General features: G+C 68.7%; 40 protein-coding genes (2 of these 40 running past the window's edge). 23 read left to right on the forward strand and 17 right to left on the reverse strand.

What is annotated here, in order from left to right; genetic code table 11:
* Positions 1-744, reverse strand: partial view of an rRNA methyltransferase gene (locus IPG61_11520; GenBank protein ID MBK6734698.1) — the 5' portion only. 315 nt of this gene lie to the left of the window's left edge; the window shows 744 of its 1,059 coding nt (coding positions 1-744); it begins with the start codon at positions 742-744; the stop codon falls past the left edge of the window.
* Positions 731-2,377: a sodium:alanine symporter family protein gene (locus IPG61_11525; GenBank protein ID MBK6734699.1), complete on the reverse strand. Its 1,647-nt coding sequence runs from the start codon at positions 2,375-2,377 to the stop codon at positions 731-733. Before IPG61_11525 ends, IPG61_11520 begins: the two co-directional genes overlap by 14 nt.
* A 286-nt stretch (positions 2,378-2,663) precedes the next feature.
* Between IPG61_11525 and IPG61_11530 the strand changes: the two genes are divergently transcribed.
* Positions 2,664-3,572, forward strand: a complete 909-nt coding sequence (locus IPG61_11530; GenBank protein MBK6734700.1) for a serine/threonine-protein phosphatase — start codon at positions 2,664-2,666, stop codon at positions 3,570-3,572.
* 18 nt (positions 3,573-3,590) lie between these two features.
* On the opposite strand, the gene IPG61_11535 is transcribed toward IPG61_11530, so the two are convergent.
* Positions 3,591-4,526, reverse strand: a complete 936-nt coding sequence (locus IPG61_11535; GenBank protein MBK6734701.1) for a patatin-like phospholipase family protein — start codon at positions 4,524-4,526, stop codon at positions 3,591-3,593.
* A 106-nt stretch (positions 4,527-4,632) separates the two neighbouring features.
* Here IPG61_11535 and IPG61_11540 point away from each other — a divergent pair, with 106 nt between their 5' ends.
* Entirely contained in the window at positions 4,633-5,658 is a 1,026-nt protein-coding gene (locus IPG61_11540; GenBank protein ID MBK6734702.1) for a hypothetical protein, read from the forward strand.
* Between the two features lie 31 nt (positions 5,659-5,689).
* Here the strand turns inward: IPG61_11540 and IPG61_11545 are convergent, their stop codons facing one another.
* The 6 genes from IPG61_11545 to IPG61_11570 form a co-directional block, all read right to left on the reverse strand.
* Positions 5,690-8,947: an efflux RND transporter permease subunit gene (locus tag IPG61_11545; protein ID MBK6734703.1), complete on the reverse strand. Its 3,258-nt coding sequence runs from the start codon at positions 8,945-8,947 to the stop codon at positions 5,690-5,692.
* Positions 8,944-10,332 (reverse strand): efflux RND transporter periplasmic adaptor subunit, encoded by a 1,389-nt coding sequence (locus IPG61_11550; protein MBK6734704.1) that lies wholly within the window; start codon positions 10,330-10,332, stop codon positions 8,944-8,946. The genes IPG61_11545 and IPG61_11550 overlap by 4 nt, the downstream gene beginning before the upstream one ends.
* Positions 10,329-11,570 (reverse strand): TolC family protein, encoded by a 1,242-nt coding sequence (locus IPG61_11555; GenBank protein MBK6734705.1) that lies wholly within the window; start codon positions 11,568-11,570, stop codon positions 10,329-10,331. Before IPG61_11555 ends, IPG61_11550 begins: the two co-directional genes overlap by 4 nt.
* Before the next feature lie 62 nt (positions 11,571-11,632).
* On the reverse strand, positions 11,633-12,208 hold the full coding sequence (locus IPG61_11560) for a hypothetical protein (protein ID MBK6734706.1): 576 nt from the start codon (positions 12,206-12,208) through the stop codon (positions 11,633-11,635).
* 288 nt (positions 12,209-12,496) lie between these two features.
* The gene (locus tag IPG61_11565) at positions 12,497-17,047 is read right to left on the reverse strand and encodes a hypothetical protein (GenBank protein MBK6734707.1); all 4,551 of its coding nucleotides are present in this window, start codon (positions 17,045-17,047) and stop codon (positions 12,497-12,499) included.
* On the reverse strand, positions 17,044-17,547 hold the full coding sequence (locus tag IPG61_11570; protein ID MBK6734708.1) for a hypothetical protein: 504 nt from the start codon (positions 17,545-17,547) through the stop codon (positions 17,044-17,046). The genes IPG61_11565 and IPG61_11570 overlap by 4 nt, the downstream gene beginning before the upstream one ends.
* Before the next feature lie 167 nt (positions 17,548-17,714).
* Here IPG61_11570 and IPG61_11575 point away from each other — a divergent pair, with 167 nt between their 5' ends.
* From IPG61_11575 to IPG61_11600, 6 genes are all read left to right on the forward strand, one after another.
* Positions 17,715-18,077: a hypothetical protein gene (locus tag IPG61_11575; protein ID MBK6734709.1), complete on the forward strand. Its 363-nt coding sequence runs from the start codon at positions 17,715-17,717 to the stop codon at positions 18,075-18,077.
* Positions 18,068-18,328 carry a hypothetical protein gene (locus IPG61_11580; GenBank protein MBK6734710.1) on the forward strand — a complete coding sequence of 87 codons (261 nt, stop codon included), beginning with the start codon at positions 18,068-18,070 and terminating at the stop codon, positions 18,326-18,328. The genes IPG61_11575 and IPG61_11580 overlap by 10 nt, the downstream gene beginning before the upstream one ends.
* Positions 18,325-20,958, forward strand: a complete 2,634-nt coding sequence (locus IPG61_11585) for a serine/threonine protein kinase (protein ID MBK6734711.1) — start codon at positions 18,325-18,327, stop codon at positions 20,956-20,958. The genes IPG61_11580 and IPG61_11585 overlap by 4 nt, the downstream gene beginning before the upstream one ends.
* A gap of 103 nt (positions 20,959-21,061) precedes the next feature.
* Positions 21,062-23,167, forward strand: coding sequence for a S8 family serine peptidase (locus IPG61_11590; GenBank protein MBK6734712.1), 2,106 nt, complete (start codon positions 21,062-21,064; stop codon positions 23,165-23,167).
* 29 nt (positions 23,168-23,196) lie between these two features.
* On the forward strand, positions 23,197-24,711 hold the full coding sequence (radA, locus tag IPG61_11595; GenBank protein MBK6734713.1) for a DNA repair protein RadA: 1,515 nt from the start codon (positions 23,197-23,199) through the stop codon (positions 24,709-24,711).
* Positions 24,708-25,193: a 2-C-methyl-D-erythritol 4-phosphate cytidylyltransferase gene (locus IPG61_11600; protein MBK6734714.1), complete on the forward strand. Its 486-nt coding sequence runs from the start codon at positions 24,708-24,710 to the stop codon at positions 25,191-25,193. The genes radA and IPG61_11600 overlap by 4 nt, the downstream gene beginning before the upstream one ends.
* A 51-nt stretch (positions 25,194-25,244) precedes the next feature.
* On the opposite strand, the gene IPG61_11605 is transcribed toward IPG61_11600, so the two are convergent.
* Positions 25,245-25,901 (reverse strand): DUF4254 domain-containing protein, encoded by a 657-nt coding sequence (locus IPG61_11605; GenBank protein MBK6734715.1) that lies wholly within the window; start codon positions 25,899-25,901, stop codon positions 25,245-25,247.
* 172 nt (positions 25,902-26,073) lie between these two features.
* Here IPG61_11605 and IPG61_11610 point away from each other — a divergent pair, with 172 nt between their 5' ends.
* From IPG61_11610 to IPG61_11630, 5 genes are all read left to right on the forward strand, one after another.
* On the forward strand, positions 26,074-28,548 hold the full coding sequence (locus IPG61_11610) for a SpoIIE family protein phosphatase (protein MBK6734716.1): 2,475 nt from the start codon (positions 26,074-26,076) through the stop codon (positions 28,546-28,548).
* A 142-nt stretch (positions 28,549-28,690) separates the two neighbouring features.
* Entirely contained in the window at positions 28,691-30,160 is a 1,470-nt protein-coding gene (locus IPG61_11615) for an MFS transporter (protein ID MBK6734717.1), read from the forward strand.
* 26 nt (positions 30,161-30,186) lie between these two features.
* Complete coding sequence (locus IPG61_11620; protein ID MBK6734718.1) at positions 30,187-32,115, forward strand: TonB-dependent receptor; 1,929 nt, start codon at positions 30,187-30,189, stop codon at positions 32,113-32,115.
* A gap of 148 nt (positions 32,116-32,263) precedes the next feature.
* A complete protein-coding gene (locus IPG61_11625; GenBank protein MBK6734719.1) occupies positions 32,264-33,895 on the forward strand; it encodes a PAS domain S-box protein in 1,632 nt (543 codons plus the stop codon).
* Positions 33,896-33,897: 2 nt separating this feature from the next.
* A complete protein-coding gene (locus IPG61_11630; GenBank protein MBK6734720.1) occupies positions 33,898-34,557 on the forward strand; it encodes a response regulator in 660 nt (219 codons plus the stop codon).
* 30 nt (positions 34,558-34,587) lie between these two features.
* Here IPG61_11630 and IPG61_11635 read toward each other — a convergent pair whose 3' ends face one another.
* Positions 34,588-36,009: an MATE family efflux transporter gene (locus IPG61_11635; protein ID MBK6734721.1), complete on the reverse strand. Its 1,422-nt coding sequence runs from the start codon at positions 36,007-36,009 to the stop codon at positions 34,588-34,590.
* A 91-nt stretch (positions 36,010-36,100) separates the two neighbouring features.
* On the opposite strand from IPG61_11635, the gene aroA reads away from it, so the two are divergent.
* The 3 genes from aroA (at position 36,101) to IPG61_11650 (ending at position 40,296) form a co-directional block, all read left to right on the forward strand.
* Positions 36,101-37,444: a 3-phosphoshikimate 1-carboxyvinyltransferase gene (gene aroA / locus IPG61_11640; protein MBK6734722.1), complete on the forward strand. Its 1,344-nt coding sequence runs from the start codon at positions 36,101-36,103 to the stop codon at positions 37,442-37,444.
* A 184-nt stretch (positions 37,445-37,628) separates the two neighbouring features.
* On the forward strand, positions 37,629-38,897 hold the full coding sequence (locus IPG61_11645) for a tyrosine--tRNA ligase (protein ID MBK6734723.1): 1,269 nt from the start codon (positions 37,629-37,631) through the stop codon (positions 38,895-38,897).
* Between the two features lie 847 nt (positions 38,898-39,744).
* Positions 39,745-40,296, forward strand: coding sequence for a TlpA family protein disulfide reductase (locus IPG61_11650; protein ID MBK6734724.1), 552 nt, complete (start codon positions 39,745-39,747; stop codon positions 40,294-40,296).
* Between the two features lie 161 nt (positions 40,297-40,457).
* Here the strand turns inward: IPG61_11650 and IPG61_11655 are convergent, their stop codons facing one another.
* The 3 genes from IPG61_11655 to IPG61_11665 all read right to left on the reverse strand — a co-directional run bounded on the left by IPG61_11655 (position 40,458) and on the right by IPG61_11665 (position 44,183).
* Complete coding sequence (locus tag IPG61_11655) at positions 40,458-41,978, reverse strand: OmpA family protein (protein ID MBK6734725.1); 1,521 nt, start codon at positions 41,976-41,978, stop codon at positions 40,458-40,460.
* A gap of 152 nt (positions 41,979-42,130) precedes the next feature.
* On the reverse strand, positions 42,131-42,274 hold the full coding sequence (locus IPG61_11660; protein MBK6734726.1) for a hypothetical protein: 144 nt from the start codon (positions 42,272-42,274) through the stop codon (positions 42,131-42,133).
* Between the two features lie 154 nt (positions 42,275-42,428).
* Complete coding sequence (locus IPG61_11665; GenBank protein MBK6734727.1) at positions 42,429-44,183, reverse strand: ABC transporter ATP-binding protein; 1,755 nt, start codon at positions 44,181-44,183, stop codon at positions 42,429-42,431.
* A gap of 331 nt (positions 44,184-44,514) precedes the next feature.
* On the opposite strand from IPG61_11665, the gene asnB (IPG61_11670) reads away from it, so the two are divergent.
* From asnB (IPG61_11670) to IPG61_11680, 3 genes are read left to right on the forward strand one after another with little or no spacing between them, the layout of a single operon-like run.
* Complete coding sequence (gene asnB, locus IPG61_11670) at positions 44,515-46,353, forward strand: asparagine synthase (glutamine-hydrolyzing) (protein MBK6734728.1); 1,839 nt, start codon at positions 44,515-44,517, stop codon at positions 46,351-46,353.
* A gap of 31 nt (positions 46,354-46,384) precedes the next feature.
* On the forward strand, positions 46,385-46,945 hold the full coding sequence (locus IPG61_11675) for a serine acetyltransferase (GenBank protein MBK6734729.1): 561 nt from the start codon (positions 46,385-46,387) through the stop codon (positions 46,943-46,945).
* On the forward strand, positions 46,942-48,378 hold the full coding sequence (locus IPG61_11680; protein MBK6734730.1) for an O-antigen ligase family protein: 1,437 nt from the start codon (positions 46,942-46,944) through the stop codon (positions 48,376-48,378). The genes IPG61_11675 and IPG61_11680 overlap by 4 nt, the downstream gene beginning before the upstream one ends.
* Before the next feature lie 57 nt (positions 48,379-48,435).
* Here IPG61_11680 and IPG61_11685 read toward each other — a convergent pair whose 3' ends face one another.
* Entirely contained in the window at positions 48,436-49,779 is a 1,344-nt protein-coding gene (locus tag IPG61_11685; GenBank protein MBK6734731.1) for a phenylacetate--CoA ligase family protein, read from the reverse strand.
* 313 nt (positions 49,780-50,092) lie between these two features.
* Between IPG61_11685 and asnB (IPG61_11690) the strand changes: the two genes are divergently transcribed.
* The 4 genes from asnB (IPG61_11690) to IPG61_11705 all read left to right on the forward strand — a co-directional run bounded on the left by asnB (IPG61_11690) (position 50,093) and on the right by IPG61_11705 (position 55,385).
* Positions 50,093-51,943: an asparagine synthase (glutamine-hydrolyzing) gene (gene asnB / locus IPG61_11690; GenBank protein ID MBK6734732.1), complete on the forward strand. Its 1,851-nt coding sequence runs from the start codon at positions 50,093-50,095 to the stop codon at positions 51,941-51,943.
* Positions 51,940-52,881 carry a glycosyltransferase family 2 protein gene (locus IPG61_11695; GenBank protein MBK6734733.1) on the forward strand — a complete coding sequence of 314 codons (942 nt, stop codon included), beginning with the start codon at positions 51,940-51,942 and terminating at the stop codon, positions 52,879-52,881. The genes asnB (IPG61_11690) and IPG61_11695 overlap by 4 nt, the downstream gene beginning before the upstream one ends.
* Before the next feature lie 247 nt (positions 52,882-53,128).
* Positions 53,129-54,208, forward strand: a complete 1,080-nt coding sequence (locus IPG61_11700) for a hypothetical protein (protein MBK6734734.1) — start codon at positions 53,129-53,131, stop codon at positions 54,206-54,208.
* Positions 54,209-54,275: 67 nt separating this feature from the next.
* A complete protein-coding gene (locus tag IPG61_11705) occupies positions 54,276-55,385 on the forward strand; it encodes a glycosyltransferase (GenBank protein ID MBK6734735.1) in 1,110 nt (369 codons plus the stop codon).
* A gap of 169 nt (positions 55,386-55,554) precedes the next feature.
* Here IPG61_11705 and IPG61_11710 read toward each other — a convergent pair whose 3' ends face one another.
* Together IPG61_11710 and IPG61_11715 are read right to left on the reverse strand one after the other, a co-directional pair.
* Complete coding sequence (locus IPG61_11710) at positions 55,555-56,700, reverse strand: hypothetical protein (protein ID MBK6734736.1); 1,146 nt, start codon at positions 56,698-56,700, stop codon at positions 55,555-55,557.
* A 327-nt stretch (positions 56,701-57,027) separates the two neighbouring features.
* Positions 57,028-57,671, reverse strand: the 3' portion of a protein-coding gene (locus IPG61_11715) for an acyltransferase (GenBank protein ID MBK6734737.1). 436 nt of this gene lie beyond the right edge of the window; 644 of the gene's 1,080 nt are visible here — the last part of the coding sequence; the start codon falls outside the window, past its right edge — the gene reads right to left on this strand; the stop codon is at positions 57,028-57,030.

The raw sequence follows: 57,671 nt of genomic DNA on the forward strand, positions 1-57,671 counted from the left end.
GTCCAGCGCGCCGCCCTTGAGCGGCCCGTTGTCGACAGCGGTGACGCGGGCGCCGCGCTTGGCCGCGCTCCAGGTCCAGCCTCCGGGCGCGGCGCCCAGGTCGCAGACCGTCTGCCCCGGCTGCGGGGCGCTGCCGAGCAGCCCGTAGGCCTCTTCGACCTTGAGATAGGAGCGTGACGGCGCCTGGGCGTCGTCGGCCATGCGGCGCTGGCCGCCGAGCCAGGCTTCGCGCGCGACGAGGGCCCGGTCGAAGCCCGTGAAGACGACGAACAGCCCGCGCGCCGGGCCGCGTCCGACCGGGCGCTGCGGTGTGGCGAGCCGCGCCAGCCTGCCCAGCCGGCGCTTCAACTGTTCGGCGAACGCGCGCTCGACGGCCGCCGCGCGCCGCGCCAGCCCAGGCTCGTCGCCGGCGGCCGTGAACACGCACGGCCACGGGGCGGCAACGGCCTCGCCGCGCACGTTCTCGCCGAACCACTCGGCCAGGGTGGCGGCGTGGGCATTGACCGAGGCACCGCCCACTTCCACGGCGCCGCCCAGGTCGGCATCGGCGAAGGCCCAGCCGCCCGCGGGGCGGGCGTTGGCCGTCGAGCCTTCCCGTGTTGACACCAGCACCAGTCCCGAGCCGGCCACCGTCGCGATCACGCCGCTGTCCTGCGCCTCGCGCGCCAGGTGCTCTTCGCTGCCCGGGCGACAGCAGAGGACGCGGCCTCGCGGTCCGTCCGTCGCGTCGTTACTTGCCTCCATTGGCCTCTTTCAGCTTCTGCCGCGCCGCGGCGTTCTCCAGCCACGGCTTGCGCTGGAAATAGCTGTCGGTCATCTGCTTGACCTGGCCCGAGAGCAGCACCAGCGCGATGAGGTTGGGCACGATGACCACGCCCAGGGCGATGTCGCCCAGTTCCCAGATCACGCTGAGCGAGACGATCGAGCCGAAGAAGTGCATGAGCACGTAGACCAGGCGGTACGGCTGGATGGCGCGCGGGCCGAACAGGTAGTTGGCGCAGCGGTCGCCGTAGTAGCACCACGAGATCGCCGTCGAGATGGCGAAAAGCAGCACGCAGACGACGACGATGTACTTGCCCCATTGCCCGGGCAGCCCGTGCCCGAAGGCGTTCATCGTCAGCGGCGCGCCGCTCTCTGCCGCCGGTCCGTGCAGCGAGCTGTAGACCGTACCGTCGGTCGCCACCGCGCGACCTTCCGCGGGGCGGATCACGCCGCTGAAGCGTTGGGTCTGCGCCTCGTCGACATAGAACTCGTCGACCGCGACCTCGTGCCAGGCATAGCGAGGCTCGCCCGGCGCCACGACCTTCGCGCGTCCGTCGGCAATGTGGAACTCGGCGGGCGCCGTCGCGTCGTGGCGGTGTCCCTTGGCGTCCATCACGACCCAGGAACTGTCGCCGCCCCTGATCATCAGTTCCGTCGGCTGCCGGTCCTGCCAGACGCCGGTCATGATCACGACGAGGCCCGTCATCGTGCAGATGACGAGCGTGTCGATGAACGGCTCGAGCAGCGCCACCACGCCTTCGGAAACCGGTTCGTCGGTCTTGGCCGCGGCGTGGGCGATGGGCGCCGAACCCTGGCCGGCTTCATTGGAGAACAGGCCGCGCTTGACGCCCCACATCATCGTCATGAGGATCGCGCCGATACCGGTGCCGGCGACGCCCGCGGTCGGGTTCATCGCCTCGCGCAGGATGAGCGCCAGCGACGGGAAGAACTGACCGATGTTGGCGATGATGATCCACAGGGCGCCCACGCCGTAGATGCCGGCCATGGCCGGCGCCAGAACCGACGTGACGCGGCCGATGCGCGAGATGCCGCCGAGGATCACTGCGGCCACGAGGAGCGAAGTGACCAGGCCGGTCACCCAGGCTGGCAGCCCGAACGTCGTCAGCAGCGTGTCGGCCACGGTGTTGGCCTGCACGGCATTGCCGGTCAGGAAGGCCGTGAACCCCAGCATGCCGGCGAAAAAGATCGCCATCCAGCGCCAGCGGGGGCCCAGGCCGCGCTCGATGTAGTACATGGGGCCGCCGGAGACCTTGCCCTGCAGCTTCGAGCCGTCCGGGTCGACGACGCGATACCGCTGCGCCAGCGTGACCTCGGTGTACTTGACCGCCATGCCCAGCAGCGCCGTCACCCACATCCAGAACAGCGCGCCGGGTCCGCCCCAGTGGATGGCGATGGCCACGCCGGCGATGTTGCCGATGCCGACGGTGGCCGACAACGCCGTGGTCAACGCCTGGAAGTGGGGGACGTCGCCGGGTTCGTTGGGGTCATCGTACCTGCCTGTCGTGACAGCGAATCCGTGGCCCAGCCGGCGCACCTGCACGAAGCCCAGGCGCAGCGTCAGGAAGACGCCGGTGCCCAGCAGGAGGATGATCACCAGGGGAATGATCTGATCGCCGACCGGGATGCCGAAGCCCCAGATCAGCGAGTTCAGCCTGCCGACGATCGTTTCGAACAGGTGCACGGGCGGCTCCCTTCAGGCGGTCCGGAGGTCGTGAGGGGGCATCATGCCCGGGGGCGGGGTTCAGGGCAAGGGGGAGGTTGCGGCCCGGGGTCGCCCCGGTGCTTGCCCAGTCCGCTGCGCCGTCCTATCGTGGGGCCCACGGCCCGATCCCGCGCGATGGAGCGCGCCCGCGGGCCCGGCCCCAGCCGGAGCGGAACGCATGACCGACCACCACTTGCCGGCCCTCGGGCCGGACGGTGACCTCGCCAGGGAACTCGAGAACTTCCAGCAGATCGCCAGCAGCGTGCTGCCGCCGCCCGGCGAGATCCCGCGGTTGCCCGGGCTGGATATCCACGGCCGGATGCTGCCTCTCAACGGCATTGTCGGCGGGGACCACATTGTCTATGTGGATTTCAACCGGCGTTTCGACCTCGACCGCCGGCTGGAGAAGGCCACCGACCCGCAGGTGCGCGCGAATCTGGCGAAGGGGCGCACCCGCGCCGGGTTGCTGCTGGCCGACGTGGCCGGCCACCAGATCACCGATGCCACCGTGCACATCGGGCTGCACCATGCGTTCCTGACCGGCGTTTCCTACGAACTGGAGATGCACGGCGAAGTGACGACCGGCCTGTTCGAGAAACTGAACACGCGTTTCTATCAGACGGCCAACTTCTCCAAGTTCATCTCGGTGATCTACGGCGAGATCGCCCAGAACGGCGACTTCACGTTCCTGAACGCAGGCAGCCCGCCGCCGGTGGTGTTCTCGCGCGAGTTCGGCCGCCTGGCCGACATCAACGCCGACCGCCTGACGAGCTTCTACCCGATCGGGCTCTTCCCGTCGGAGCAGAACCTCGACCAAAGCCGGGTCGAAGCGCCGCTGACCAAGAAGCCGTTCACGACCAACCGCCTGACCCTGCTGAGCCCCGGCGACATCCTGCTGCTCTATTCGGACGGACTGCTGGACCACGCCCGCGGCGAGGAGGCCTATTTCCCCGGGCGGCTGGAAGAGGTCCTGCGCGAGACGCGCGACCTGACGGCGGCGGGCATCTGCGACGCGGTTGCGGCCGACCTGGGCCGGTTCGCCCCGGCGGCCGACGACATCAGCCTCATCGTGGTCAAGCGGAACTGAGCCTGCCGGCAACAGGGTTCACATGCGCAGCAGGTCCTTCACGGCGCGGCGCGCGCGATTGCCCAGGCCGGCATCGCCGCGCCGCTTCAATTCATCCACGAGGTCGGGAAGCACGGCCCGGGCGGCCAGGTAGCCGCGCGCGCGGCAGGCCTCGCCCGCCTGGAAGTCTGCCCAGTGGAACTGCGTGACATCGGGACGGATCACGCAATCGGCCATCGCGCAGACGAAGCGGTTCAGGCGCTGGCGGGCGATTGTGTTGCTGCGCAGCACCATGTCCAGGCCCGTGGCGAAACGCGTGTCCTCGAAGGCGGGAATATCGACGGCAATGACGAAGTCGGCGCCGAGGTCGCGGCAGGCCTCGACCGGCACGCGGAACGGGCCGCCACCGTCGCAGATCACCATGCCGTCACGTTCGAGCGGCGGGAACACGGCCGGAATGGCGCTGCTGGCGTAGATGCCGTCGACCAGCGGGCCTTCGCGGAAGACGACGCTGTTGCCGGAAACGAGGTCCAGCGCCACCGAAGCGAACGGCACCTGCAGGTCGCCGAAATCCACCTTGCCGAACAGCTGCTCCAGGGGGCCGCGCAGGCGGCTCTCGTCCTGGATCCAGGGCCGCGTCACCGTCTTGACCGCGATCATCTTGCGCTGCATGAAGTCGTGGATGCCGGCCAGGCGGTGTTGCGGGTCGCGCGCCTCGAGTTCGTTGCGCGGGACGAACGGCGCCCAGTACGAGGCGAACTCCTCGTTGCCGACGTAGCTTTCCAGGCGGCTCCAGACCGACGACGGTGTCGGGTCCTGCGCGAACAGGCCGCCCACGATGGCGCCCATGCTGGTGCCGACGACCAGGTCGGGCGTGATCCCGGCCTCGCCGAGGGCGTCGAGCACGCCTGCGTGCGCCAGGCCGCGGGCGCCGCCGCTGCCCAGGGCCAATCCGATGACCGGTCGCTCCGCCATGATCCTCCGCCGCAGGTTGGAATTGCGATGGCTCCACGATACCAGAACCGGCCGCGTGCACCAATGCGTCTTTGACGCACGACCTGCCTTCCGCTAGCATGCCGACATGAGCCCACGCACACCAGCCACTTCCGGATCCGGCGGCCGACGCCGGAAGGGCGGCGACAAGCCGCCTGTTTCCGCATTCAGGGTCGAGCGGCTGCTGCGTCAGGCCGTCCTGGACGACACCGTCCCCGTGTTCGCCGCCGACGTCGAGTTCGCCGACTGGCTGGACGACGGCGGCGAGGCGGCGCTCCTGGCCGCCCGCAAGGCCACCATTGCGGCCGATCCCCGTGAGCGAGCCCAGGATCTGGCCTACGACGCCTACGAACTGCCCGCGACCAAGGCACTGGCGACGGTTCGGCGTGCGCTCAAGCTCGACCCTCGCTGCACCGACGCCCGCGCCATCAAGGCCTATGTCACGCTCGGAGACAGCCCGGAACTGATCGGGGAACTGGAAGAGATCCTGGCCGACGCGGAGCGCGAGTTCGGCCCGGAGTTCTTCGCCGTGGCCGACGGCGACTACCGGGCCCTGGTGCCGGCGCGGCCGTACCTGCGCACGGCCCGCCAGCTCGCCGAGTTGCTGTGGGACGCGGGCTACCGGCTCGACGCCGTGACCTGGTACGAGTTCCTGATGGAACTGGACCCGCGCGACCACGCCGGCAATGCGCCGCTGCTGGTGGGCGACTACCTGGCGATGGGCGAGGTGCAGCGGGCCTGGGACCTGCTCGAGAAGTACGACCGCGGCAATTCGGCGGTGATGGCCTGGGCCTGGGTGCTGTTGCACCTGCTGGTGGACGACGAGGAGCGCGCCCGCGTGGCCCTGGACCGCGCCATGGCGCTGAACCCGTGGGCGGCGCCTGGCATCCTCGGGTTGGGCGAGGAGCCGGAGCCCGAGGTGACGCCGTTCGTGGCGGCCGGCAGCCAGGCCGAGGCCAACGTCTGCGAACAGGTGCTGGGTGAGGCCTGGGACCGTGCGCCGTACGCCCAGGACTGGCTGGAGGAAGTGCTTCACCAGCTGGGACTGCTCGACGGCGATCCCGACGACGACGACCCGGGCGGCCCCCCGCCCCCGCTGCGCATCGTCAACTGAACGATCTCGCGCGATCGCAGCCGATCGCCGTTCAATCCGCCTGGACCTGCGCGCGCAGTCGCCGGCCGTGCCACAGCTTGTAGATCGCCGGGTACACCAGCAGTTCGAGGATGAACGAGGTCGCAAGTCCGCCGATCATGGGCGCGGCGATGTGCTTCATCACATCTGACCCGGCCGAGGTCGACCACATGATCGGCACCAGGCCGAGGAAGCTGGCCGTGACGGTCATCAGCTTGGGTCGCGCCCGCTTGACCGCCCCGTGCACGATCGCCTCGTCCAGTTCGGCCGGTGTGCGCACCCGGCCCTCGCGCCGCGCCGCATCGCACGACAGGTCCAGGAACAGCAGCATGAACACCGCCGTCTCTGCGTCGAGCCCCAGCAGTGCGATCAGGCCGACCCAGACGGCGATCGACATATTGTAGTCGAGGATGTACAGCAGCCAGACTGCTCCGATGGCCGAGAACGGCACCGACATCAGGATGACCATGGCCTTGAACGACGAGCGCGTGTTGGCCAGCAGGAGCAGGAAGATGAGCACCAGCGTCGCGGGTACCACCAGTCGCAGGCGACGCTCGACGCGCAGCATGTTCTCGTACTGGCCGCTCCACTGCAGCGTGGTGCCGGCCGGCAGCGCCACGGCGTCGCGGACCACCTGGCGGGCTTCCTTCACGTAGCTGCCGATGTCGCGCCCGGCCACATCCACGTAGACGTAGCTGGCCAGGAAACCGTTTTCGTCGCGGAGCATGGCGGGGCCGGCCGTCACCGACAGGTCCGCCACCTGCGCCAGCGGCACCATGGCGCCCGACGGCGTATCGACCAGGATGCGGCCCAGGGTTCCCAGGTCCTCGCGCAGTTCGCGCGGATAGCGCACGTTCACGGCGTAGCGGGCGCGGCCATCGACGACCGCCGTCACGTTCTCGCCGCCGATGGCGGTCATGACCACTTCCTGCACGGCGGCAACGGTCAGGCCCAGTCGCGCCATCTCGCCGCGCCGCGGTTCGATGTCGACGAAGTAGCCGCCGGCCGCACGCTCGGCAAAGACGCTGCGCGTTCCCTCGACCTGGGGCAGCAACGACTCGATCCGGCCGCCGATACTCTCGAGGGTCTCGAGGTCGGGTCCGAAGATCTTGATGCCCACGGGCGTGCGCATGCCGGTGGTCAGCATGTCGATGCGCGCCTTGATCGGCATCGTCCAGGCGTTCGTCACGCCGGGAATGCGCAGGGCCCGGTCCATCTCGTCGACCAGTTCGTCCCACGACAGGCGGTCGGGCCAGATCGGGCGCACCAGCGGCAGCAGGAAGCCGGGCAGCCGGTCAGTGTACCAGCGCGGCTTGGCGCGCCACTGGTCCTGCGGCTTGAGGATGACGGTGGTCTCCATCATCGAGAGCGGAGCCGGGTCGGTGGAAGTATCGGCGCGGCCGGCCTTGCCGAACACGCGCTCGACCTCCGGGAACGAGGCGAGCACCTTGTCCTGCGTCTGCAGCAGTTCCAGCGCCTGGGCCACGGAGATGCCCGGCAGCGTGGTCGGCATGTAGAGAATCGAGCCCTCGTTCAGCGGCGGCATGAACTCCGAGCCCAGCTGCAGGTACGCCGGCACCGTGGCCACGACCAGTGCGAAGGCCACGAGAATGACCGTCTTCGGGCGCCTGAGCACGAACCGGCAGGCCGGGTCGTAGACGCGGAAGATGGCGCGGCTGATCGGGTGCTTCTCCTCGGCGTGGTAGGTGCCGATCAGCGTCGAGGTGGCCAGGCGGGCGAGAAACCGCGGCTGGAACGTATACGGCTGGATGCGCGCGAACATCATCCGCAGCGCCGGGTCCAGCGTGATGGCCAGCACCGCGGCCAGGCCCATCACCAGGTTCTTGGAGTAGGCCAGCGGCTTGAACAGGCGCCCTTCCTGGTCCACGAGCGTGAACACGGGAATGAAGGCCACGGCAATGACGAGCAGCGAGAAGAAGACCGACGGTCCCACTTCCTTCAGCGCCTCGAGCCGGACGTCGTGGAAGCTGCCCTTGGAGCCGCCTGCCTGCCACAGGTGGATGCGGTTGTAGGCGTTCTCCACCTCGACGATGGCACCGTCGACCAGCACGCCGATCGAGATCGCGATGCCGGCCAGCGACATGATGTTGATGGAGACGCCCGCCATGGCCAGCGGGATGAACGAGAGCAGGATGGAAACCGGAATGGTGACGATGGGCACGATGGCCGACGGCAGGTGCCAGAGGAAGACCAGGATGACCAGCGAGACGATGATCATCTGGATCACCAGCTCGTGGGTCAGGGTGTCGATGGCGCGCCGGATCAGGTCGGAGCGGTCGTAGGTCGTGACCACCTTGACGCCGGCGGGCAGGCCGGGCTCCAGTTCGTGCAGGCGCTGCTTGACGCGGTTGATGACGTTCAGTGCGTTCTCGCCCTGGCGCATGACCACGATGCCGCCCACGGCGTCGCCCTTGCCGTCCAGGTCGCTGACGCCGCGGCGCATCTCGGGGCCCAGCGACACGCGCGCCACATCGCGCAGCAGCACGGGTACGCCGCCGGCCTCGGCCCGAACGACGATCTGCTCGAAGTCGGCGATGGTGCGGGCATAGCCGCGGGCGCGGACCATGTACTCGGCGCCGCTCCACTCCAGCAGGCGTCCGCCTGCCTCGTTGTTCGAGGCCTTGACCGCGTTGGTCACGTCCATCAGCGGGACCTGAAGTGCCGCCAGCCGTACCGGGTCCACGGTGATCTGGAACTGCTTCTCGAAGCCGCCCACGGTGGCCACCTCGGCCACGCCCTCGACGGCCTGCAACGCGTAGCGCAGCGTCCAGTCCTGGTACGAGCGCAGTTCATCGATGTCGTGGCGGCCTTCGGGATCGGTCAGGGCGTACTGGAAGACCCAGCCGACGCCCGTGGCGTCCGGGCCCAGCGACGGTGCCACGCCCTCGGGCAGGCGCGTCTGGATGGCGTTCAGGTACTCGAGGACGCGCGAGCGCGCCCAGTACAGGTCGGTGCCGTCGTCGAACACGACATAGACGAAGGAGAAGCCGAAATCGGAGAAGCCCCGGATCGCCTTGACGCCAGGCGCCCCGAGCAGGCCGCTGACGATGGGGTAGGTGACCTGGTCCTCGACCAGGTCGGGGGAGCGGTCCCAGGTAGTGTAGACGATGACCTGCGTGTCGGAGAGGTCGGGCAGTGCATCGAGGCGCACCGTGCGCAGCGTCTGCACGGCGTAGACGCAGGCCAGTGCCGTCAGTACCAGCACCAGGAGGCGGTTGCGCGCGGAGAACTCGATGACGCGGCTGATCATCGCACGGCTCCCGCAGGTTTCTCGGCGGTGTGGGCCGCGCTGTGTCCGCCGGCTGCCGGTTCACCCGGCGGCGGCATCAATGCGGCCCGGATGCGCGACTCGCTATCGAGCAGGAAGGCAGCCTTGACCACCACCTGATCGCCGGCTTCGAGCCCGTCGATGATCTGCGCCAGGCCGTCGGAACGGTCACCGACCGTGACCTCGCGCGGCGTGAAGCGGCCGCCGCCGTTGGCCACGAACACGACCTGCCGGCGGCCGGTGTCCAGGATCGCGTCGTCGGGGATGACCAGTGCGTCGCCCTGCGCCACTTCCAGGACCACGTCCGCGTAGGTGCCGGGACGCAGGTTGCCGAAGTCGTTCTCCAGCACCACGCGGGCCCGCAGCGTGCGCGTGGCCACGTCGAGGGTCGGGTAGACATAGTCGATCACCCCGGGCAGGCTCAGGCCCGGCTCCTGCGGCAGGCTGACCGTGACGGCCCGGCCCACCGTGACGTGCGGGGCTTCGTACTCGTAGAAGCGCGCATCGAGCCACACCGCCGAGAGGTCGGCCACCTGCAGCAGTTCCATGCCCGGTTCGACGGCCATGCCGGCGTACGCCTCGCGCATCGTGACGACGCCGCCGGCGGGCGAGCGCAGCGGGACCACGCGCGACACCTCGCCGCCCTGCTCCAGTTGCGTGATGAAGTCGTCGGCCACGCCCAGCAGGCGCAGGCGCCGGCGCGAGGCCTCGGCCAGTGCGGCGGCCCCGGTGCGGGTCTCCGCGTCGGTCGCGACGCCGGCGAGGGCGCGGGCGCGCAACAACTCCTCCTGCGTGGCCACCAGCTCCGGCGCATAGATCGTGAGCAGGGGGCCGCCGCGCGACACGCGCTCGCCCACCGCGGCCACGGAAAGGGTTTCGATCCAGCCGCTCACGCGCGACTGGACGCTGTGCAGGCGCGTCTCGTCGACCACGACAGTGCCGAGGGCGCGGATGGATCGGCGCAGTGGCTGCACGACGGCCGCCTGTGTGCGCACGCCGGCCAGTTGCACCGAGCGGTCGTCGAGCTCCAGCGCCGCCAGACCGGGCAGGCCGCCCGCGGCGCCTTCCTGCGAAGCAGCGAACGCCGCGGCCTCGACGAGGTCCATGCCGCAGATCGGGCACGAACCCTGACGATCGGACGTGTAGGTCGGGTGCATGGGGCACAACCAGCGCGCCGGGGCTGTCGCAGCGACTTCGGCTTGACCGCCGTGATCATGGGCATCGGCGCCCGCGTCGGCGCGGGGCGAGCCTTCACGGCAACCGGCGATGAACCCGAGCAGTCCGGTCAGGGCCAGCAGGGCGGCCCCGGCGACCAACCGCGCGTGCGCGCTTCGGGCCCGGTTGCGATCTCGGTGCGTCTCGTTCATCGTGCATCCTCTCCATTCCCGGCCACGGGGTCGCGTCCGTCCAGGGCGAGCAGCCTTGTCTGGGCCGCGAATGCAGCGGCCTCTTCGCGCGCGAGCCGGCCGCGGGCTTCGGCCTGGTCCCTGAAGGCTTCGATGAGCAGGTCGGCAGGGCCGTCACCGGCCAGATAGCGGGCGCGAGCGCTCTCGGCGGTCAGGGCCAGCAGCGGCAGGATCTGCCCGCGCAGTCGCGCTGCCGCCGCCAAGGCGGCCTCGCGCCGGGCCGCCAGCGCGCCCGCTTCGGCGCGGGAGCGCAGGAGAGCGTCGCGCTCGGCGAGGCGCGCGGCGGCCTCGCGGTGGCCGGCGGCGCGTGCCATCGCGTCCTGCTTGCGACCCTTCCACAGCGGCAGTTCCAGCCCCACGCGCGCGGTGACCATGGGTGCCATCGAGTCGCGCCAGCCGTACTCGGCGCCCACGACCAGGTCGGGCCGGCCTTCGCGATCGGCCGCCAGGCGCAGCCGGCGTGCCGTCTCGGTTCCGGCCTCGGCCATGGCCACTTCGGCGAAGGAGGCGCCGTCGGCTGTGGAGGAGTTGGTGGGCGGCAGGGCGGCGGCGGTCGCTGCGCGTGCTACCGTGGTGTCGTCGAGCACGGAAGCCAGTCGCGCCACCACGGCCGAGCGTTCACCCAGTTCGCGGTCGATCTCGGACGCCAGCATGGCGCGTTCCCGACGCAGGGCCAGCCAGTCGGCCTGCGAGCCGAGTCCGGTCTCGTAGCGGGTGAGTGCCTGGGGCTCGAGCATGTCGAAGAGCGAAAGCGCCTGGCGAAGGGCGGAGACCGTCGCCCCGCTGGCATACAACATCGCCCAGGCTTCGCGAACCTCGGCCGCCAGCAGGCGCCGCTCGGCTTCGCGGGCGGCCGCCATCTCCGGAACGCGTGCGGCGGCGGCCGCCGTGCGCAGGCCGCGCTTGCCGGGCCAGGGAATCGTCTGGGTGAACTCCAGCGCCAGCATCGCCATCGGGTCGGTGCCCACTCCTGCGCCCGGGTAGTCCTCGCCGCGGGCGCTCAGGGCGATCATCGGGTCGGGCAGGGCGCCGGACGCAGGGATGTCCTCGCGCATGGCGGCGATTTCCGCCTCGCGCATGCGCAGGCCGGGAGCCCGCGCCAGGGCCAGGGCCACGAGTGAATCGAGTTCCACGGCGGCCGCCTGTGCCGCGGCGTCGCCCGTCGTGGTGTCACCCGTCGAAGTTTCGGACGCAGACAACGCCGCCAACCCGGTGACGAGCGGCTCGTCATTTCGTGCGACCGCCGGCGCGGGGGTTTGCGCTACTTGCCCTGCGCTGCCGCCTCGGCCTTCCCGTCGGGCCGGGGGAAGACCGGTGAAAAAGTCGCTTCCTTCTGGCGACCCTTTAGGCCGGTCAGGCGCACCTGGGCCGTTACCTTCGACAATTCCACCTTCGACAGGTCGAAGGCGCCGAACAGCTCGTCCTGGTGATAGAGGATCATGCCGCCACACGGCTCGCACTTGCCCGGCGTCGTCTGCACGACTTCCGCATGCATCGGGCAGAAGAAGATGCCGGGGTCGCCCGCGGCCGGCGTCCGCAGGCTCAGTGCGACCTCCTGCACCTTGCCGTCCGGCAGGCGGAGCGTGGCGCTGCCGCCCGCCCGCCCGATCATCGCCGGCGCCCGTTCGTCCGTGTGGAACCAGACGTGGATGCCGTCGCGGGCGATGGACGCCTCGAAGACGTGGGCCTCGGTCTCGGTGACGGTGCCGCCATGCAGGGGAGCCATCAGGGCATCGGCGGCTGCGACCGGCGCAGCGACCGCCGCGCACAGGGCCAGGGTGGTGATCACGGCGATGCCGGGGTGCGGGCGTCGGCAGCGGTTCAGTGCGCGGGACATGGCGGCTCCTTCAGGCGGGATGGCGACGACAGCGGGGTCGGCCTGTCTACGCAATTAGTGTTCCTGATCTTATAATGTGCCTATTGACAATAACTTGTGCGATTTTGGAGCGTTCCGCGGCAGCTGCCGTTGTGGACTATTCTCCAATCGCCTCGGCTCCGCTGTCGGCTATTGCCCAAATGAACGCCGAGCGTCGGTCGTCCCGAAAACGAATCGCGCCGGCCCGGATGGTCCCGGACCGGCGCGTCGCCCTCCCGTCCCCCGACGGGTTGGATGGGTTCGAGGTCGCTACTTCAACAGCTGCATCTTGCGCGAGACCGTGACCTCCGCCGCGCGCAACCGCGCCACATAGGTGCCGCTGGCGGCGCCCACGCCCTGGTCATCGCGGCCATCCCACAGCACTTCATGGCGACCGGCCGCGAGCGCCGACGACACGAGTCGCCGCACGAGCCGCCCGCGCACATCGAAGACCTCGAGCCGCACCGGGCCGGAATGCGCCAGGTCGAACGCGATCCTCGTGGCGGGGTTGAACGGGTTCGGGGTGACGTCGCGCACGGCGGTGACCGCCGGCACGTCTCCGACACCCGGTGCGTCCGAGAGGAAGCCGTCGAAGCGCAGCGTGTACTGGCCGGCCTTTGCGTAGTCGCCGGCCTGCGCCTTCCACACCGCCAGACAGTAGTAGCCGGCCTGCGGCACCTCGACCGGCATGGTCTCGTCAGCGCCTGCCGCGCCGATCCAGGCCTGCCCGACGATGCCCGCCGTCGCCGACTTGGCGTGGTACGGCAGCTGGCCGCGGTGGAGCGTCAGGCCCCAGTCGATGGCGTCGCCGCCGGACTGGTGCAGCCTGACGCTCACCGGTCCGGCCGGCAGCCATACTTCGTGCAGGGCGATGACGCCGGTGGACGCCAGGCTGAACGGCCCATGGTCGCCCAGGGGCGTGGATCCCAGCCAGGAGGAGGCGACGGTCTGCACCCGGTAGTTCTCCGTGCCGGCGATCCCCAGCGCGCCGACGTCGAACTGACGCGGCGTCGTCGAGCGGAAGTTGACGAGCAGGTAGTCGGACTCGGCCGCGCCCCAGCCCGAGACAGCCAGGGACGTCGAGAACCCCTGCAGCGACGAGTTGACCCGTTCGTGCAGGCGCAGGTCGACATCGCTGGTGGCGCCGGGGAGGGCGGCGACCGCCAGCCACTGCGCCGTGTTGCCCGAGGGTGCCGGCACCGGCGTGCGCAGGCCGTCGCAGTTGAACCACAGGGCAGCCGAACTCCAGGCCATGGCGGCGGCGAAACCGCCGGTGGGCGGCGGCGGCGCACTGCGCTCGATGGTCGCTCCGGTGGCCAGTGCCAGCGGTGACCACACGTACTGCAGGCCGAGCGTGTTGTTCGTCTCGCTGCCCTCGGTGACGACATCGGTCGCATCCGGGAACATCGAGAGCGTGTGACGGCCGCCCCGCACCGTCTGCACGTACGGGTAGTTGCGGATGCGGTTGGTCAATGCCGCGAAGCCGGAGATCTGTTCGCCGACGAGGCCAACGCCGTCGAGGTAGGTCATGCTGTCGAAGCCGGCGCCCGTGGCCATGCCTTCGTTGCGGAACTGGACGTTGATGTACGTCGAGGCCGCGTTGCCGGCGAGCGTGGACGGAAGGGTCGTCGTGGTCGAGGTGCCGGGGGCGCCGTTCGTTGGCACCAGGGGAGCGTGCCAGCCCGCGGTGACCAGCGGCGCAAAGTCCGCCGGTGCCACCGAGGCCCGGACCGTCACTGAGATGTGGCCGCTGCCGCCGGCAGGAACGTCTTGCGGATCCTGCCAGACGGCCACAGCCTGCGTGACGCCGCCGTAGGTGAAGTTCACCTTCGCGAAGCCGCTGGCGTCGGTTACCGCCTGGTTCTCGACGTCGTCAAGCCCCGCGTGTTCGGTATCGGCTGGCAGGACTTTCAGCCGCACCTTGCCCGCGGACGGGTCCACCTGCAGCGTGACCACTCCGTAATTGGTGCCGCTGACGCCCGAAAGCGGGAAGTGGCGCAGGGCCAGTGGTTCGATGCGACTGAGCGGGAACTGGACGTTGCTGTTGACGGCCATCACGGTGCTGAAGATCCGCCGGATCTCGAACCCGTATCCATCGAACTCCGGGTTCACGACGCCGACGTCCATCGATGTCTCGGTGGTCTGGCTGTTGTTAGTGAAGACCGCCTCGAGGCAGCCCGCGGGGCGGTTGCTGATCGCCTGGACGTCGAAGTAGCCGAATCCGGAGGTCGGCCCCGTGGTGTGCGTGTGCAACCGCAGGTCGAAGTCGGAATCGTCGCTCTCGGTGATCATCACCGCGCCGACGAATGGATCCGTACTCATCGTGTACGAGAAGCCGTCGCAGTTGGGGGACGAGAAGAGGCCCGCGGTGAAGCCGCCCCAGGCGGCCTTCGGCCGTGGCCGCGTCACCCAGCTGCCGTTGCTGGCCAGCGTGTACGGGTACCAGATGAACTGGCGCGTGAAGTAGTTGTCGGCCTCGTTGGCCTCGGGCATCTGTTCGTAGGCATCGGCCCACATCCGGGCGGCGTGACGGCCACCGGGCACTTCCCATGGGCCGAGGTTCATGAACGTCCGGTCGACGTATCCATTCAGCGGGTAGATGTCCGTCCACCAGTTGAGGGCGCCGTCGATATAGACGTTCATGCGCAGGATCGGGCTGGTGGTCAGCTCGCCGTGGTTGGCGACGCGCAGGTTGAAATACGTGTCGCCGTTGCCGACCAGCACCGGGGAAAGTTCCGCCGAGGCCTGCGTCGCATTGCCCGACAGGCGCGGCACGAGCGGGTACGGCCAGTGACCGCCAGTTGAGGCCTCGACGTCGGCCGGCGTGAACTCGCGGATGGTCACGGGACCGAAGGTGGCGTGCGTGCCGCCCATGCCGTCGCGGTCGATGGCACGGACGGTGAACCAGTAGGTGTCCGGGGCCAGGTCGGTCGATTCCCAGTTCGTGGCCGTCGTCTCGATGTCCAGGTCGGGAACCAGCCCGCTGGCCGTTCCCATGCGGACGCTGTAGCCGGCGATACCGGAGTAGTTGTCGGACGCGGCGTTCCAGCGCAGTTCCACGGTGCCGTCGGGCGAGTCGCCTGACGTCGCGTGGCTGGTCGAACTGAGCCCGGTCACGGCCGATGGTGCCGTGGTGTCGAGGCCGGAGAAGAGGTTGTTCGCCGCGGCCATCCAGATCGCGTCCTCCGATTCGGGGTGACGCGAACGCAGGCTGGCGATCATCCCGAGCGGCGTGATCGGGTCGTCGATGCCCTGCGCCTGCAGGATGCGCTGGGGGGACCAGGTCACGACGTCCTGGCCGCCCGCCAGCGCGTTGGGATCGACCTCGTTGTTGCTGTCGGTCAGGTCCTGCAGGAAGGCGGCGATCATGCCTTCGGTCTTGGTGGGATCGTCGAACTGGTTGATGCCACCGTCCCTGCAGATCTCGACGGACTCCGCGTCGCGGTCGAAGATGGACGAGAAGCCGTAGTTGACGGGCCAGGTCGACGTGATCGCCTGCGAGAACCAGTTCGGGAAGCCCTCCTGCATGGCGTCGAAGGCGTTCTCTTCGCACCATTGGCAATGGCCGCAATCGCCGGAATCGTCGCAGCGCCCGCCGGGATTGCAGTAGTCGCCGCCTTCGGTCTCGGTGAAATCCTGCTGCCAGTGGTGGCCGTATTCGTGACAGGTCGTGTCCTCGCGCCACTGCCTGGCCTCGGGGATGTAGATGGTCTCCCAGATCGGCTTGTAATGGGCGTGATCAGCATCGGGCCAGGAGATGAGTACGCCGTCGATGCTGCCGTAGCCGTTGTCGTTCAACCAGCGCCAGCCGCGGGTCGCCGAAGCCAGCTGGTTCAAGCCCGCGTAGTGGTCCTCGGAGCCCGGCTGTCGCTGGCCAAAGTTGATGTCCGTTCCACCGAAGTCCTCCTTTGTCGGCGTATTCCACAGATACGATACGTTCCAGATGCTCGGGTACACGAGATCGACCTTCGAGTTCGCCGCCACGAATTCGACGTAGATGTCGGGCGCCTCGTCGTCGTCATAGTAGAACGTGAAATCGTAGTAGCCGTCCGGGCCGATGGAGGCGCGGGCCAGCAGGTCGTCCCATTCCCAGTCGGAATCGTAGACGCTCACGGTGACGCCGTCGGCGCCCATCGTGCGGCCGTCGCCGACATAGTCGTAGTCGTCGTCGTGCGACTCGCGGAAGTACACGAAGCGACCGCGCACGCGGATGTTGCGGCCCTTGTCCGTGGTTTTGTCCGTGATCTGGCGCGCCGGCTGGCGCTTGTCGCGCACGTTCTTGCGCAGGACCGGCGACGGGTCCGGCAGTGCAAACCGGTCGTCGGGCGTGACCGCCGGACCCTTGTCACTGTCGAACGTCATCTTGGTCTCGTTGCCGCCGATGGCCGAGTTCAGTCCCTGGGGCAGCAGGTAGAAGCGCTGCATCGTCGTGCGGCCGCCGACCTGCAGGGAGATCTCGATCGGCTGCGCCGGGTCGTTGCACTGCAACTGCACCGGGAAGCTCACCGGCTGCATCGCCGGCAGGTTGAAGCCGGTGGGCAGGAACGTGACGGTCTGCCACGCCGACACGCCGGCAGGCGTGCGCCCGGTGCGCAGCACCGGCGCCGAGACGGTCGTGGCGCTCGCGCTGGTGATCTCGACGTCGAAGCTGAAGGGCTGGCCTGCCACGGGCAGGTCGTCGCCCTGCGGGTTGAGGCGGATGCGGACATTCGGGCCGAGGTCGGCCTGGACGCGGGCGGCTCCAAGCAGCGTGAAGGCCGCCAGGGCCAGAAGCTGCAGGCGCGGCGAGCGCGGCCACAGGCGCAGGGTGGCGGTGCTCATGGGCGGCGCTCCCCGCGGTTGTCGGTGCCGGCGCTCGTCGAGGCGGGGACGTCCTGCCCGGCGTCGGCGGCCAGGTGCGCGCGAAGGACGGTACGGCCGGTCTCGAGCTCGGCGATGGCCTCGGCGTCGTTGCGTTCGCGGGCCAGGCGCAGCTGCAGGTCGAGCATGTCCATTTCCAGGCCCAGCTTGTGGGCCGTGATGGCGCGCTGCGCCTCGGCGGCGGCCGCGGCATCGGGCGCCGCGCGGTAGCTGGCCGTCAGCTCGGCCAGACGGGTGCTGAAGGCGGCGCGGATGGCTGCCACTTCCCGGCCGAGCGGGGTTGCGTCGACCTCGGGTGCGGCGGCCTGCTCGGCGGTGGCGGCGGTGAAGACGGTGTCTGCCTGGGCCGCCGGGGCCGGGTCCTGGGTCTGGGCGACGGCATCATCGGCACCGCCAGGGCAGACGGCGAGTGCGGCGGCGACGAGCGCCGTCAAAAAAGTTTGGCGCAGGAGTCGGGACATTCTGGTTCCCCCGGATTGAAGGTTTGAAGGGCCTGCTCGCGCCTGGGGCGGCGCGGGCGGGCATCCCCATACCTGACTTGACGGGAAAACCGGATGGATTGGGTCATCATGATTTCATTTTGGACTATTTTTGTAGCCATTTGCTGTCTGCCTGATAATATATGGTCATGTACCGCCCCGACGACACCGACGACGACGAAGCGGCCCGCGGCCACGAAGTGACCCTGGCCCTTCAGGCTGCGCGCCGGGGAGACCCCCTGGCGCTGAATGACGCCTTCCAACTCGTCTACGAGGAAGTCCGCGCGATCGCGCGCTCGCGGGTGGCGCGCGCCGGCGGCCGGGCGACACTCGACACCACGGCTGTCGTCCACGAGGCCTACCTCAAGCTGGCCCGCCACGGCGAGATGGCCTGGGAAGACCGGCAGCACTTCCTGGCCGTGGCTTCGACCGCCATGCGCCAGGTCCTGCTCGATCACGCCCGCCGGCACCTGAGCGTGCGGCGGGGCGGGGCGCTCCGCACGTGGGGTTGACCGAAGCCGACATCGCGCTGGAGAGGCAGGCGCGCGATGTGCTGGCGCTCGACGGCGCGCTCGGCGACCTGGCCCGCGTGGACACGCAGTTGGCCCGGCTGGTCGAACTGCGCTACTTCGGCGGGCTCACGATCGAGGAGACGGCGCTGGCGCTCGGGGTGAGCGATGCCACGGTCAAGCGTGCGTGGCGCCGCGCGCGCGCCTTCCTGCACCGCGAAATCGCGGGCGCCGAGCCGCCGGGGGAATCATGACGTCCACCGATCCCGCCCGCTGGCGTCGACTCGACGCCATCCTCGACGAACTGCTGGCGCTGCCGGTGGCGGAACGCGCTGCGCGGCTGGCGGAGATCACCGGCGACGACCACGCCTTGCGCGCCGAGGTCGAGGACCTGCTCCGTCGTGACGAGACGGCCGACGCGCTGCTGGACGGTGTCGCCGTCGAGCGCTTCGATGTCCTGCTGGCGGCAGCGGCGCAGTCCGGCGCCGAGCCGGCCGACCTGGCCGGGACGCAGATCGGCCCCTTCCGCATCCTCGGACGCCTGGGCGAGGGCGGCATGGGCGTCGTCTTCGAGGCGCGCCAGGCGCACCCCGACCGCATTGTCGCGTTGAAGGTCCTGCGGGCGGGCGCGTTCGCCGGCGACCGCCAGCTGCGCATGTTCCGGCGCGAGGCCGAGAGCCTCGGGCGCCTCAACCACCCGGGCATCGCCGCCATCCACGACGCGGGGCGCACCGACGACGGCCTGCACTGGTTCGCCATGGAGCGCGTGGACGGCGTGACGCTCGCCGACTGGGCCGCATCCCGGCCGGCGCCGACCACCAGGGTCGAGATCGCCGCGCGCATCGCCGTGTTTCTCGCGGTCTGTGACGCGATTTCCCATGCGCACCAGCGCGGTGTCGTGCATCTCGACCTCAAGCCGTCCAACCTCATGGTGCTGCCCGAACGCGACCCGGGCGCCGCGCCCGCGGTGAAGGTGCTCGACTTCGGCATCGCGCGCTTCACCGGCAGCGAGGCGGCGATGTCGACGATGGGCAACCAGGGCAGCGCATTCCTCGGCACCCTCGCCTACATGAGCCCCGAACAGGCCGATGGCGACGTGCGCGACCTCGACGTGCGCAGTGATGTCTACTCGCTCGGGGTCGTGATCTACGAACTGCTCACGGGGCTGTTGCCGGTCGACATTCGCGGACTGCCGCTGGCCGAGGCGGTTCGCCAGGTGCGCGAGCGTAACCCTGCGCGGCCGGCGGAAACCTGCCGGCTGCTCGACGGCGATCTCGAGACCATCGTGCTCAAGGCCCTGTCCAAGGACCCGCCGCAGCGCTACCAGAGCGTGGCGGCGCTGGCCGAGGACATCCGCCGGTGGCGCGACGACCTGCCCATCTTCGGTCGCCCGCCGAGCACCGCCTACCAGCTGCGGAAGATCGTGGCGCGGCATCGCACGGTCATCGTCTTCGCGGCGGCGCTTGTCGTGGCGCTGCTCGGCGCCGTCGGCGGCACCACGTATGGACTGGTGAAGGCGCGGCGCGCGCAGGCCGAGGCGCAGGCGGAGGCGGAGGTCGCGGCCGAGACCGCGCGCTTCCTGGAATCGGTCTTCCACGTGGCCGATCCCTCCAGCGGTCGCGGCGCCGAGGTGACCGCGCGCGAGTTGCTGGAAAACGCGGCGGCGGGCATCGACACGGCGCTCGTCGACCAGCCGCGCATCCGTGGTCGCCTGCTCGGCACCATGGGCACGGCGTACCGGCAACTGGGCCTGTACAGCGAGGCGCGCCCGCTGCTGGAGGAGGCCGTGGCCCTGGAGCGGCAGGTGCTGGGCCCGGACGACCCGCGCGTTGCGCGCAGCCACTATTCGCTGGCCGGCCTGCTGCGGCGGCTGGGCGAGTTCGACGCGGCCCGCGGGCACTACGAGGCCGCGCTCGTCATCCGCGAGCGGCTGGGCGAGCCGGGCGATCTCGCGGCCAGCATCACCGGGCTGGCCAACCTCGAGGTGGACCAGAACCGGCTGGCCGAAGCGGCGGCGCTCTACAAACGCGCCATGGCCGTAACGAGTGCCGGCGGGGCACCCGATTCTGTGCGCCTGGCGTCACAGATGTCCGGCCTGTCGCTGGTGCAGTGGCGCCTTGGCGAAGCCGACTCGGCCTGCGCGACCATGGAGCGGGTCGTCTCCATCCAGAGGAGCAAGCTGGGGGATGACGACCTGGACCTGGCCTGGAGCCTGTCCGCGCTCGGCAGCTTCTACGCCGCCGGCAACATCAATGATCGTGCCCGCGCGCTGGGCGAGGAGGCGCTGGCCGTGCAGGAGCGCGCCCTGGGACCGGAACACACCGACGTCGCCGAGACGCTGGATCTCCTGGCCAACCTCTATCGCACCGACGGCAACTACGAGCAGGCGTTGGCGCTGCATGAACGGGCGCTGGCGATCTGGGAGAAGGCGGTGGGCGTCGACCATGCCACCTACGGGATGGCGCTCGATCACGTGGCGCGCGACCTGGGCAGCGTGGGACGCCTGGCCGAGGCGATCACGGCCGCGGAGCGCGCCGGCGGGATCTTCGAGCGCACGCTCGATCCGGGTCACCGGGGCATCATGATCAACAAGGTGCACCTGGCCGTCGTCTATCGCGATGCGGGGCAGACCCGGCGCGCGCGGCCGCTGCTCGAGGCGATGCTCGCCCACGCCGAGGAACGCTATGGTCCCGAGAGTCGCGAGATGACGGAGATCATCACCGAAATGGCGCGGCTGGACGCCGCCGAGGCGCGCTGGGACGCTGCCCGGTCACACTACCGTCGCATAGCCGAGCTTTCAGCCGCGTTCCCCGATTCGGGCCACGTACTGCCGCGCCTGCGCGATGAGGTGCGCGAGATGGAGGAGCGGCGAGCCGGCAGTTGATGGGTGCCGGTCGGGGCCGTGTTTCCGCGCACGCCGGAATCTGGTATCATCAATGGTCAGCCGGGCCAGGACGGCCGAGTCGCCAACGGAAGACGAGCGCAACATGACCCGCACCAGCCGTTTCGCATTGATCATCCTGCTCGGGGCCCTGGCCGGCCTTTCGGGCGGCCAGGCGCCGCGGCCCGCGCTGGCCCCCGGCCTGGCCCGGGCACTCAATGATCCGGCCCACGCCGCCCGCCGGGCCGACGGCCGCCTGAATGTCTGGGTGCGCTTCCGCGACAAGGGCGTGCCCGCGGGGCAGTTGCCGGCTGCACTGGCCGCGGCGCGCGCCGAGTTGTCGCCGCGGGCCGTGGCCCGGCGAACCCGCGTGACCGGTGCGGCCGCAGCGGTCGACCAACGCGACCTGCCCCTGGCACCCGCCTACCTGGCGCGGGCCGCCGCCACCGGCGCCGAACCGCACCGACACAGCCGCTGGCTCAATGCCGCCAGTTTCCTGGCCGACGACGCCCAGGTGCGTGACCTGGCGCAGTTGCCCGAGGTGGCGGGGATCGACCTCGTGGCGCGCTTCACGAGCGCTGCGACACCGACTCCGGTGGCGGAACAACCCGCGATGCACGGGCAGGGACCGCTGACGACAGGGCGTGACGCCGGCAAGTCGACGACCGTGATCGACTACGGCGACAACAGCGCGGCCATGGTGCAGGCCGGCGTGCCGGCAGCCCACGACCTGCTGGGACTGACGGGAGCCGGCGTCGTGGTCGGCATGCTGGACACTGGATTCCGTACGCAGCACGAGGCGCTGACGCACATCCCCGTGCTCGGGGCGTGGGACTTCGTCAACAACGACCCCATCGTCGACAACCAGGCCGGCGACCTGGCCAGCAGCCGCAGCCACGGTACGATGACGCTCTCGACGGTCGCGGCCTGGAAGCCCGGACTGCTGGTGGCACCGGCCCCGAACGTGGCGGTGCTGCTGGGCAAGACCGAGGACGTGTCGCGCGAAGTGCCGCTCGAGGAGGATCACTGGATCGCCGGGCTGGAATGGTGCGAGGCCCAGGGCGCCGACATCATCTCGTCGTCGCTCGGCTACATCGACTGGTACGAGTTCGCCGACCTGGACGGCAACACGTGCGTGACCACGTTGGCGGCCGACCTGGCCGCCGGGCGCGGCCTGTTGGTCGTCAACTCGGCCGGCAACGACAGGGCCTCGAGCGGGCACCTGATCGCGCCTGCCGATGCCGACAGCATCATCACCGTTGGCGCCGTCGACCCGGCCGGCGTGGTCACCTGGTTCTCGTCGCCCGGGCCCACGGCCGACGGGCGCACCAAGCCCGACGTCGCCGCGTTGGGGCAGTCGAACCGCGTGGTCGATCCCAACAACGACACGGCGTATGTCAACGCCTCGGGCACCTCGTTCAGCTGTCCGCTGGTGAGCGGCGTTGCCGCGCTCGTGCTCGAGCGCGTGCCCGACCTGGCGCCGCTCGAAGTGATCGAGGCGCTGCGCGCGACCGCGAGCCATCCCGGGGCGCCGGACAACGACACCGGCTGGGGCATCGTCAACGCGTACGCAGCGGCGACCTGGTTCGGTCCCGTGTTCGCGCATACGCCGGTGGCCGATCCGCAGGTGACGGCCGGACCGTGGAACGTGGCGGCGACCATCACGGCGCGCCTGGGCCTCTCGGGGCTGCCGCAGCTGGTGCACCGCGTGAACGGCGGCCCATGGCACACATCGGCGATGATCCCGCTGGGCCCGCCCGACCTGTTTGCCGGCGCCCTGCCGGCGGCGGCTGCGGGCCTGACTGTCGAGTACTATCTCAGCGCCGTTGATGGCGGGGGCCATGCGACGAACTGGCCGCAGGGCGGCGCCGTGTCGCCGTTCTCGTTCACGCCCGCGCCCGGGACGTCGCCGGCGGGCGACACGCCGGACCGCGGCGGCGCCTGGCTCCTGGCCAACGCGCCCAACCCGTTCAACCCCCGCACCACGCTGCGCTTCGGCCTGGCGGAGGCGGGCCCGGCCCGGCTGGCGATCTTCGACGCCCGCGGACGGCTGGTGCGGACCCTGCTGGACGGGGGGCTGGCGGCGGGCGATCATGTCGTCGCCTGGGATGGTCGCGACGACAGCGGCCGCGCCGCACCCAGCGGCGTCTACTTCAGCCGGCTCGCGTCCGGCGGCGTCATCCGCCAGCAGAAGATGCAGCTGCTGCGCTAGGCGTCGTCCCGGCCCGCGTGCGGAGGATCATGGCCAAGAGCACCACGCGCTTCTTCTGCACCGATTGCGGGCACGAGGAACTGCGCTGGCTGGGGCAGTGCCCCGCCTGCCAAGCCTGGAACACGTTCACCGAGATGAAGATCGCCCCGGCGGCGGGCGCCTCGAAGGGCGCGCGCGGGTACAGCGCCACCGGCAAGCGCCCGGTCGGTTTCGGCGGCGAGGCGCGGGGGCCGGGTGCGCCGGCAGGCGCGGCGCCGCGGCCCGTGCCGCTGTCGCAGGTGCAGTCGGCGGCGAGCCGTCGGCTGCCGGTCGAGCCGGCGGAAGTCGCGCGCGTGCTCGGCGGCGGCCTCGTCGAGGGCTCGGTCGTGCTGCTCGGCGGCGAACCGGGCGTGGGCAAGTCGACGCTGCTGACGGGCCTGGCGCTGTGGTGGGTCAGGCAGGGCATCCGCGTCGTCTACCTGGCGGGCGAGGAATCGCCGTCGCAGATCCGCATGCGTGCCGAGCGCCTGGGCTTCCGGCCCGACCGCGAGCCCGGCTTCCTCATCCTGCCCGAAGTGCACCTCGAGACGATCCTCTCTGCGCTGGACGAGTCCGTGCTTGCGGAGGCAGGCGGTGGCCACGATGCCGGCGTACCCACCGTGATCATCGCCGACTCGATCCAGACCCTGCACAGCGACCAGGTCGACGCCTACCCGGGCAGCCCGACACAGATCCGCTACTGTGGCGGCGTGCTGGCCGATTTCGCGCGCCGCACCGGTTGGCCGGTCTTCCTGGTCGGGCACGTGACCAAGACGGGCGACCTTGCCGGGCCCAAGCTGCTCGAGCACATGGTGGACACCGTCCTGTACTTCGAGGGCTCGGGCGGCGGCGCTATCCGCATGGTGCGCGCCGTGAAGAACCGCTTCGGCACCACGGGTGAACTGGCGGTGCTCGAGATGCGTGGCGAGGGCCTGGTGCCCGTCGACCAGGCGGGGCTCATGTTCCTCAGCGGGCGGCGCGGTGTGGAACCTGGTGCGGCCGTCTGCGCCGTGAAGAACGGTTCGCGCACGTTCCTCGTGGAAGTGCAGGCGCTGGTCTCGCCGGCGCGCTACGGCACGCCGCAGCGCGTGGTGCAGGGCATCGACAGCAAGCGCGTGGCCCTGCTGGCGGCCATCCTCGAGAAGCGCGCGGGCATGGACCTGGCGGGCTGCGACATCTTCGTGAAGGTTGCGGGCGGCGGCCGCGTGGACGATCCCGGCGCCGACCTGGCGGTCATCGCGGCACTAGCCTCGTCGCTGCGCGAGAAGCCGGTGCCCGAAGGCACGCTCGTGCTCGGCGAAGTCGGCTTGACGGGCGAGGTGCGCGGGGTCAGCGAGCTGGAGGCGCGCCTGCGCGAGGCCGCCGGGCACGGCTTCACGCGCGTGGTGCTGGCCGCCGCAGCCGGGCGCAAGCCGCGGGGCATCAAGGGGCTGGAGATGGCAGCCGTGACCAGCGTGGAGGAAGCGGTGGCGCTGGCGCTCGAACCGCGCGGTCCGGCGCGTCGCGCAAAGGAGGCCACGCCGTGAGCCCGGACCTGCCGCCGTTGCACCTGCTGGTCGTTGCCGGGGGGCGCGGACTGCGCGCCGCCGGCGGGGGCGAGATACCCAAGCAGTTCCGGCCGACGGGGCGCGGCATGCTGCTGCGCGTGGCGGTCGACACATTTGTCGCCGGTGAGCCCGGCACCGCGGTGCCGCTGGTCTCGCTGACGATCACGGCGCCGGCACCCGGGGTGCCGGTGCACGACACGATCGTGCACAGTGAACAGGGACGCGCGCGCTACCTGGCGCGCGAGACGCTGCTCGCCGTGCAGACACCGCAGGTATTCCGTTGGGAGCAGTTGCGCGAGGCCCATGCCTGGGCCGCGGCGTCGCACGCCTCGTTCACCGACGACGGCGGCCTGCTGGCGGCGCGCGGGCACGACCCGGCGGTGGTCGAGGGTGAAATCGGCAACTGGAAGATCACCACCGAAGGCGATTGGCGTCGCGCGGCCGACCTGCTCGGCGAGTAGACGCGACCATCGCATTCAGTCCAGCCTGCGCATTCAGCACGGCCTGCGCACTCAGTCCAGGTCGGCCACCAGGCGACCGGTCTCCGCATCACGGTACAGCTTGATCTGCCGGTACAGCTTCAGCCCCACCCGTCCCTGGCGGATGCCCAGCAGCAGGTCGTCCAGGCAGCCGCCCAGGTCGCGCTGCTGTTCGCGCAGCATCGCCAGCCGGTCCTGCATGGCGCGGCGCTCGTTGGGCGTGGCTTCGACCACCGCTTCGGCGGCATGCCAGGCCTTGAGCGACAACACGCTGAGCCGGTCGATGATGCTGCCGGGCGACTCGCTGTTGAGCGGCGCTCCCGGGTCGATGACACCCAGCGCCGAATAGCCCGCATGGATCACGGCGTCGAGCCGGTCCACCGCCTGCACGCGGCGGCGATTGGAATCGTCGATCGACCTCTTCACGCCGGCCAGCACGGTGTCGCCGGCGCCACGGGCGCGGCTGCGGTCCTCTTCGTGCCACTGGAACGTGTTGATGAGCTGCAGGTGCTCGACCAGGCGCGCCCAGCCCTCCGGCTCGCGGGGCGGCAGCGTCGCCACCACTTCCATCCAGCTGCCCAGGCCGGGCTCGGCACCATGCCAGCGTTCGATGACCTCGTCGAGCACGGGCGCCACCGCGGCGAAGGAAGGCGGCAACAGGGTGGACGGGTCGGGCTGCGCGGAATCCAAGGGTGGGCTCCTCCGGTTGGGGTCGCGGCGGGGATGGCGGACGTGGCCGCCCTGCCTGCCACATTAGGTTGCCTGGCCCCGGGGGGCAACCGCCGCTTGGCGCGACCGGCGGCGCCGGTTAACATGGCCGGAGATTCCCTCCGCCTGCCCCCAACAAGGAGCCCGTCCGCCGGTGAACCTGCTGACCTGGAGAGCTCCCGCCGACGCCTGGCGCGGCCTCATGACCGGATTCCTCCTGCTGGTGGCCGCCGCCGTGTTCAAGGCGCTGCGCGCGATCGGGGGCCTCGACGACAGCCGCATCCTGCACGTGGCCACGAGCCTGCTCGTGGGCGGGGCCTGGCTGTTGTCGGCGCGATTCGTCCTGCTCGACGTGCGCGGCCGCCGGTTCTGGGTGCCGTCGCTGCTGGCCATGCTGGCCCTGGTCGTGTTCGCCGGCGCGGTCGGCCGCACCCTTGCCATCATCTGGTCGGTGTTCTTCCTGTCGGGCCGCCGTTATCGCTGCTGGCGCCACATCTCCGATCGCAAGCGCGCCGTCGCCTTCGGCCTGGGCGCCGTCGCCCTGGTGCTCGCGGCGCTCTGCTGGGGTTTCTGGAAGCCGGCCAACGGCGAGGCACTCGCGCCCGCGCAGGGACTCGGCACCTGGTCGCTGGTCTCACTGATCCTGTTCTGGGCCTGGTCGATGTTCCATCTGGCGATGGGCATGCGGCTGCACTTCCTGCGGTTGCGTCCCAAGCTGGCGGTCAGTGCGGTGCTGATCGGGGTCGTGCCCCTGCTGCTGGTCGTCGGCCTGGGGCTCATGATCCTCTACACGGGCCTTGGCGGGGCGCGCGCCGCACGTGCCGAGGCCGTGCTCGAGGGGTGGCGGCGGCTTGCGGCGCAGGGCGTCGACCTGGCTCCCGCGCTCTTCGACACCACGTTCAGCTGGCCCGACTCATCCGGCGCCGCGCCGACCTGGGTGCCCGGGTTGGCGACCGCGCTGCAGGCGTCGCTGGCCGACGAGGTGGCCGGCATCGAACGCGCGGACGACGAGGACGGCGATGGCGATGGCACGGGCGTCGGCGGGGCCGGGGCCGAGGGCAAGGTGCAGCAGCTTGAAGCCGCAGGCGGCGCCGTGAAGGTGTCGGTGCCCGCCGGCAAGTCGGGGCGGTTGGCCGCTGTGCCGGCCGACAGCACGGGCTGGTTCCTGGCGGATCGCCGTTTGTGGCTCATCCGCTGGCGGGGCCTGGACACGGGAACGCCGCGTGCCCAGGCGTGGCAGTTGAACGTCAGGCCGCTGACGGAACTCTCGCGCGTGCTGCGCGTCGGCATCTCGATCTCGCCCACGGGCGGTCGCAACAGCGACGGCGACTTCGTGGTCGGCTTCAAGGACGGCGCCTCGGGCCAGCAGAGGGACGGCGAGGCGGACACCGACGACCAGGGAACCGGGGAAGGCCGCTTCAGCGGCCTCGAGGCCAGCTACCGCGACCCGGAGTCGACCGGCGGCTGGTTCCCGGAAGGCTTCTTTTTCGGTGGTACGTTCCTGGGCGTGGGGGAACTGAGCGGCAACCGGCTGGACGAGCACTCGCTGTTCCTCCGCCTGCGCGTCGGCGCGGCCGACCTCAAGGCCGACTTCATCCAGGGCGAGTCGAACCTCAACGTGGCCATCGTTGTGGCGTTGGCGTTCGTGGCTTTCCTGTTCCTTGTCATCGAGGGCTTCGCGCTCTTCTTCGGCGTGCGTATCAGCGAGGGCATCGTCGCCGGCGTGCATGCCCTGCACCGGGGCACGCGCGCCGTGGCGGGCGGCGACCTCGATGCCGTCATCACCATCCCCAACGAGGACGAGTTCGGTGACCTGGCGCGCAGCTTCAACGAGATGACCCTGGCGGTGAAGCACGGCCGCGAGATTGCGCTCGCCAACGACCGGCTCACTCAGGAACTGTCGACCGCGCGGGCGATCCAGATCCGCCTGCTGCCCGGCCAGCAGCCCCTGGTGCCCGGCTACGAGGTGACCGGTGCCAGCATTCCCAGTCGCGAGATCGGCGGCGACTACTACGACTTCCTGGCGCAGGGCGAGGATGCGATCGGCATAGCGATCGGCGACGTCTCGGGCAAGGGCATGCCGGCGGCGCTGCTCATGTCCAACCTGCAGGCCAGCCTGCACGGCCAGGTACTGCATCGCGGCACGGTGGCCAGCGTGGTGCAGCGCGTCAACGACCTGCTGGTGCGTTCGACGGACCCGCACATGTTCGCGACGTTCTTCTATGGCGTGCTCGACACAGCGACGGGCAGCTTCACCTGCACCAACGCGGGCCACAACCCGCCGCTGGTGCTGCGTCGCGACGGGTCGCTGGAGCGCCTGACCATGGGCGGCCTGCTGTTGGGAATGGTCGGCGACATGGTCTACCTGCAGGACACCGTCGTGCTGGCGCCCGGTGAGGTCATCGTCATGTACACCGACGGCATCACCGAGGCGGTGAGTCCCGGCGCCGATGAGGAGGATCCGGAGGCCATGTTCGGCGAGGAGCGTCTCTGCGACGTGCTGCTGCGCAGTCGCCACCTGCCGGCCAGCGGCATCCAGGATGCGATCCTCGCCGCCGTGGCCGACCACACGCGCGGGGTGGCCCAGTCGGACGACATCACGCTGGTGGTGATTCGGCGGCAGGACTGACCGGCGGACGCTGCCAGACGGCGGGTGTCCGGCAACGAGCGTACTTTACCGCAGGCCTTGCGGAACCTATGTTCAAGGCCCGCTTGACGATCAACCGCGGCGGCCGGCCAGGCCGGCGGCCGCCCAACCGAACGGTGACGCCATGCCGGCTTGGCTTTCGGAACTCGTCTGGATCGTCGTACTCCTGGTGGTTGTCGGGCTGGTCATGGCCCGGCTGCCGAAGATCGAACTCGGCCACAGCCCGGCATTCATGGCGCGCCGACGCTGGAACTGGCTGCCGCTCGGCCTGACCTACGCCTTCCTGTACATGGGGCGCTACAACCTGACGGTCGCCAAGTCGGCCTTCGAGAACCTGCCGGCCATCGGCGGCGGCTCGATGATGGGCAACAACGCCTTCGGCCTGATCTTCGGCGTCGGCACCGTGGTCTACGGGTTCTCGTTCATCCTCAATGGGCCGCTCACCGACCGCCTCGGTGGCCGTTTCTCCATCCTGGCCGGCGCGATGGGCGCGGCCGTGGCCAACATCGCCATGGGCCTTGTCACCTGGTCGTTGCTGAAGGATGGGCCCGGCTCGGCGTACTTCGCCGCGCACTTCATCCCCGTGTTCGCCGTGCTCTACGCGGTCAACATGTACTTCCAGAGCTTCGGCGCCGTGGCCATCGTCAAGGTCAACGCGGCCTGGTTCCACGTGCGCGAGCGCGGCGTCTTCGGCGCCATCTTCGGCATCCTCATCTCGCTGGGCATCTACTTCGCCTACGACTGGGGCAACCTCATCCTCAAGCATGCCGGCCTGATCTGGGTCTTCTTCGTGCCGGCAATCATCCTGCTCGTGTTCTGGGTGATCGACCTGCTGCGCGTGCGGGACACTCCGGGCGAAGCGGGATTGACGAACATCCTGCTCGGCGATGCGACCGACGGCGAAACCGGGCCGCGGCTGCACCCGGGCCGCGTCTTCCTGATGATGCTGCGCAACCCGATCATCATGACGATCGCCGGGATCGAGTTCTGCAGCGGCTTCCTGCGCCAGGCGATCATGCAGTGGTTCAGGATCTTCGCGAAGCAGACCGACGGCGCGCTCGGGCTCAAGTCGAGCCTCGTCTACGAGCACTGGGGACTGCTGCTGTGCATTGCCGGCATTACCGGCGGCGTCCTGGCAGGGACCATTTCCGATCACCTGTTCCAGTCGCGTCGCGGGCCGGTGGCGGGCTTCCTGTACGGCCTGCTGCTGGTCGGCTCGGTGGCGATGATCTTCATCTACCCGACATCGTTCATCGGCTGGCTGGTGGTCCTGCTGTCAATGGCGGTCATCGGCGTCCACGGCATGCTTTCCGGCACCGCGAGCATGGACTTCGGCGGCGCCCGGAACGCGGGAGTGGCGGTCGGGCTGATCGATGGTTTCGTGTACCTGGGTACGGCCACCATGTCGTTCACCTACGCGCGGGTCCTGCCGCGCGAGCAGCTCGACGAGGCCGGGCGCATCGTGGGACCGGCCACCGACCCGGGCAACTGGCTGGCCTGGCCGCTGGCGATGGTGCCGCTGGCGGCGATCGGCTTCCTGCTCTCGCTCCGCGTCTGGAACGCGAAGCCGAAGCCGGGCGCCGGGGGACACTGACCGCGAGGGGATTGCGGATGATCGGAATGTCGATTCGGCCGGCGGCCGCGGTGATCGCGGCCGTCGGCCTTCTGGCCGGGGCGGGGGCCCGCGCGCAGGAAGCGCCGGCAGGCCCTGACTTCATCGTCGTTGACGGCGACACGCTCTGGCTGGCCGAGCCGCTCGAGATCGTCGGCTCGCGCGTGCCGGTGGCGCTGCCGGGCATCGTCAGGCCGGTACGCGTGCTCGACCAGGCCGACCTTGCGGCGGCGCCGGCCCGCTCGGTCGGCGAGGCGCTGCAGGCGATGCCCGGCGTCATCGTCGGCCAGCGGCAGCAGTACGGCATCCAGGGCGACCTGACGATCCGCGGCTCGACCTTCGACCAGGTGCTGGTGCTGGTCGACGGCTTCGTGGCAGGCGACCCGCAGACGGGACACCATCTCCTGGACCTGCCGCTCGGGTTGGCCGACGTCGAGCGGCTCGAGGTGCTGCCCGGCCACGGGTCGGCCCTGTACGGCGCCGGCGCCTTCGGCGGCACGTTGAACGTGGCCACGCGCAGCCCGGGCCAGCGTACCGGCGGTGAGGTGGCGCTGACCGGCGGCGGTGACGGCACCTGGTCTGCCCGCGGCGCCCTGGACCTGGCGCCCGACGGTGCCGACGGGCGCCGTGCGCGCTTCTCGCTGGAGCGCTTCCGCACCGACGGCCACGAAGAGACGACGCCGGACGGTTCCGCGCAATGGGCGGGCGCCGACGCGCGCTCCACCACCGCGACCTGGCGTGAAGCCGATCGCTGGGGCGAGTGGGAGCTGGAGTCGTTCGCGGGCTATGCCGACCGCGCCTTCGGTGCGCGCGACTTCTACGCGCCGTTCCCTTCCTTCGAGGCGACACGGTCCTTCCTCGGCTGGACGCGGGCCCGAGGAAGGGTCACGCCCTGGCTGACGCTGGAGCCGCGGCTGGCGGTGCGCACGCACCGTGACCGTTTCTGGCTGCGTCGCGACCAGCCCCGGTCGTACGAGAACGATCACCTGACGCGCCGCTTCACCGGCGAGTTGCGCGGTCTCATCGGGATGGGTTGCCTGCACAGCCTGGCCGTGGGCGTGGAGGGCGCTTACGAGGACATCGACAGCCGCGGCGTGCGCGCCGGCGCGCAGGTCACGGCCCTGGGCCGCCATGTACGCCGCCAGGCCGCGCTTAGCCTGGAAGCGGACCGCCATGGCGAACGCCTGCGCTGGCAGGCGGGCGTGCGGCTGGATGGGCGCGAGGGGCTGCCCACGCGCGGTTCGGGAAGCGCGGCGGCCTCGTGGGCGTTGGGTGGCGGCCTGGCGGCGCGCGCCGGCGCCGGCACCGCCTTCCGCGCGCCGACGTTCACCGACCTCTACTACGTGGACCCGGCGAACGAGGGCAACCCGGGGTTGCGACCCGAACGGGGCTGGAGCTGGGACGCGGGCCTGGTCCTGGAACGTGACGCATGGTCGGCCGGCGCGACCTGGTTCGAGCGGCGGGAGAAGGACCGCATCGAGTGGGCGCGGCCCGTGGGCGAGACCGTCTGGCGCGTCCTCAACGTGGCCGAGGCCACCATTCGCGGCGCCGAGGCCCAGGCCGGGTGGCGCCATCCGCACGGGCACACGGCCTCGCTGACCTGGACCTGGCTGGAGACCGAAACGGCTCTGACCGACGGCTTCGAGGGCAAGTACGCGCTGCTGGCGCCCCGTCGCGTACTCGGTGCGCAGGGGCGTGCGGTACTCGGGTACGGGGTTGCGGCAGGCCTCTCGGTGCGCTACCTGGCGCACGCCGGCGGGCCGGACCCGTTCCGTCACCAGGCAACGCTGGATCTGCGCGCCGACTGGGCCTCGCCGTCTTCGGCCTGGTTCGCCGGCCTTGTCGTGACCAACGTGCTCGACCGCGTCCACGAGGAGATTCCCGGCGTCTCGTTGCCGGGACGCCTGTTGACCAGCACGGTGGGTCGCCGCTTCTGACCCGCAACCGGATGCGCCGGTTGCACCCCGATATCGCGGCAGCAACACTGGGGGCGGCGGCTCGGCCGCCTCTCGTGTACCATGGCGGCCACTGCCGGCCCTGCCGGCTCGTCCGTTCCACCGTCCGACGCAGGCCCCCGGGGAGCCCATGGACCGCTGGCAGCCCACCCAAGACGAACTCCTGGACGCCATGGCCGCCGCGCCCGACGGGATGTGCGTGACCGACCCGACCGGGCGCGTGCTCTTCGTCAACAACGCGTTCGCCGCGCTGTGCAGCGACAATGCCGTGGCGCTGCGCGGCCGCCTGCTGCCGGCATTGCTGGCGGCGGGCCCCGAGCCCGATTTCGCGGCCGAACTGCAGCGGATCCTTGACCAGGGCTGGGGCGCCTACGAGGCCAGCCTCATCGACCGCGAGGGCCGGGCACGTCGGGTCGGCGTGACCGCCCGCGTGTGCGGCCACGGGGCGCGGTGCAGCATCATTCATATGATGCGCGACGTCACCCGGGAGCGGCGGGCCGAGGACGACCTGCGCGACGCCCGGCAGCTCCTGCAGTCGGTCGTGGCCCAGTCGCCGACGGCGATCATCGGCTGGGATATCCGGTTCCGGGTCACCGAATGGAACCACGCCGCCGTGCGCATCTTCGGCTGGGAAAAGCACGAGGCGATCGGCCGGCACGCACGGTTCATCGTGCCGCTCCCGGAGCGGCAGCAGGTCGACGGCGTCTGGAACGAGCTGCTGCGCACGAGCGGCGGCCGGCGCTCGGCCAACGACAACCTGCGCCGTGACGGACGCGTCATCCGCTGCGACTGGTACAACGTTCCGGTCTACGACGACGCCGGGCGGGTGACGGGCGTCATGTCGCTGGTCGAGGACGTGACCGAGAAGCAGCGCCTGCAACAGGACCGCGAGATCCTGACCCGCGCCATCGACCAGTCCGACGACGCCTTCGTCATGACCGATCGTGAAGGCACCATCCTCTACGTGAACAAGGCGTTCGAGAAGATGACCGGCTACGCGCTGCGCGACGTGGTCGGGCGGAATCCGCGGCTCATGCAGAGCGGCCTGCACGACAGCGCATTCTACGAGGACATGTGGGAGACCATCACGTCGGGTCGGACGTGGCGCGGCGACCTGATCAACCGTCGCAAGGACGGCGTTCTCTACACCGAGAACATGACGATCACCGCCGTCTTCGGCCCGAACGGCGACATCACCAATTTCGTGGCCGCCAAGCGCGACGTGACCCGCCTGCGGGAACTGGATGAACGTTCGCGGCAGAGCCAGAAGATGGAGGCCATCGGCCGCCTGGCCGGGGGCATCGCGCACGACTTCAACAACATGCTCAACGTCATCATCGGCTATGCCGAGATGGCGTCAGAGGCGCTGCCGCCGAACCACCCGGTGGCCTCCGACATTCGCGAGATCGAGCGGGCCGCGCAGCGCTCGGCCGACCTCACGCGGCAGCTGTTGACGTTCTCCCGCAAGCAGGTCATCGAACCGCGGCCCGTCTGCCTCAACGAGAGCGTCGCCGACCTGGCCAAGACCCTCGGGCGCCTGATCGGCGAGCACATCGCGCTCGAATTCCACCCCGATCCCGAGCTCTGGCGCGCCATGATCGACCCTGCGCAGGTCGACCAGATCCTGGCCAACCTGGCCGCGAACGCGCGCGATGCCATGCCGCGCGGCGGGCACCTGGTCATCCGCACGGCCAACCGCAACGTGGACGAGGAGTTCTGCGAGGCGCACCTGGGACTCGAGCCGGGGAGTACGTGCACCTGATCGTGAGCGACGACGGCATGGGCATGGACGAACGCACCAGCCGCCACATCTTCGAGCCGTTCTACACGACAAAGATCGCGGGCAAGGGCACCGGCCTGGGCCTGGCGACCGTGAAGGGGATCGTCGACCAGAACGGCGGCTACATCGACCTGGAGAGCGCACCGGGACGGGGGGCGACATTCAACATCCTGCTGCCGCGTACCCTGGTCGAGCCTGCGATCGAGCCGGTCCCCGAGCTGCCCGTGAACCTGTCCGAGGGCGGTACGGTCCTGCTGGTCGAGGACGACGACCGCCTGCGCGAGCTGACCGGCGCCCTGCTGGCCAAGTTCGGCTTCACGGTGCTGTCGGCGGCCACGCCGCTGGCGGCCCTGCAGGTCTACCAGAAGAACCCCGATGCGTTCCGGCTGCTGGTGACCGACATCGTGATGCCGGGCATGAACGGGCGTGAGCTGCACGAGTGCCTGGCCGAACTGCGGCCGGGACTGCGGGCCGTGTTCATGTCGGGCTACGCGGAGCAGGGCATCATCGATCCGGGCTCGCTGAAGCCCGGCCTCGCGTTCCTGCCCAAGCCCTTCCATCGCGCCGACCTCGAGCGCGCCATCCGCTCCGCACTCGGGGCCGCGGTGGCCGAACATCCCCGGCGGGCAGCCGGCGGCGACTGACGGCCGGGGGCCGCCGGCGATCCGCGGATCTCACCCGAAGATGCGTGCGTGCTGCCACTTTCCCGAGACGAAGCGGCGCCACAGGAACCAGCCCTGGAGCAGGTAGCAGAGGCTGGCGCCCATCCAGGCGGTGATCACGTTGCCGCCGCTCGCGACGACCAGGTACCAGGTCAGCGGGATGAACATGCCCCACATCAGGATGGCGGTGACGATCATCGCGTAGCGCGTGTCGCCCGCGCCCTGCAGGATGCCGCTGCTGACCATGCGCACGCCGTCGAAGTACTGGAAGACGGCTGCCGCCACGGCCAGCGACGGTCCCAGCGCCAGGATCAGCGGGTCGTTCGTGAACACGCCGAAGATGTGGTCGCGCAGCGCCACCATGATCACCGCCAGCAGCAGCGAATAGTAGGCGCCCAGCTTGTACACCTGGCGACCGTAGTGCGTGGCGCGTCCGGGGTCGCCGGCGCCCAGGCAGTTGCCGGTCAGCACGCCGGCGGCCATGGTCAGGCCCCACAGCGGCATGAAGCTGAACGACAACAGCTGGATCGTGATCTGCGAGGCGGCCAGCGGCACGGCGCCGGCGGTGCCGACGAAGATCGAGAACATGACGAAGCCGCCCATGTCGACGAAGTTCTCGCCCGCGGCGGGGCTGCCCACGCGCACGAGCCGCGCCAGGGCGTGGCGGTCGGGCCACCGCGCACGGTGGATGCGATAGCGGGCCCGCAGGCTGGGCGCCAGGGCGAACCCGACCAAGGCCGCAGCATTGACGAAGGTGCCGATGCTGGTGGCGATCGAGGCACCCTTGATGCCCATGGCCGGCACGGCCAGCCAGGTGACGCCGCCCAGGGTGAAGCCCGACCAGCCGAAGATGAGCCAGATGTCGAGCACCACGTTGACCAGGTTGCCGAGCAGGCCGCACCACATGGGCACGCGCACATCGCGCCGCCCGGCAAAGAACCCGGTGACGGCGAACGACACCTGCGTGGCGACCGCGCTCACGCTGCGCCACTGGATGTAGGTGTAGGTCAGCGCCTGCACCTCGGCGGGGTTGCGCGTCCACGGCAGCACCAGGTAGCTGTACCAGCCGGCGAAGGTGAGCAGCACGCCGGTCAGCAGCGCGATGTACAGGCCCTGCCAGGCGTAGTGTCCCACCAGTTCGTCGTCGCCGCCGCCGTGCGCCTGCGCGACGAAGGTGCCGCTGATGCGGCTGAGGTTGTTGAACAGCGAGTAGCCGCACCAGGTGATCATGCCGCCCAGGCCGGCGGCCGCCAGCGAGGCGCTGTCGACCCGCCCGAGCAGGGCCGTGTCGACGGTCCACATCATGGTCTGCGAGAGCATCGTCAGGATGTTCGGCAGTGCGAGGGCCATGATCTCGCGCCCGTCGTGGACGCGCAGAAGGGACGCCGCAGTGGGGCGTCCGCGGGTCATCGCGGCGTTCGAATCCGGGTTCATCGCGGGTCTTCCGGCGAAGGGCTTGCCAAAGGTCCCGCGTAATCTAAGATGGCGTGAGCCCGTGGCCAAACGCCGAACTCCGGAGGCAGTGATGAACCGTCCCCTCGCGCGCGCGACAGCGCCCCTGCGCGGCGGGCTGACCGTGCCCGGCGACAAGTCGATCTCGCATCGCGTGGTCCTGCTGTCCCTGCTGGCCGACGGCCCCTGCCGGGCCACGGGCTGGCTGGACAGCGCCGACACGCGCAGCAGCCTCGAGGCCGTGCGCGCCCTCGGCGCCGTCGCGCACCTGGTCGGCGACGAACTGACGATCACGCCGCCGCCGGCCAGGCCGGTGCAGGACCTGGCCATCGACTGCGGCAACAGCGGCACCACGGCGCGGCTGCTCATGGGCCTGCTTGCGGGCTGGCTCAGGGCGGGCGACGGCGCCGTCACGCTGACGGGCGACGCCTCGCTGTGCGGGCGCCCCATGGGGCGCGTCGTCGAACCGCTGCGGCGCATGGGCGCCGACCTTGCCTGGGCCGGGGAGCACGGGCTCCTGCCGGTGGTCGTGCGGGGCGCGGCGCTGCGCGGTTGCGACCACGCGCTGCCGGTGGCCTCGGCGCAGGTGAAGTCTGCCCTGCTGCTGGCGGGCCTCGGCGCGGCGGGCGTCACGACGGTGCGCGGCGCCGACGGTTCGCGCGACCATACCGAACTGATGCTGCGGGGGCTGGGCGTGCCCGTGACCGGAACGCCGGAGGCGCCTGCGGTCGCGGGCCCGCGCAGCCTGGCCTCATTCTCCGCCACGGTGCCGGGCGACCCTTCGTCGGCCGCGTTCTTCCAGGTGGCCGCCGCGGCGGCGCCGGGCTCAGAGGTCACCGTGCACGGGCAGTCGCTCAACCCCACGCGCATCGGCGCGCTGGCCGTGCTGGCGCGCGCCGGGGCAGGTGTCGTGTTCGCTGCGGCCGCCGGCGTGAACGCAGCCGCGGGCGGCGAACCCCGCGGGGACGTGTGCGTGCGCGCGGGGCGCCTCTCGGCGTTCACCGTCGAAGGCCACGAGGTGCCGTCGCTCGTCGACGAGATCCCGGCGCTGGCGGTGTTGGCCACGCAGTGCGCCGGCCGCTCCGTCTTCCGCGGCGCGGGCGAGCTGCGCGTGAAGGAATCCGACCGGCTGTCGCTCCTGGCGCGCAACCTGCGACGATTGGGCGCGACGATCACGGAGACCGAAGACGGCCTCGTGATCGACGGCCCCTGTTCGCTGCAGGGCGGCGCGCCCGGTGCGCCACTCGAGCTCGAAACCGCCGGCGACCATCGCATCGCGATGGCGATGGCCGTCGCATCTTTGTTTACTAAAGGTGAAACCGCACTTGATGACGAGGGCTGTGTAGCGGTATCATTCCCGGGATTCTTCAGCGTCATGGAGCGCCTGCTCGACGGAGGCGCGCGGCCACGGCCCTGAAGGCCGTCCGTTCGACGGTGGAAGGCTCGCCCTCGGGCGCAGTCTTGTCAGGACCACCAGAGGGACGGGCGGCCTCCGGGGCCGTGCCTGTACAAATGGTTCCCGCACGAGGGTTCCCGCTTGCCGGCTCCCACTCAATGGTTCCCACCAGCGGCCGGCCGCGCGGCGGCGGGCCCACGCATGGATGGTTAACGCCATGACTACGCGCCCCGACTTTCCCGACTACCTCGCCGAGATGAAATGGCGCGGCTTCTTCGAGCAGTGCACCGACGAGGCCGCGCTGCAGGAAGCCATGGCCGCCGGCTCCCTGACCGGCTACGCGGGATTCGATCCGACGGCCGACAGCCTGCACGTGGGCAGCCTCGTGCCCATCATGGGGCTCGTGCACCTGCAGCGTCACGGCCACCGGCCCATCGCGATCGTCGGCGGCGGCACGGCGATGGTCGGCGACCCCAGCGGCAAGACCGAGCTGCGGCGCATGCTGACGGTGGCGGACATCGACCTGAACCTGGTCGGCATCCGCGCCCAGCTGGGGCGCTTCATCCGGCTGGGCGACGGCCCCGCCGACGGCCTGATGATCAACAACGCCGACTGGCTGCGGGACAAGGGCTACATCGAGTTCCTGCGCGACGTCGGCCGGCACTTCAGCGTCAACCAGATGCTGACGCGCGACTCGGTGAAGACCCGCATGGAAACGGGGCTCAGCTTCCTCGAGTTCAACTACATGATCCTGCAGGCCTACGACTTCCTGATGCTCAACCGCGACTACGACTGCCGGCTGCAGGTGGGCGGCAGCGACCAGTGGGGGAACATCTGCTCGGGTATCGACCTCTGCCGCCGCGTGAGCCGCGCCGAGGTCTTCGGCCTGACGTACCCGCTCATCGCCACCGCCAGCGGCGAGAAGATGGGCAAGACGGCCGCCGGCGCCGTCTGGCTCGACGCCGGCCGCACCAGTCCCTACGAGTTCTTCCAGTACTGGGTGAACGTCGACGACCGCGACGTCAGCCGGTTCCTGCGGATGTACACGCTGCTGTCGCCGGCGCGCATCACCGAGCTCGAGGGCCTGCAGGGCGCCGACATCCGCACCGCGAAGGCCGCGCTGGCCCGGGAAGTCACCACCCTGGTGCACGGCGCCGACGCCGCTGCCGCGGCCGAGAGCGCCGCGCGCGCGGCCTTCGGCGGCGGCGGCGATGCGGAGTCCATCCCCTCGAGCCGGCATGCGGCGAGCGAATTCGCCGGCGATGGGCTGGCATTGCTGGATGTGCTGACGGGCGTCGGGCTGGTCGAGAGCAAGGGCGAGGCCCGGCGGCTGGTGCGCCAGGGCGGGGTCCGCGTGAACGGCGAGGCCGTGGCCGACGAGCAGCGCCGCCTGACCGCGGCCGACGTGCAGGACGGCCGCATCGTCCTGCAGCTGGGCAAGAAGCGGCACCACCACCTGCGCCTGGGGGAGTGAGGCCCTCCGCCGGCGCCGGTTGCGGAGCCGGGTGGGGGGAACGATCATGCCCGGGCGGTGTAGAACTTTCTTTACGCGCGGCGCGCCGCCAAGCGGCCCGGCCGTACCCGATTCCATCCGTTGAAAGGATCCCGTGATGCCCCGTCCCCACCTCCTGCCTGCCGGTCGTCGCGGCGGGGTCCTCACGGTCGCCGTCATCGCCTTGACCGGGCTGGTGGCCTGTGCCGCCGCGCGCACTCCCGAAGCGACGTCCGCCGACCCGGCCACCGCCTACACCGCCGCGCGCGAGGAAGCGGCGCGCCGGCTGGAGTCCCTGAAGGCGTACGACATTGCCGGGACCATCCGCGTGGAGAACGTGCCGGCCGGCGGCGGCGAGTCGATGTCGGTGGAGCTCTCGTTCGCCTCGGCGGCCCGCTGGCCGGACCGGCTGCTGGTGACCCAGACCGAGAGCGATGTCGTCCTGAACCTGGGCACGGGGCCTGCGGGATCGTGGTTCCACTACGCGCCCATGCGCGCCGCCTATGCCGGCGCGCCGGTGAAGCTGGGCCGCGACCTGGCCGCAGCGGCGAACATGGAGCTCGACGAGGAACACGTCTTCAATTTCTACGGTGGTCTGGGGCAGCTCCTGCTGCCGGCCGACCGTGCGCCGGTCGAGGCTGCCGTGACCGAGAACGTCAACGTGGGCGGGCGCGACATCGCCTGCCGTGTGTTCAGCCTGCCGGCGCTGGCGCCCGATCCGGCGAATCCCGGCGGCACTCCCGGCGCGAGCCGCTGGTGGCTCGATCCCGAGACCGGTATCTGCGTGAAGGTCGTCGCCGCGACCAGCCTGCAGGGTCGCGCCGGCGACATGACCCAGAACGTCACCTTCACGGTGACGAAGCTGGACGTGGACGGCAGCCCGGCCGACGACCGATTCGCATTCATGGCGCCCGAAGGCCTGCGTGTGGCCGCGACCCTGGAGCAGCTGGCCAATCCCGAATCGATGGCGGGCCAGCCCGCTCCCGACGCCGTGCTGACCGGGCTCGACGGCAAAACCTTCAAGCTGTCCGACCTGCGCGGCAAGGTGGTCTTCCTGGACCTCTGGGCCACCTGGTGCGGTCCCTGCCGCATGGAGATGCCGCACCTCGAGAAGCTGCACAAGGAGCTGGGCGAGCAGGTCGCCTTCGTGGCCGCCAGCAGCGAAGAGCAGACGGTGATCGAGGCGTTCCTGACGCGCACGCCCTACACGATGCGGATCGTGCGCATCGGCGAGGACGACGCGCGCCTGAAGTTCAAGGCCGTGAGCATCCCCACGGGCTTCGTGATCGACAAGGAAGGCGTCATCCGTGCGCACCTGGTCGGGGCGCAGAGCGAGGGGCAGCTTCGGAAGGCCCTGGCTCGGGCCGGGGTCGGTAGCTGAGGTAAGAGTGGGGTGGTTGTACAAGAGGGTCGGCGAACGTCCTCGGGCCTTCGGCCCTGCGGAATGATTCGCCGACCCTCTTGTACAACCACCCCACTCTTACCTTGCACCTACAGTTGCCGGCGCGGAGCCACACCTACAGTCGCCGGCGCAGAGCCCACCTACGGTTGCCGGCGAATTTCTACACGGCGGTTCTTTGCCCGACCTTCGGGCGTGGCGTTGTCGGCGATCGGTGAATCCTCGCCGCGCCCGACAGCGGTCAGCCGCGCCGCCGGCAATCCCATCTCGATGAACGCGCGTCGCACGGACTCGGCCCTCCGGAGGGAGAGCGCCCGATTGGCCTCGGCATCGCCGGATGCGTCGGTGTGGCCGCGGATCTCGACGGCGCCGGGCTCGCCGGCCAGCCAGGCAGCCGCTTCCTCGAGCTGGGCCCGCGCCGACGCCGTCAGGTCGGCGCTGCCGCTGGCGAAGGCGACGCCTTCCAGGGTGAAGTCGGCGGCCGGTTCGGCCACGTGCACGGCGCGATCGGGACTCACCGGAACCGCCTTGAGGCAACCGTCGGCATCGACCAGCGAATCGGGCTCGGTGCCGGGGCAGCGGTCGCGGTCGTCGGGCACGCCGTCGCCGTCGGTGTCCAGGTCGGGGCAGCCGTCGCTGTCGGTGTCGCCGTCGACATCCTCGGGCTGGTCGGGGCAGCGGTCGCGCCCGTCGGGGATGCCGTCACCGTCGTTGTCGAGGTCGGGGCAGCCGTCATCGTCCTGCCAGCCGTCGTGGTCCTCGGCCAGCTGCGGGCACTGGTCGCGGCCGTCGGGGGCGCCGTCGCCGTCGTTGTCGGGGTCGGGGCAGCCGTCGAGGTCGTTGTAGCCGTCGCGATCCTCCGGTTCGGTGGGGCACTGGTCGCGGTCGTCGGGCACGCCGTCGCCGTCGCCGTCGGAGGAGCCCATCCACCAGGTCAGGCCCGCCCAGGCGCTGGTCAGCGCCGTGTTGGCATCCACGTGTTCGGTGCCCCAGATCTCGCTCAGGCCGACGTTGTCGCGGTCGTTGCCCTGCAGCAGCTGGTAGCGGCCGCCGAAGCCCAGGTGCAGCGAGCGGCCCAGGGTAACGTCGAAGCCGAGCCCGAAGCCGAGGGTCGGCGTCGTGGCCGACAACTCGACCTCGTTGCCGTCGGTGTCGTAGCCGCTGATGGTCTCGCCCTCGGGGAACCAGCCGACATCGTCGGGTCCGGTGCGGATCACGCGCCACGATGTCACACCCAGCCCGACCGTCAGCATCGGGCTGATGAATGCGCCCGGCGACAGCCGGTGCTCGAGCTCCAGCATCGGCTGGCTGAGCAGCGTGCGGTACGGCGGTTGCGAGTCGAACGACCAGCCCGCCGATTCGCCGCGCGTGTCGACGCCGTTGCGCACATGGCCCTGCGTCCAGGCGAAGTGCAGGCTCCAGTGTCGGCTCAGCCCGCGACCCAGGCGCAGGCGGCCGAACTGGTCGGCGGCGCTGTAGTCCCAGGCGCCGTCCTGGAGCTTCAGGACGCCGCTCTCGAGGCCCAGGCCCCAGCGGTGGACCGGAACTTCGGCGCCGACCGACGCCAGGGGAACCAGGACTCCGATCCCGGCCACGAGCCACGAAAGGGCCCGGGTCAGGACTGCGTGAGATCGCCGTTGATTCCGTCCGGTCACTTCCTGCATCGTCCGCTCCCTTATCGGTCAGGTCACATTGGCGCGACACCTGATCCTAGCGTTCACGCCGCCATCGTGGCAAGCGGACAAGGGCCGCAAGAAAGAGGACCGCCCACAGGGCGGCCCTCCTGAATCCACGGGTGGAACGTGCGTCCCGATCCCTATTCCATGTGCATGCGCAGGTTGTCGATGACCGTGATCGGCGTCACCGGCGTGGCACTGCCGCGGCCGTTGCTGTAGTCGCCGAACACGCCGAGTTCCAGGCGTCTCGTCTTCAGTTCAGGCTTGCTGTATCTCTTCTTCATGTTTGGTCCTTCCTCCCGCCCGCAAGGGCATCCCCCTGAATCTCGACCATGGGCGCCCTATCGACGCCACCACTGAGCGGTCTATTTCCCTCGCCTAATAGGTTATCCCCAACCCGGGAATGTGTCAAGTTGAATTTATGGGCCGGATTTTGCGCTATGGCAATCCCTGCTGGGATGAATACAGGGATGCATAAAGCCCCGGTGTCGCCATCAGTTGACTGTGGTTGCCGATTTCGACGATCTGGCCGTCGGCCAGCACCACGATCACGTCGAGGTCACGGACCAGCGACAGCCGGTGGGCGATGACGATGGTGGTGCGGCCGCGCATCAGCTCGCGCATGGCCAGCCGCACCGCCTCCTCGCTGGCGGCATCCAGGGCGCTGGTCGGCTCGTCGAGCACGAGGATGCCAGGGTCGCGCAGGAAGGCCCGGGCCAGGGCGATGCGCTGGCGCTGGCCGCCGCTCAGGCGCACGCCGCGTTCGCCGGTCACGGTCTCGAGGCCGGCTGGCAACTGGTCGGCGAAGCCGGTGACCCCCGCCCGTTCGGCGGCCCGGCGCACCGCGGCTTCGTCGGCCCCGGCCAGGCCGAACCGGATGTTCTCGGCCAGGCTGATGTCATGCAGCACCGGCTCCTGCGCGACGAAGGCCATCGCCGCGCGCAGGTCCGCCGGGTCGAAATCGGCATAGGGGCGTCCGTCGAGCAGCAGGCGTCCCTGCGTGGGCGGATACAGGCCCATCAGCAGCCCGGCCAGCGTCGTTTTGCCGGAACCGGAAGGGCCGACCAGGCCGACCCACTGCCCGGCGCCGATCTCGAGGTCGATGCCCCGCAGCACTTCCCGCGCGGCATCGCTGCCGGGCGCGGGGGGATAGCGGAAGTGGACGCCCTCGAGGCGGATGGCCGCCGGTTCGTGGCGCACCGGCGGCACGGCCTCCGCGGGATCGCGCTCGGGGGCCAGGGCGAAGATGTCGTCGAGCCGGGCGGCGGCGGCCGCGGCGCCTTGTCCCTCGGCGTAGAGGCTCGACAGCGAAGCCAGCGGTACGGCCACGCGGAACGCGAGCAGCAGGAAGGCCACCAGCTGGCCGCCCGAGGCCTGGCCGCGCGCCGCCAGCACGAAGCCGTAGACGACCACGCCGATCAGGCAGATCCACAGCGCCATCTGGATCCCCGCCTCGAGCGCCGCCGAGAGCCAGGCGCGACGTTCGCCGTCGCGCTGGTACTCGGCGATCATCGCCTCGAAGCGCCGCTTCTCGTGCCCTTGCGCGTTGTGCACCTTGAGGGTCGCAATGCCGCCGATCGATTCCTGCACCTGGCTGCTGATGCGCCCGAGCCCGTCGTACATGCGCCGCGACAACCCGCGCAGCCGCGTGCCGAACAACCGCACCAGCACCACGGTGGCCGGGATGAGCAGGACCACGACCAGCGTCAGGCGCAGGTTGAGGCGCGACATGAGCGCCAATGCGCCGGCCAGCGTCAGCACGGCGCGGGCGAGGCTGATCAGCCCGCCCGTCAGCACGTACTGGATGGCGCCGACATCGCTGGTCACGCGCGTGGAGAGGTCGCCCGCCTTCTGGCCGCTGAAGAAGAGCGCGGGCAGCTCGAGCAGGTGTGCGAACAGTCGGCGGCGCAGGCGGGTGACGGTAGTCAGCGCCAGGCGGGCCGAGGCGACCGAGAACAGGAACGAGCCGGCCAATTGCGCCAGCAGCAGCAGGCCCATCCACAGGAGCAGGCGGCGGTCGAGGCCCGCCGGGGCGCCCGTGGAGCCCTGGCCGCCGAAGGCGTCGACGAGCCGCCCGGCGACCAGCGGGATGGCCAGGCTGACCGCCGTGGAGACGAGCATGAGCAGGCCGGCTACGGTCAGGAAAAGCTCCTGGCCGCGCAGGAGGGACAGGTAGGGGCGAAGTGTTGACAATCCGCGCATCTTGCGCGAATTAGTGGGAACAGCGGCGCCGGTAGGGGGTATCGGCGTCCCGGGGACAGGTTCGGTAGCAGGCGCGGAACGGCGCAAGGCTCATTTCCTCACTAGGTGCTGCAGATTCCTGAATGCGTGCTGCAGATTCCTGACTGCGTGCTACAGACAGGTACCGGACGGACGATAGGAAGATATCGCGGGGTGTGGGCCCCGCCCAGAACGATTCTGCGGCCCCGATCGGCGACCGCAGATCCCGCGGCCATTCGCGGGCAGATGCCACCGCTTCCGCCGTGCGCGGACACAGGCCCTTGGGCGAAAGGACCGGCGTTTCGTGTGCGGCATTCTCTGCAGCCACCATCGGGACCCTGCCGCGGCAGGCACACCGGCGTTTCGCGCCGGTGAACTGGCGCCGTTGCTCGCGACGATGCGTCACCGCGGCCCCGATGCCTCGGCCAGCCTGGCGCACGGCGGGGCCTGGCTCGGCCACACGCGGCTGGCCATCATCGACCTCGTGAACGGCGACCAGCCGATCCTCAACGAGGACGGTACCGTGGCGGCCATCCTCAACGGCGAGATCTACAATCATCGTGAGCTTCGCGACGACCTGCGCGCACGCGGGCACGTGTTCCGGACGACTTCCGACACCGAAGTGCTCGTGCACCTGTACGAGGAATACGGCGAGGACATGTTCCGCCACCTGCTGGGCATGTTCGCGGCGACGGTGCACGACGAGCGCACGGGGACGCTCCTGGTGGCGCGCGACCGGCTCGGGCAGAAGCCCGTGCTCTACCATACCGCGGGCGAGGCGCTGTACGTGGCCTCGGAACTGAAGGCCCTGGCGCCGCTGCTGGGCCCGGGTCGCCGGCCCGATCCCCAGGCCCTGGCGCTTTACCTCAACTGCATGTACGTCCCGGCGCCGCTGACGATCTTCGCCGGCATCCACAAGCTGCCCCCGGCCCACTACCTGAAGCACGATGCCGCGGGCCTCGTGGTGAGGCCCTATTGGAACCCCGACGCCTGCATCGACTGGTCGCTGACCGAAGCGCAGGCCGTGGACGGCATTCGCGACCTGCTGCACGAGGCCGTCCGGTCGCAGCTCATCGCCGACGTGCCGCTGGGCGTCTTCCTGTCGGGAGGCCTCGATTCCGGCGCCGTCGTGGCGAGCGCCGTGCGCGCCATGTCCGAACCGCCGGCCACGTTCGTCATGGGCATGGGCGACGGGCTGGACGAACGGCCCTGGGCCCGCCTCGTGGCCGACCACTGCGGCACGCGCCACCGCGAACTGTGGGCCGGCGGCAGGCTCGTCGACGACTTCGCCCTGCTGATGGACCACTTCGACGAGCCGTTCGCCGACACCTCGGCGCTGCCCACCTTCCTGCTGGCCCGGGCAGCGCGCGAGCACGTGAAGGTGGTGCTCACCGGCGACGGCGGCGACGAGTTGCTGGCCGGCTACGACTCCTACCTCTGGCAGGCCCGGCAGCGCTCGACCCGGTTCGGCTCGCGACTGGGGCGGCTGCTGGGGCGGGCCGGGGTGGCGCTGCCCTACCCGCGGTCGACCAGCGGACCCTGGCCCCGCCACCACTGGCACCGCATGCGAAGCGTGGTGCCTTCGGGGCACCTTTCCAGCTGGCTCGGGACGCCGGTCCCGTCGCCCGACGGTTTCTGGCGCGACCATCGCTGGTTGCATCTCGCCGATTCGGACCCGCTGTCCATCGCCTTCGAGCACGACTTTAACTATTACCTGCCCGACGACCTGCTCAAGAAGGTCGACATGGCTTCCATGCTCACGGGGCTGGAGTGCCGTTCCCCGTTCCTGGACCACCGCCTCGTCGAATTCTGCTTCCGGATCCCGCCGACGCTGAAGATCGCCGGCGGCGTGCCGAAACACCTGCTGCGCCGGGCGCTGGCCGACGAACTGCCGCGCGCCGTCATCGAGCGTCCCAAGCAGGGCTTCGGTTCGCCGGTCCGCCACTGGGTGCAGGGGCCCCTGCGCGACCTGGCGCGCGACCTGCTGCGCCCGGGCTGCCGCTGCGACGAGTACCTGGACCCGGCGGTTGTGGCTGCGACCTCGGAGCGCTTCTGGAGCGGCGCCGAGGGCGACGACTGGCGCCTGCCGCTGCAGTACTGGAGCCTGCTCACGCTTGAATGGTGGCTCCGGCGCTGGGCTTAGGGTATCGTTGCGCGGTGGCGAAGGAGCCGATGTGTTCGATCACCTGCGGGCGGACATCGCGAGGCTGCGCGAGTACGGGGACCACAGTCCCCTGCCGTGGCTCTATTTCCGCCACCAGGGGCTGTGGGCGTGCGCCTGCTACCGCGCCGGCCGCTGGCTGTCCGACCACCGTTTGTGGCCCGGGCTGCGGCACCTGGTGATGCTGTTCTACCATCTGTGGTGGAAGTCGGTGGAGGTCGCCACCGGCATCTCGATCTCGCCGGACTGCCGCATCGGGCCGGGACTCTACATCGGTCATTTCGGGGGCATCATCCTGCACACCGACGTCGTGATGGGCGCGCGCTGCAACCTCTCGCAGGGCGTGACGATGGGCCTGGCCTGCGTGGACGGCAAGTGGGGCGTGCCGACGGTCGGCGACCGGGTCTACATCGCCCCGGGCGCCAAGGTGATCGGGCCGGTCCACCTGGCGAGCGGCACCGTGGTGGGCGCCAATGCCGTGGTCACGCGCAGCACCGAGGAGAACGCGACAGTGGTGGGAATCCCGGCCAGGGAGATCAACCGCAACGGCAGCGGGGAGTTTATCCGCGCATGACTGAGTCGGGTAGCATTTCGCTCGTCTCTTCGGGCTCGGGGATCGACGGCGCCTCGCGTCCGCAGCCACCACGGCCGCCACGCTATGCCCAGTGCGGGATGCCGGTCTTTCTGGTGTTTCTTGCGTTTGTGGTGGTCCGATACGTACAAGCCGGCGAGCGGATGGACCTGCTGCGGACGATCCGCTTCGAATTCCTGCTCGGTGGAATCTCGATCATTCTCGCCATCGTCCAGATGTCCGGGCGCAAACCCCGCATCGGGACATCACGGGCTTTGCTTATCTCTATCTGCCTCCTGTTCTTCTGCCTGATCATTCAATTGCCGTTTGCAGCTGATCCTGTCATCGCCCGGAGAATTTTCAACGATCGAGCATTCAAGTTTGCCATGCTCGCATTTCTCATCGTGGCTTTCGTTGAATCTCCGACGTACATGAAGTTGTTTCTCGGCGCATTCCTGTTTTCGATCTTCTATATCACACTGGAATCGGTCGAGGGACTGATCAGCGGTGGCCTGTACTGGGAGAACCAGGGGGTGATGAGGCTGCACGGGGCTGTTCCGCTCTATGGACATCCCAACAGCCTGGGGGGCGTGGCATTGGGGACCCTGCCGTACGTGGTCTATCTGTGGCATGAGATCAAACCCTGGTACATGCGCCTGGGGCTGCTTGCGTCGTCCGCGACGGCCATAACCTGCATTATCTACTCGGGTTCACGCACGGCCTACGTTGGTATCGTCGGCCTGGTGCTCTGGATGTTCTATATCTCCGATCGGAAGTGGCGCTTCCTGATCCGTGCGGCGATCGTCGGGACCATAGTGGTCCTGCTCGTGCCGCAGCAGTACATCGAACGCTTCAAGAGCATCGGCGGGCAGGAAAAGGAAGGGAAATCCAAGGAAACCCGCATCGAGATTCTCAGGGATGCCGTGACCATTTTTACCGAGAATCCGCTCGGCATCGGGGTTGCGTCATTCCCCGCCAAGCGCATGGAGAGATTCGGGCGCGAACAGGACACCCACAACCTCTATCTTGAAGTGGCGACGAACCTGGGTATCCAGGGCTTCATCGTGTTCGTGTTCCTTGTCGGATCGATGATGCGCACCTTGCGGCAGGTCGCCATTTCCGTACGACGCCAGCGGGCGCAACTGGCGAAATCAGTCCGCGGCAAGACCTTGACCCCGGCAATGAAGCGCGCAGCACTGGCTCATGACAAGAATCTCAGGCTCTTGATCGCCGTCAGCCATGCGACAGGCGGATTCATCTTTGTCCGCTTGGTACTCGGCTTGTTCGGCATGGACCTGTACGAGATCTACTGGTGGTTCGGCGCCGGCTTGACGATTTCGCTGTCGGGAATGGCAGAGTCCACGCTCATCCGGACCCGGTATCTGGTGGATGTCGTTTCAAGGACTGTCAGCGAACGGGCGGACGTCCGGTTCTAGGGCCGTTGGCGCTTCGTTCGAGGGATCGGCACGATGCCGAGGCCGGGGAGGCCGGCGTCAGGCTCCCAAGCCTTTGATCAGGCGCAACTTGCCCGATTGCTCCCGATGGATTTCATCGACGTATTCAAACGTGACCCGCGCCTCCGGATCAACATGTCCGCGAATACGTTCGATGATGAGATCCTCGCTTGCACGGTCGTAATCGGCTGCGCGAACAATGCGCACGCGGAAGGACTCCAGGTCGACCTGTTCGACCTGAAACTGCTTGATGCCGGTCTGGCGCCGGCGAAGATCCTCGAAGATGTACATGATGAACTCGCCGTGGAACAACTGGCCCTTGCGATTGCGGACGAAATCATAAGCCCGTCCGTGCACACTGCCGAGCACCGCCAGCGTCCGGCCGCAGGCGCACGGTGCAGGAGCCACGAATCCGAAATCGCCCGTGCGATAGCGGATCAGGGGAAATGCCTGGTTGTTCAGCTCCGTCGCGACAATTTCACCTGATTCACCGGGGCCACAGCGGCGGTCTCCGGCGCAGATCTCGATGATCATATTCTCTTCACTGAGGTGAAGGGCGCCGCTGGTGCATTCATGCGCGATAGTGCCCAGTTCACCGCAGCCGTATTCGTTGAAGACGGGCGCGCCGAACACCTCCTCCAGGATCTTGCGGGACGCCGGGTCCAGGACCTCCGAAGTGGTGACGACGGCGCGAGGGGTGTAGGTGAGTCGGCGACCTCTTCCATTCAGGTATCCGGCAAACTCCGTGAGCATGGATACGTAGCCGTAGAAGAAGGGAGGCCGCCGCCGGTTCAGGATCGATTCATAGCGGTCCATGTCGGCTTCCGAGAATGAGAAGGCCGGAATTCGGATCCGGTTGCAGACGGCATCGATCGCCGCGGCACGCCACCTGGCCTTCGATTCCTGGGGGACCCCCCAGAACCGCGCCTGCAGGTCTCCCGCCTGGATTCCGGCCCAACCGTATCCTCGCCAGGTCGCGGCCAGCTCCCAGGCCCAGGCGCTGCGGGTCTTCCAGATGGTGACCGGTTCGCCAGTCGAGCCGCCAGTGGTCTTGGTCGCCAGTCGTCCGAGCCCGGCGCGGGAGCGGAGCGCCTCGGATCGAGTCTGCAGGTCGGACTTGGTCAGGAACGGCAACCGGCCCAGAACCGACAGGGCGGGTTCATCCGGGACTTGGGGTCGGGGTATTCCCTCGAAGAAGGGCACCGTCCCCGAGACGCCATCCAGGAGCGTCGCCAGGCGCCGCGCCTGGAGTGCGTCCAGGTCGGCGCGCGAATTGTACTGGGTGCGTTCCAGGAATCGCAGGTTGCCGCGTACCGGTCCGGCCATGTAGCCGGAAACGGGGTAGTAGACGAAATTGCGGAAGAGGAAAGCTGAACGACTCATGGAAATCCTGTGCGCAGTCTGGCGCAGAGACGACGAACCGTTGACGAATTCCGGATTTTCGGGGATTGTCGGCTGTCAGTTCGGCAAAGTCAATCACCCGCTCGGAACCCCTGTTTCGCGGCTCCGGACGGGTCCAGCCGCGCATTTACTCAATCGCTGCCGCTGACGGTCGATGAGTTGCAGCCGGAACCTGCCGGCAGTGGCTCGGTTCAGCAGTTGCCGCTGGACCGGCCACGGATGGTCGTTCGACAGATGGCGCGGTAACAAGAAATACGGGGAATCTCCAATGTGCGGCATTTGTGGAATCGTGGACTTGACGGGCCGGGCGGCTCCCCAGCCGGCTGAGATCGTGGCCATGTCGGATCTGTTGGCGCATCGCGGGCCCGATGCCCACGGACAGTGGTGTGAAGGCGCGGTCGGGTTGGGGCATCGTCGGCTTTCGGTGATCGACATTGCCGGTGGAGTCCAGCCCATGACAAGCGCGGATGATGCCCAGGTCATCGTCTTCAACGGTGAGATCTACAACTACCGGCAAGTCCGCCAGGCCATGCCCCAGGTCACGTTCCGGACCAACAGCGACACCGAGACGCTGCTGTGCATGGCAGCCGAAGACGGGATCGCCTGGCTGGAGCCCCTGATCGGGATGTTCGCGTTTGCGGTCTGGGATCGCAAGCGTCGACGCCTGAAGCTGGTACGGGACCGGCTCGGGATCAAGCCCCTCTACTACCGTATTGCCGATGGTCGATTCCATTTCGCTTCGGAAATGAAGGCGCTGGTCCGGTGCGGCACGAGTACGGCGGCCATCAATAGCCAGGCACTTCCCGAGTACCTTGCTTTCCGCAATATCTCCGGCACCGAAACGCTGTTCGAGGGTGTCAAGGAAGTCCCGCCCGGACATATGCTGGAACTGGACGCCGCCACTGGTGCGATCACGTTCACGGCCTACTGGCGGGATTCCGCCGATTTGACCGCGCGCGGAGGCGGCTTCGAGCCGGGGATGCCGATCAAGTCGGCACTGCAGGACGCCATTCGCTATCGGCTCGTTGCCGATGTTCCTATCGGGACCTACAACAGCGGCGGCGTGGATTCGTCACTGGTCACGCATTTCGTGCGGGGCATGACCGATGGCGACCTTCATACGTTCTCCGTCGGCTTCCACGAGGCGACTCATGACGAGAGTGCTTACGCGCTCCAGGTAGCCGAGATCGTTGGGAGCCTGCACCACAAGCTGACAATTGACGCCGTCCAGTATGCCGACAACCTGCCGTTGGCCATCTGGCACAACGACGAGCCGCTTCACCATGCACATACGGTCCAGTTGCTGCTCCTGAGCGCGGAGGCCAAACAGTTCGTGACGGTGGTGCTGACGGGGGAAGGCGCGGACGAGCTCTTTGCCGGCTACCCGCGATACCAGATTCCGCTGCTCGCCCGCTACCTGTCCCACCTGCCGGGCAACGCGCTCCGGGGGCTGAATCATCTGTGCATGCGGGCCGGCGCGAGGCGAATCGCGAAGCTGGCAGAGGTGGCTGATGACCTGGGACGCAGCGTCGTGGAACAGGCGCGCTTCGTGCCCAGAAAGGACCTCGACGCCATCGGCATCGGTGCATCGGCCGCGAGTTCGAGGAGCGGCAAGTGGCAGGAACTGGCTGCCGAGGATTCACCGTTGCTGGAGCGGGTCCTGGCCTACGACCGGGCCACATACCTGCCTTCGCTCCTGCAGCGTCTCGACCGCACGACCATGGCGCATGGCCTTGAGGCCCGGGTCCCGTTCCTGGACCACCGTCTCCTGGCCTGGAGCCGGAATCTGCCGCAGTCGGAGAAGGTCAGCCTTGGCAGGGACAATAAGGTGGTCCTGAAGCGACTGGCGCGGGAAGTCTTCCCGGCGGCGATGATCGATCGCCGCAAGATGGGATTTGATGTGCCGGTGAGTGCATGGCTCCGCCAGCCGGAATCGCTCGGCCGCTACCTGGATCTCCTGACGGACAGCACGTTCCGGCAGCGCGGGCACGTTGACGGAGCGGCGGTCAGCGGCATGGTCGACGCGCATCGGGCCGGCAAGGGCGACTTCTCCGAGATCCTCTGGCCGCTGCTCAACCTGGAACTCTGGGCTCGCATGTACATCGACGACTTCCGGCAGCCTGGCGGGGGCGTGGTTTCGAAATGACGAAATTCGACATCTCCATTGTCGTGCTGACCTATAATCGCAAGGACTGCCTCCGGGAACTGTTGACGGAACTCGTCGGCCTGTCGGACTACGTCAAGGAGCTTGTTGTCATCGACAACTGCTCGGACGATGGAACGGCGGAGATGCTTGCTTCCGAGTTTCCCGTTGTCAAGGCCACCCGCACGCACGCCAACGTCGGCGTCAGCGCCCGGAATCAGGGAGTTCGCGAAGCGCTGGGCAGCATCGTGATCACCATCGACGACGACATCATGGGACTCCGGGTTGCGGATCTCGAACGCATTCGAACGCAGTTCCAGGCCCTGCCTGAGCTGGCTGCGCTCAATTTCCAGGTGCGGGACTGGTTCGCGCGCCACACCTGCAACTGGGTGCATCACCGTTCCATTGCCGATGCCGAGTCCGGGTTCGAAACCTACGAAATCACCGAAGGTGCCGTGGCCTTCCGTCGGCAGCCTGTTGTGGATGCAGGCGGTTATTTCGAGGAGTACTTCATCAGCCATGAGGGCCCGGACCTGGCCTTCCGACTCATGAACGCCGGCCACGTGGTCCGTTACGACGGGGCGATCGTGGTCTATCACAAGCACGAGCAGCAATCCCGGGCGCCCTGGAGATTCTACTACTTCGACACACGCAACCAGCTGTGGCTGGCCGTGCGCAACATGCCGTGGAAAGAGGGCTCGCAGTACCTGACCACGGGCATCGCCGCCATGGCCGTGTACGCGCTCCGCGACGGGTACTTCGTCTGGTGGGCCCAGGGAGTGTGGGACGGCGTCCGGAAGTTGCCGGCCATGGTGAGGACGCGAGAAGTCTGGACTCCGCGCACCCGGGCACTTTGCCACGAGATCGACCGACACCGGTCCGGATTCTGGTCTACCGTCCGCAAACGGCTGTTCCAGCCCGCCAACCGCCTCGATGGCTGACGGTCCGGATTGAGGCTCAAGTCGGGCCCGGATTTGGCGATCTGAGCCCAAAGAGGGTATTGTGTACCCGTGATACCCGGTCGGGCGTCCCGGCGGGTGCGGATCCGGTGAGGGGAACCGACGCGCCGCTTCATGCGGGGGCGACGGTGGCGCGGAACTTGAATTGCGAAGTTCGCAGGCGTTGTCGGACCGTGCTTTTGGCCCGATCGGTCGCGCCTTGGCGTTTGAAATCTGAAGAGGTGTAAAGATGGCTCCCTTCGGCGTCTTCACGGTGAACAGGCGGGCGATCCTGGGCTTGTGCTCAATTCTGCTCGTGGCGGGTTCGTCTTCTGCCCAGACCGTGTCCGGTGTGTCGGGGACCCTCGGAAACGGCAACACGGTGACCGTCAGTGGTTCCGGGTTCGGCACCCGTGCGCGACAGACGCCGCTGATCTGGGATGACGTCGAGTCGGGCGCGTTCAACTCGGCCTGGACGAGCACGACGCACCTGAGCCCTACGGGCACGCAATCCCGCCACCAGTTTTCGAGTCGTTGCGGCGTGGTCAATTTCAAGAACTACGAGGCCGGCGGGTGGTTCCAGGGCGGCCAGAATGATCCCGGACCGTGGTACTGCCAGTACTGGTTCAAGCTCGACGAGAATTTCGACTGGGGCAACACGGGCCCGACCGGCATCGGTTCGAATCTCGCGAACGTGAAGGTCTTCCGGATCTGGGAAACCGGTCCGGCCATCGAGGACTTCGTCGTGGCCACCGAGGGTTGGTCCAACTCCCTGATCTACACGGCATCGAACGTGAGCGGCCAGCCTTCCGATTGGTTTGAAGGCAATTTCAAGCAGAACTGGACCAAGGGTACCTGGCATCTCTTCCAGTTCGAGTTCAAGGACAGTTCCATGGGTCAGCATGACGGTGTCTTCCGCATGTGGCGCGACGGCCAGTTGGTGGTCGAGAATACCGCGCTGATGACGCGCGAGGACTACGCGGCGTACAAGCGTCCGATGATTGTCGGATTCTACAACAGCTGGGGCGATGCGAGCACGGACGACAACCACTTCTACATCGACGACGCCTTGATCGACAATTCCTGGGCCCGGGTCGAGATCGGTAACGCGCCGACTTACGCGGCGTGCACGCATCGCGAGATCCAGATTCTGCAGTCCTGGGCCGATGGACAGGTGTCATTCCGGGTCAACCAGGGTAGTTTCGAGAATGCGTCCACGGCCTATGTGTTCGTCAAGAACAACAGCGGAGCCGTATCCACCGGCTATCCGATCACCTTCGGGGGCACGGCGACCGCAGGTCCTGGCCAGCCGGGCAAGCCGACGTTCTAGCGGCGGGAACATGGTGGCCGTGGCGGTGATCCTGAAACAGTCGTGAGGCCCTTGCGAACGTGACCTCGTGAAGAACATCGCCTACATCATCGACACCATGTCCTGCGATACGGCAGGTACGCAGAAGCAGTTGCTGGAGACGATCCGCCGCCTGGACCGTGACCGTTTTGTGCCACACCTCATTTGCCTCTGGGAATCGCCGTGGATGCGGTCCGGTGCGATTCCCTGCCCGGTTCACGTACTCGGCTATAGAGGCTTCCTGAAGCGGACCTTTCCCACCACTGTCCGCGATCTGGGACGACTGCTCGATACTCTGGACATCCACCTCCTTCATGCCTATTTCGACGAGGCGATCTTCGTCGGCTGGATGGGCGCCCGGTTGGCTCGTCGCCGGCCGGTACTTCTCTCAAGTCGTCGCGATATGGGGCTGGGTGTGGCCAACCAGCCCTGGTACCATCGGATGTTCCCGCACGCGCTCAGGATCGTGAACCGCGATTTTGCGGCCATCATCGCCAACTCGGAACAGATCAAGTTGTATGCGGCCAAACGTGAGCGTACGCCGCTGTCGAAGTATGTGGTGCTGCCCAACGGGGTGGAACTGCCCGCACCGGTGAAGAGGCCTCCGGCTGCGGTATCGGACGTGGCCCGGATCGGCATCGTCGCGAGCCTGACCCCGGTGAAGCGGCATGACGTGCTCCTGGATGCTTGGGCGCGTCTTGAGAAGGCAACAGCGCCCGGTCGCACGGAACTCGTTTTGATAGGTGATGGTCCGGAAAGACACCGTCTAGAAGCTCAGGCAGCGGAACTCGGGATCGCACCGCGGGTCCAGTTCGTCGGAGCCGTTACGGATGTGGGCCATCGGCTCGACGCCCTGGACATCGGTGTGCTGTGTTCCGACCGTGAAGGGCTGTCCAACGCCATCCTCGAGTACATGGCCCACGGGCTGCCTGTCGTTGCGACCGCCGTGGGTGGCACGCCAGAACTGATCGGTCCGGAGAACGGCCTGTTGGTACCGCCCAGCGATCCGGCGGCGCTGGCGTCCGCGCTGAGGCAGCTTGTTGACGATCCGGTGAGACGTCGTGCCATGGGCGATGCAGCTGCTTCACGCATCCGGGCTACATTTTCCTGGGAGCGGTCGATCGCCGACTTGATGGCGTGGTATGACAGCTTGGTGTGATGCCGAAGGAGGGCGCCGGAATTCGGCGTCTTGGAATGAGTTGCGGATGGCCGCGAGAGGCTGAGGGGTACGCGGAAGCGGCCGAGCTTGGGACCTCAGGGCATATTCGCCGCGTTGGCCCAGCGACACGACCGCTTCCATTTGTTGAGCGAAGTTGCGACTCGGGGCGCTAATTGTTGATTACGATCTGATACCCAGCTGACTGTGTTCCGCCAGCGTCAATGACAAACAGGTACGCAGTTCCGTTTGCGAACGACCCGGTGTTGACCGTGACGCCGATGCTGGTTTCCGACCACGACGAGGGAAGCTGAATCTCGCGGATGGAGCTGGTCGCGTAGGTCGAGGCGTTGCCAATCTCCACGCGAGCGAGCGACTTGTTCAGGTAGAAGTCGTCGAAGTACGCCGTGTTCGCGCCGTCGTAGCCCCACGAATTGGAGGTGTCCATGAATCCGACGATTTGATTCGTTCTTGCATTGTCTTCGTCGTCGTTGGTCATCATGTCGAACACTTCTTCGATGACCACTCCATCGACGCTGAACCGAATCATGCCATCGCGTACGAGCGGCGCGCTCGACCTGCGGAATTCAAACTGGAACAGGTGCCAAACGTCCTTCGAGATGCCGCCTGTCGGGTAACCGTCCACCCACCAATTGCGTCCGTCGTAATCGGCCACGTTCTCGTTGTTGAAGTTCACGCCGTTGATTCGCGGGCCGCTGCCAGAATGGAAGGCCATTTTGAACATTTCGACGCCGCTGGAACCCATGTCGAAGATCTTCACGTTCGACAACTGGTAGTTCCCGGCCCCGTAGAAGCCGGCGCTGTTCGGCCCGCCCCATCCCCAGTTGGAGTCAATCTTAACCCAGTATCTGTTGTACCAAACATTCGACGTTGTTTCCCACGACAGGCTTCCATTGCCGCTTGAACTGTTATGGCGCAGTACCGCGTTCTTTGTCGAGTTCGTCGAGCGGGCGTGACTGCCTGCGTTCTCGACAGTAAGCAATGACGGGTCGCCGGTGCCAGACCACGACGGCGAGAACGACCCGGACTCCATGTTGTCCCACAGGTCATTGGCGACGTTATTCGCGCCGAAGCTCGTGCCCGAGATCGTCACCGTCTCGCCGTGCGATAGGTTTCCGCCGGTCACGCTAGAAATCGCCAGGCTCGGGCCGCCGCCGCCACCACCGGGATCCCCGATATCGACCCGTTTGTTTGGTTCCGCGGGATTGGAGCCGGTCGTGTCCGAAGAGTTCGATTGGCAACCCACGCACAACAAGCCCATCAACAGAATTGGGAATGCCTGCAAATACTTCTTCACGGCGAACCTCCTCGTCGCTTGGGTGTGTATCATCCACCTACGTTGGACGAATACCACGTTGACCAGAAGACTACGAGTTGATTTCTTCCGTGCTGACCGAAGTTGCCAGATTCTGGACTACTGCGCGGAACGATGTAGTTGGTTGGATCGGACATGAAGTAGGAGTATTCTGTATGAGTCCTCTGCTGGGCGCATTTATCGCGCTTGGGCAGTACTCAAGCCCAAGATCGCGACTCATACCTGCTCCCAATCGAGCGTTTCGATCTCAGCGGGACCTGCTTCGCTGCAGCCGTGTGACTCACCGTCCCACAGACGTCGCGGTGTTGGCTAGAATCGGTTCTTGAGTTTAAGAAACGGCTTCTCTACCAGGTAATAGCTGGCCGAGGCAAACGCCACCGTGACGGCGATGGCGAAAGCGAACTGTACCAGCAGCGGCAGCCCTTCCGAAATGCGCTTGGCCGTGAACAGCGTGAGCTGCTGCCACAGATACAACGGGTACGAGATCCGGCCGAGGTATCTCACCACGGGATTTTCCACCATGCGCCAGATACCGGTGTCGGCGAACCAGATCACCTGGATCAGGAGAATGGCGACGAGCAGAGGCTCGATCGCATAGCCGATGACGTAGGTGAACGTCATCGATTCGTGCAGTGGCTGCGCGCCGAACAACAACAGCAGCGTTACAACCGGGTACCAGCTGTGCCGGGTGACCCATCGCGCGAAGCCGTCGAGCGTGCCGAGCTTGAGCAGTACGGCGAGCAGGCAGCCGACGGCCAGATGGTCCATGCGGGTGTCGAACGCACGATAGATGTACTCCAGCCTCACGCCGTAGACCAGATGGCACAACGTGCGGTGGATCCAGACGACCAGAACCGCCACCGCGAGAATCCGGGCCAGGCGCGGGAGACGTCGGTAGCCCAAGAGGAACAGGAAAGGCCACAGCATGTAGAACTGCTCTTCGATGCTCAGCG

Source organism: bacterium (assembly GCA_016703265.1).
In the GTDB taxonomy this organism is placed as follows: domain Bacteria; phylum Krumholzibacteriota; class Krumholzibacteriia; order LZORAL124-64-63; family LZORAL124-64-63; genus CAINDZ01.

What these genes read in the sequence shown, in the direction of transcription:
- IPG61_11530 (MBK6734700.1), top strand. Translation starts at nt 2,664, where the DNA reads ATGACCGACCACCACTTGCCGGCCCTCGGGCCGGACGGTGACCTCGCC.
- IPG61_11535 (MBK6734701.1), bottom strand. Translation starts at nt 4,526, where the DNA reads ATGGCGGAGCGACCGGTCATCGGATTGGCCCTGGGCAGCGGCGGCGCC.
- IPG61_11540 (MBK6734702.1), top strand. Translation starts at nt 4,633, where the DNA reads ATGAGCCCACGCACACCAGCCACTTCCGGATCCGGCGGCCGACGCCGG.
- IPG61_11545 (MBK6734703.1), bottom strand. Translation starts at nt 8,947, where the DNA reads ATGATCAGCCGCGTCATCGAGTTCTCCGCGCGCAACCGCCTCCTGGTG.
- IPG61_11550 (MBK6734704.1), bottom strand. Translation starts at nt 10,332, where the DNA reads ATGAACGAGACGCACCGAGATCGCAACCGGGCCCGAAGCGCGCACGCG.
- IPG61_11560 (MBK6734706.1), bottom strand. Translation starts at nt 12,208, where the DNA reads ATGTCCCGCGCACTGAACCGCTGCCGACGCCCGCACCCCGGCATCGCC.
- IPG61_11565 (MBK6734707.1), bottom strand. Translation starts at nt 17,047, where the DNA reads ATGAGCACCGCCACCCTGCGCCTGTGGCCGCGCTCGCCGCGCCTGCAG.
- IPG61_11570 (MBK6734708.1), bottom strand. Translation starts at nt 17,547, where the DNA reads ATGTCCCGACTCCTGCGCCAAACTTTTTTGACGGCGCTCGTCGCCGCC.
- IPG61_11575 (MBK6734709.1), top strand. Translation starts at nt 17,715, where the DNA reads ATGTACCGCCCCGACGACACCGACGACGACGAAGCGGCCCGCGGCCAC.
- IPG61_11585 (MBK6734711.1), top strand. Translation starts at nt 18,325, where the DNA reads ATGACGTCCACCGATCCCGCCCGCTGGCGTCGACTCGACGCCATCCTC.
- IPG61_11590 (MBK6734712.1), top strand. Translation starts at nt 21,062, where the DNA reads ATGACCCGCACCAGCCGTTTCGCATTGATCATCCTGCTCGGGGCCCTG.
- radA (MBK6734713.1), top strand. Translation starts at nt 23,197, where the DNA reads ATGGCCAAGAGCACCACGCGCTTCTTCTGCACCGATTGCGGGCACGAG.
- IPG61_11615 (MBK6734717.1), top strand. Translation starts at nt 28,691, where the DNA reads ATGCCGGCTTGGCTTTCGGAACTCGTCTGGATCGTCGTACTCCTGGTG.
- IPG61_11620 (MBK6734718.1), top strand. Translation starts at nt 30,187, where the DNA reads ATGTCGATTCGGCCGGCGGCCGCGGTGATCGCGGCCGTCGGCCTTCTG.
- IPG61_11625 (MBK6734719.1), top strand. Translation starts at nt 32,264, where the DNA reads ATGGACCGCTGGCAGCCCACCCAAGACGAACTCCTGGACGCCATGGCC.
- IPG61_11635 (MBK6734721.1), bottom strand. Translation starts at nt 36,009, where the DNA reads ATGAACCCGGATTCGAACGCCGCGATGACCCGCGGACGCCCCACTGCG.
- aroA (MBK6734722.1), top strand. Translation starts at nt 36,101, where the DNA reads ATGAACCGTCCCCTCGCGCGCGCGACAGCGCCCCTGCGCGGCGGGCTG.
- IPG61_11645 (MBK6734723.1), top strand. Translation starts at nt 37,629, where the DNA reads ATGGTTAACGCCATGACTACGCGCCCCGACTTTCCCGACTACCTCGCC.
- IPG61_11650 (MBK6734724.1), top strand. Translation starts at nt 39,745, where the DNA reads ATGACCCAGAACGTCACCTTCACGGTGACGAAGCTGGACGTGGACGGC.
- IPG61_11655 (MBK6734725.1), bottom strand. Translation starts at nt 41,978, where the DNA reads ATGCAGGAAGTGACCGGACGGAATCAACGGCGATCTCACGCAGTCCTG.
- IPG61_11660 (MBK6734726.1), bottom strand. Translation starts at nt 42,274, where the DNA reads ATGAAGAAGAGATACAGCAAGCCTGAACTGAAGACGAGACGCCTGGAA.
- IPG61_11680 (MBK6734730.1), top strand. Translation starts at nt 46,942, where the DNA reads ATGACTGAGTCGGGTAGCATTTCGCTCGTCTCTTCGGGCTCGGGGATC.
- IPG61_11685 (MBK6734731.1), bottom strand. Translation starts at nt 49,779, where the DNA reads ATGAGTCGTTCAGCTTTCCTCTTCCGCAATTTCGTCTACTACCCCGTT.
- IPG61_11695 (MBK6734733.1), top strand. Translation starts at nt 51,940, where the DNA reads ATGACGAAATTCGACATCTCCATTGTCGTGCTGACCTATAATCGCAAG.
- IPG61_11700 (MBK6734734.1), top strand. Translation starts at nt 53,129, where the DNA reads ATGGCTCCCTTCGGCGTCTTCACGGTGAACAGGCGGGCGATCCTGGGC.